Here is a 57671-nt window from a genome sequence, read left to right as displayed (position 1 = left end):
CGGTCTCGCGGCGGGTTCTGAGCAACGCCGCCCACGCGATCGCCGGCATGGTGGCTCACACATCTGACGTACCCGACGTCAGACCGGCCCTCGGCATGACGATGTTCGGCGTCACGACTCCCTGTGTCGATCTGGTTCGCGAGCAGCTGGCATCAAAGGGCTTCGATCCTCTGGTCTTCCACGCGACAGGTACCGGCGGACAGGCGATGGAGAAACTCGTCGCCGATGGTTTGATTCGCGGCGTACTTGATATCACGACTACCGAAGTCGCCGACGAAGTCGTGGGAGGCATCATGCCCGGCGGTCCCCGTCGATTCGATACGATCATCGAACGCGGCATCCCGTATGTGCTGAGCCTGGGAGCCCTCGACATGGTCAACTTCGGAGCCCGCGAGACCGTGCCGGAACGGTTCGCCGAGCGACAGTTCCTGGTTCACAATCCACAGGTGACTTTGATGCGGACGACCGCAGAAGAGAATCAGCAGTTTGCGAAATGGATCACCGCCAAAATCAACCGGTCAACGGCGCCCCTCGAAATCCTGATTCCCGAGCAGGGAGTTTCCATGCTGGATAAAGCGGGAGCAGCCTTCTATGATCCAGAGGCAGACCGGTGCCTGTTCGAGACACTGGAACAGGAAGTCGTTCAGACTGACGAGCGACGTGTTACCCGTCATGCGTGTCACATCAATGATACTGCGTTTGCAGAAGCACTGCTCGCGGCATTTGAACGAGTGTGCGGAAATCAGTTCCCATAGAGAGACCAGAGGCGAGGAAACAGTTCATGCCGGAAGCCAGACAAGACATTCTCAAACGACTGCAGGCGAAAGTCGCAGCGGGAAAACCGATTATCGGCGGCGGTGCAGGAACCGGACTCAGTGCCAAATGCGAAGAGGCCGGCGGCATCGACCTGATCGTGATCTACAATTCGGGCCGGTACCGCATGGCCGGTCGCGGTTCACTCGCGGGACTGATGCCTTACGGCAACGCGAATGAAATCGTCAAAGAACTGGGGCGTGAAGTGCTGCCCGTCGTCAAACAGACGCCCGTCCTGGCAGGAGTGTGTGGCACTGATCCGTTCATGCTGCGTGACCTGTTCCTGCAGGAACTGCAGGCAATGGGCTTTACCGGCATTCAGAATTTCCCGACCGTGGGACTGATTGACGGCCAGTTCCGAGCCAACCTGGAAGAGACCGGTATGGGCTTTGATCTGGAAATCGACTGCATCCGTGCCGCCCACGATCTTAATCTACTCACCACGCCGTATGCGTTCGACGCAGAACAGGCGCGGCTGCTGACGGCCGCCGGTGCCGATATTGTGGTCGCTCATATGGGGCTGACGAGTGGCGGTTCCATCGGTGCAGAGACAGGCAGGACACTCGATGATTCCGTGGAGCTGATTCGAGAAATGATCGATGCCGCGAAAAGTGAGCGGGACAATGTGCTGCTGCTATGCCATGGCGGCCCGATCGCGATGCCTGAGGACGCCCGGTACATTTTCGACCGGGTGCCGGGCATTGATGGATTTTACGGCGCCAGTTCCATGGAACGTCTTCCCACCGAAATTGCCGTAACGGATCAGGTGCGGCAGTTTGGAGACTTGCGTTTATCGCAAACCTGATGACTGACTCTTTCCTTTTCTCTGACCTGAAAACAGGAACCCTCATGTATCGCTTAACTGTGCTGTATGGACACCCCGAAGATCCTGCTGAATTTGATCGCTATTATCGCGAAGTACATATTCCGCTGGCGAAACAAATGAAAGGCTTAACCGGCTGGACCATTGGCAAATGCCTCTCTGCTGAAGCAGGCAGCCCGCCCCCTTATTACCTGATCGTCAGCCTGTATGCAGAATCGGCAACCGCGCTGCAGGCGGTTCTCGAAAGCCCCGAAGGCCAGGCGACCATCGCCGATGTCTCCAACTTTGCCACCGGCGGGGTGATGTTCATGTATAATGAGGAAGAAGTTTTGATTCCGGTTGAGTTGAATACACCCGAAATTTAGTAATTAATCACAGAGAAGGAGCCAGCAATGCATGCCAGGGAGGCTGCTTCAGTTGCCTTACAGAGCCTGTCGTTTTTGATTCTGAGTTGCTTTTTCAGTTCATTACTACCAGCAGCTGATCCAGTTGAAGCTGAAATCAAGATTGAATGGGGGCCAGACGTAAATGGAGTGCAGGCTTCTCTGTCCGCAGATAAAAAGAGTTATCTCATCGGGGAGCCAATCTTGTTGACATATCGAGTGAAAAACCGCTCTCAGAATATTGTTGACATTACTTATGACCGCTACCAGTCCTATTGTTTAAAGATGGATATCGTTCATTTTCGCGATAAAAACACTCCAAAATGGAATACACTCATTCCCTTGACCAAATATGGACAAGGTAAATTTGGGAATTATATCAGCAGCTTCAGTGGAACTGATATTCATCCCAATCATATGCTCACCTGGTACTTTAACAAGATTCCCATCAACAGACTCTATGATATGTCGCTTCCTGGAGAATATCATATCTCTCTGAAACGAAATTTAGGAAATGTTACAGTCACGAGTAATCTTCTTAAAATCAATATCAAAGAACCGCCGAAACCTGACTATGAACAGGTAGGGAGAGTTATTGAGAAAATTGATCCTTCGGAGTAAATGACTTCGAGATTAAAGATGTTTATCAGAATTCATTTAAACTAAGCATTGTTTAAATACCAAATCAGCATCCCAATTCAGTCTCGGTTGCGTTCTTGCTGGCGTGCCCCGTATAGTAAAGAGATCATTCACTACCTGTTTCCACTTGTGAAGGTCTCACCTCATGAACCTCGTATCACTCCTCTTCCGTCCACAGTTTCTGTTGCCGATACTGCTCCTGAGTGTGTTCATGCCAGTTGCTGAGGCTGCAGATCAGCAGCCGAACATCGTCTATATTCTGGCGGACGACCTCGGTTATGGTGATGTGAGTTGTTACAACCCGGAATCGAAAATCAAGACGCCGCACATTGATCGACTGGCGGTGGAGGGCATGAAGTTTACTGACGCGCATACGCCGTCTGCCGTCTGTACGCCGACGCGGTATGGGATTCTGACCGGTCGTTACTGCTGGCGAACGCGATTAAAGTACCGCGTGCTGGACGGCTTCGACCCGCCACTCATTGAACAGGATCAGACGACCGTCCCTTCGCTGCTGAAAAAAGCAGGTTACGAGACCGCCTGTGTGGGAAAATGGCACCTGGGGATGCAGTGGACCGATGAAAAGGGAGAGCCGGTCCCTGCGGTTCCCATCGACCGCCGTCAGCGACCCCGCGTGGGAGATGACGTCGATTTTACAAAACCGATTATCGGCGGCCCCCTGGCCAACGGCTTCGACTATTACTTCGGCATCTCGGCTTCGCTGAATATGTCTCCTTTCTGTTTCATCAGAAATGATCGACCGGTGATTCTTCCCACCATTCCTTCGGAACGGATACAGACCGAATTCCTTTCCGTTGACCAGGGCATGCGCTCACCCGATTTCACAATCCGCAGTGTGATGCCCACCCTGACTGGCGAAGCAGTGCAGTTTATCGAGCGACAGGCGAAGCAATCCCCTGAACGGCCCTTCTTTCTGTACTTCCCGCTCACCGCACCCCACCTGCCGCTGGTGCCCAACGACGAATTCAAAGGCAAAAGCGCTGCTGGCGAATATGGCGATTTTGTGCTCGAGGTGGACGCCACTGTCGGCGCGATCATGGAAGCCCTCCAGCGAACCGGCAAGTCGGATAACACCCTGTTCATTTTCACGTCGGATAACGGTGGACTCTATCACTGGTGGACGCCACAGGAGACCGATGATCTCAAACATTACAAACCCAATCACCGCGGTCAGTATGTCAAAGATCGCGGCCATCAGGGGAACGCACACCTGCGAGGGACCAAAGCCGACATCTGGGAAGGCGGTCATCGGGTCCCTTTCATCGTCCGCTGGCCCGGACAGACTCCCGCCGATTCCACCAGTGATGAACTGGTAGAACTCACCGACCTGCTGGCGACCTGCGCCGCAATTACGGATACAAAGCTGCCTGCCGGAGCCGGAGAAGACAGCGTCAATATTCTGCCGGCCCTCCGCGGCGAGAAAAGTGACAAGCCACTCCGCGAGTACGCCATCCATCATTCTCTGTGGGGCCACTTCTCCGTTCGACAGGGGCCGTGGAAGATGATCCCCAAACGAGGTTCCGGCGGCTTTACCCGCGCCCGTGAAGTCGAACCGAAACCAGGAGAACCAACGGGACAGCTTTACAACCTCCAACAGGATCCTTCGGAGACAAAGAATGTCTGGAACGAACACCCGGAAGTCGTCGAACGGCTTTCAAAGATCCTCAAAAAAGTTCAGGCGGATGATCAATAACAGATTTCGCTTTTTTTGTCAGACGTAGTCGAAACAGGTGCTCCTTGTTCGGCTACCTGATACAACGAGGCAGCGGTGCTTCGTTTCTCAACCAATCTAAGTCGGGAGATTCTGAAATGTCAGACAACTCTGTCAAACGGAACCGTGTGCTGCGGAACTGAGATTAAGGGATTGCAGGAAGGGATCCCGGATTAAACCGGCCTCCAGTACTAATCAGCTTCCAGTTTCAGACGCAGATTGACGGTCAGGTTGTCCGGGTATATCCAGGATTTGTCCGGGGGAATCAGTTTCACTTTCCCGTGCAGTGTCTGAAATCCCGGGTAAGAAACGGTGAGGTCATATGTGCCCGGGTCTCCCACAAAACTCTGGCGTTCAAACTGTTGGATGTGGCGAGAGATCGTACCTGAGCTACTTTTCAGTTGGATCTGACAACCGGGTAACGGGACTCCTGCCTGCGTAAAGACATTGATGGTGCGAAACCCGAGATCTGACTCTGATTTTTTGAATAGTTTGGAAGTCAGAGTCACGGTTTTTTGTTCGTTCTGCTTGAGAGTGAACTGCAACAGTTTTTTCGATTCGCGAATGTCGACCCGCGTCAGATAGTAGTCTCCCGCAGGCAGGTGCCTGGCGACATAATCTCCTTTTTCAAAGGAGTAGATCTTTGTCAGCAACCGCTTGTCTTTGCTCCACAGTTTGAGCCGCATCGGTTCATTGGCCTGCATCAGTTCCTGATCCAGCTTGAAATGAATTGTCGCCGTCCCCTCGGGAATGGGCAGCGTGAGCTGACTATTCAGATTCTCCTTCGTGACATGCACCTTCTGGTAAACAGAGGGGTACCCGGAACGAGATGCGACGATGACATATTCTCGCGTTGTGACCTGATTGAAAACAAAAGGCGCGCTGCTGCTGGTCCGCGGCACCAGATTACCTGCCCTCAAGCTTGCGGTCCACACAGGATGATAATTAAACAGCCCCAGTCGCATGTCATCCAGTGTTTCTGGCTGACAATTCACTGTCAGTTGACCAACCTGCGTCTCCAGAGTCCCCAGATCCTGATCGTCTGAAATTAATTCTAACGATCTGACCGGCACCCAATTATTATTCACATTGGGTACTTCATAATACAGAGTTCGCTGGCCAGGTCCCGCGCCGAAGAAGTGAAACATCCCTTCGCTGTCGGTGTTGGTATAGGCCCGAAAGATTCCAAAATTCGGATTCTCACCAGCCAGGAGGATGCGTGTATTCGCTAAAGGTTTTCCGTTGACTATCAGTCGGCCCGTCAATTCGGGTCTTCCCCCCAGGTTGAGTGTGCTGGTTTTGCCATTTTGAGGCAGAACGGCCTGACGCACGACGCCCAGAGAGCTCCATTCATCTTTTCTAACGACATAACAGATCTGGCTGGGAAGATGAGAAACCGAATAGCGGCCTTCTTCATCAGTAATCACGGTGGCCAGTAGCCCGGCTTTGCGGGCTGTATCGCCGTTATAAGCGTAACGACCTTGGAAGAAGAGAGTGACATTCGGTTGTGGTTTGCCGTTTTCGTCTGTGACGAACCCCTGCACGGTCCCGCCTGGGGTGAGCGTGACTTCCACTTTCGGGATCGGACTGGCTGCCAGATCGATGTCTTTCATAATCGCAAAGTCGTAGTCCGGATGAGTCACTTTCAGCGATTCCTTCCCCGGAGCCAGATGCGGGATCGAAAACGTCCCGTCTACGGTCTTGACTGCATCAATGTCTGTTGTGAATTGATCCAGTGTCATCGGCATCACGCCCCGGGACAGAGACAGCGGAATTACAGTCGCCCCATCGATGGGCTGTCCCTGTGTATTGACAACGGTTCCGGTCAGCGTGACTCCCTTTGTCAGTGTGATCTGAATCGGCTTTCCCTGATTTTGATCGGTATTGACAGATTCACTGAGCGCACGGGCATAGCCGGAGGCAGAAACTTCGATCCGGTAGATACCCGGACCGTTGACAGCGACTTCAAATTTCCCGCTTCCCTGATCCACATCCTGCCAGCGTGTTTCCTGCACAAAATTGGGACCGCGGAGGGTCTCCAGTTTAATGGCCCGTACCTGGAATGTGCTGATCGGCTGATTTGTATCGTCGGCCAGAACCGTACCACTGATCTGGGGTTTGCCGGTCACGACGACATTCAGCTGAAGATTATCGGCAGGGGCAAATACCGTATGCTCGCCTTTTAGTTCATACTCGGTTGAATGCATACTTATCTGATATTTTCCTCGCTGAATGGGATCGAACTTAAACTCTGTCTGACCAGGTTGGATCTCGGCATAAGCTTCGTTGTACCCATCAGTGGAATATGCAATGAGCAGGAAGGGCCTGGAAGCCTTTTTCAGATCGCCGGTATAGCTGATCTTTCCTGAGAGTGTGACCATCGAAGCGGGAGAAGGGATATTCAGTTTCAGATCAAGTGGCTGTTCCTGATTGAGCAGATAAGTACCGGTGAGGACAGGTTTCCCCCCCACTCCGGGAATCTCGACCATTACGTTATAAACGCCGGCTACGATATGGGGGAATGTGAATTTTCCCGTTTCACTGATTCGATAACCGGGGGGATGTCCGCTGAATTCCCACCACCGGGGCAGCGCATTGATTTTTAATCCGACCGGAATTTTCCCGTCCGCATAGACTATTTTGCCATCAACTGCTTCTCCCTCCCTGAGCACAATCTTTCGTGTGACGATTTGATCCGGATCGTCCACTTGAATCATCAGTTTCTCCAAAGCGTAATCAGGTGAAGCGATTCCAATCAGATATTTTTCCCGGGAAGGCTTCAGACCGAGTGTCACCTGTCCCGATTGATCGGTTGAAACAGCCCGAGGAGTGAACCCTCGCGTATCGGTCATCAATTTACGGTATACGAAGGCCCCGGGAACAGGTTTGCCTTGTTCATCGACGGTTTGGATGCGTAACTGACAGGCGCGTTCGAGCCTGATATTTTTCACCTGCCGTTCATCTGCCGCCAGGTCGACACGGGGACGATCCGAAGAACGTTCAATGCCTACCCAGCGCTGCGACATGACCATGATGCCGTGCTGTCCGGGTTTACTGATTTCGGAGAAATGGTAGTTCCCCTCTTTGTCCGTCCACGTTCTCAAGACACGTCCCCCCCCTCTCGTGTGTATCAAAAGAACTTGCGCATCGGTGACAGGCGCACCATCCGGGTCTGTAATGCGTCCACTCAAAACATATTCTGGTGCAGCCGTTTTCAGCTGAGGCAATTTCTGATCTGCCGGTTGTTTCTCTTGTTTGTCTGACTGGTTCCCGGACACTTTTTTATCGGGATCTGTTTGGGCTGCTTCAGATGCGGCTGTTTTCTCCAGCTTGACTCCCTTGTCCGCAGCCGCATGGGTCCGATCCATTCTGGACATCGGCAGTAAGAGTGCGCCGGTGAGCACAATCAGACTAAAACTGACCAGTCCCAGACTGGCGGACCGGGGGATTGGCTGTGAGAGAATACGTCGGATCCTCTGGGCCAGGGGCTTACGAGGTTCGAGAATGCCCAGCAGTTGCAGACTGGCTTTGTCTGGAACCGATGTCAGCGATGCGATGTCGAGCAGCGTTTCTGAATATTGTGTTGACTGGCCTTTGAGCGTGACCAGAACCGTTTCGTCGACGGCCTGTTCCCGCAAGCGTTTGAGCATGACATGTGCGAGCCAGACCATCGGATTATAAAAATACAGGATCAGCAGCAGGGTCTGCAGACAGTTCACCTGCAGATCGAACCGTTTCCAGTGCGCCAGTTCGTGAATGAAAATCTGGCGGAACTGTTCCGGGGTGAGTTTTTCCAGCAGATGACGGGGTAAAATGATAGTTGGTTTCCAGAACCCGCAAATCGCCGGACTTCCGACCACATCCGAGATTTTCAGTTTGACAGGGTCCTGTTTGAGCCGCATCAACTGGCAGCAGTCGTACAACTGCCAGATCAGTTTCATAGGTGCCGTTTCTGCCTGTCGTGCCAGTCGCCGAACTCGCACAGTCCGCCACATTACCAGGCAAAACAACCCGACAATAACCGCTAGCCAGATGAGCAATACGATCGCCGGCGGTTTCAGTTGTGACCGGGTTACCGTTTTTGCCTGCTGAGTTTCCGAGATTTGAAGCTGTGCAACAGAGACATCATCGGAAGGTGGAGCGGGCAACGGCGCAGGCAAGGGACTGGTATCAGGCAGGGACTCTGGAACGAACATCTGCTCTGATAACCGGGGAGGAGCTGCAACGGTTGTCGTGGGAAGCGTAACAGGAGATTTGACAGTTGCCGTCGAGGAAACAATTTCAACGCTTTCTGCAGCAGGAACCCAGTCAGCCAGCCAGGAGGCGACACTGACCGGAGAGGAGAGGCCCACAGGCAGAACGAGTTTGAGTAACACCAGCGACCAGAGCCAGTACCGGGCCACGGCTCGGGAATGTCGGCGGAGAACCAGGTCAACCAGCAGGAGAATGACGACCAGCACGCTCACCTGCAACAACATCAGTGTGCTGAATTTCCAGAAGATTTCGCCATATCCATTGAGCAGCGTGATAAAGTCATTCCCGGATGCTGTCATGATCTGACTTTCAATATTAAAGATGTTCTGCTTACCCAGACTTTCGATCCGCCTGCCTGATCAGTGCGCGAAGTTGTTGAATTTCCTCGGGGCCCAGTTCTTCTTCCTCTACGAGGAACTGCAGCATAGGCGTCAAGGCTCCATTAAATGCACGGCGTAACAAGCGTTTCAATTCGCTCCGCCTGGCCTTGTCGGGACTGATGGCAGAACTGAAGAGATTCAGATTGCGAATGGCTTTCCTGGTCAACAACCCCTTGGTCACCATCCGGTCCATGGTGGTTTTAACCGTGCTATATGCCCAGCCATGCGATTCGTCTAACGCTTCCTGCACCGTACCCGCAGCGCAGGGTTCCTGCTCCCAGACCACATTCATGATGACCCACTCCACGTCGGTCATCGTCGTTGATGATTGCTCAGATTTTGATTTTTTCGCCATAAGGGACCTCCTGTTCTACACCTGCAATTATTACACTACATTTGTAGTGACGTCAAGCTTCTGTTTTCAGATTTCTTTATTTCTCGTATCCGAAGACAGGAAATCGGTCTCACCTGAGTCAGTCCGAACGGTCTTGAATCCTGCACGATCTGAGAATTAACTGGTCACGAAGTGCGCAGGCGATTACAGTAGATGACATCAGCGTGCTCAACTCTAGCATCGTTTTATTGTTCAAACCATGTTTACTTAAGCTTTAGGGAAAGGACTGGTATGACAGGTCGAGTCTGATGGAGGCCTTTGTCGACTTTTGCACGACTGTGATGCTCAACCGATAACAAATTGAGATTTCTTTGAACCGGAGTACAGAAGATGCAGCAGTGGAAAAAACGATTAACCAGTATTTCCGGGTTTCTGGGATTGCTCATGGTCTTGATTTCGAGCCCTGCTCTTGCGGACGCTCCCCCCAATATTCTGCTGATTGTTTCTGAAGACAATGGTCCGGAACTGGGCTGTTATGGCGATCCTTATGCTCAGACGCCGCACCTGGATCAGCTGGCGCAAACAGGTGTCCGCTTTGAAAATGCGTTTGTGCCTTATTCGGTCTGTTCGCCTTCGCGGGCCTGTTTTCTGACGGGCAAGTATCCGCATCAGAATGGTCAGATCGGCCTGGCAACACACAAATTTGCGTTGTACCAGAAACAGACTCCCAATTTTGTCACGCTGCTGAAGCAACAGGGTTATCGCACGGGGCTGATTGGAAAACTGCATGTAAATCCTGAAGACGCGTTCCCCTTTGATTTTCGTGCCATCCCTTCGGCGAATTTCAAGCGTCAGGAACCGGTGACCGCCTATGCCAGCAAAGCAGCGGAATTCTTCAAGCAGTCGCAGGAACAGCCCTGGTTCCTGTCCGTCAACTTTCCCGATGCGCATCTGCCTTTCATCAGACAAGTCAATGGACAACCAGAACACCCTCTGTCTGCCGACGATGTGAAACCGATGCCCTGGGTGGGCGTCGATACGCCACGACTGCGGGAGCAGGTAGCCAACTACTACAACTGCATGGCCCGGCTGGATGTGGGCGTGGGCCTGCTGCTGAACGAACTCGATCAAGCGGGAGAAACCGGAAACACACTCATCTTCTATATCGGTGATCACGGCGCCCAGTTTCCCCGCGGCAAGGGAAGTGTGTACGAGGGAGGCCTTCGCGTCCCGTTGATCGTCTCCTGGCCAGGCAAAACACAGTCGGGACTGGTACGGAAAGAACTGGCATCCACCCTCGACCTGTTGCCCACGGCACTTGCGGCTGCGGGCTGCGAGATACCTGAAGATCTGCCGGGACGAAATCTGGAACCGTTACTCACAAATGCACCTGTGACCAACTGGCGTGACTACATCTTCGGCTTCACCACCGGTTCATTTCCGCGAAACTGTTATATCCAGCATTCACTCCGCGATACACGTTATAAACTGATTTCCAATCCGAGACCGGGCACCGATAATCTGATTGCCGACAGTTACCTGGATGAATCACATCCCCATTTTGTGATCTCCGGAGCAACTGCCGCCGACCAGAAAACCATTTCTCCCCAGGTGAAACAGGCGCTGGCACGCTGGTCCCGTCCGCCACGCTATGAACTGTATGACCTGCAGCAAGATCCTTATGAATGGAACAACCTCGCGGAAGATGCTGACTATGCAGCGACAAAAGCCAGGCTGATCAATGCCCTGACGGAACTGCAGCAACAGACACGCGACCCCTTTCTCGACCCTGTGAATCTCGAAGCATTCGTCAAAGAACAACTCGACCACCGCGATATGAAATACCGCAAACAGAAGAATTTTCGCTGGTCCTATCTTGATTCCTTTGCCAACTGGCGGGCAGAACAGTGACGGAACCATTCAATTATCGAAGGTCAAAACCAATACATCAGCGTCCTTAATTTGAGAAGTGTTTGTATCTTGTGACAATTGACAGGGAATCATTCAGGAACTGATTAATGTTGATCTCACTGCAGGAACTGAAACATCCCGATCAGTTAGATTTACTGGCCTGCGCAGCCCGGGCAGAAGGATTTCACATCGTTGATCGCCTGCAACAGGAATGGCGCGCGGGAACCAATCGTTTCGACCAGTCCGGCGAAACGTTATTGCTGGCGCTGCAGAAGCGTCAGGTGGTGGGAGTATGTGGTTTGAACCGCGATCCGTATAGCCACAATGACCGCGTGGGCCGGGTCAGACGGTTATATGTTTCTCAAGACAGTCGACGCCACGGTGTCGGACGCCTGCTGGTCACCGAGATTCAAAACCTCTGCCCTGGTGTGTTCAATCAACTGCGGCTCCGCACTCATACGCCGAAAGCCGATGCTTTTTATCGCGTCTTGGGCTTCAAGCGTGTAGAAGGTGATCCCGACTGTACCCATCTGCGAGAGATTGCTCTACAGGATTCGTAAAATCAGACTGGATGAAACTTCTATCACTACACTCAATTGTCGATTTCTGCTGTTACCGGTTACCAAACTGAACATATACAAAAAAGTCGAAACCGCTCTATTGTCGTCCCCCCTGCCCCGTAAAGATAATTCTGGCACCAAGGCAGAATCTGCGTTAAGATGAATCTGCGAATTCTATCTTGATTTCAGGATTGCTTGAATGTTTGAACTTAGAGCGAGGTTCTCTTTACTTCTGTTGATTGCCTGGATTGGTTTCCACTCCCCTGTAACCAATGTGCATGCGCAGAGTGCGCCTGCTGTGGGTAGCATTCTTACTCAGCCTTGCCAGATTGGTGCGCAGTTACGGGGAGAAGTAGCCTTGATTGTGGTCCCTGAAAACCGGACCGCTGCCAGCAGTCGTCACATCACCGTCCATTATATTCGGTTCCCCGCCCGCGAGCCTTCCGGACAGCCGCCTGTTTTCTTCCTGCCAGGCGGCCCGGGTGAAGCGGTGACTGTGGAACAGATTACAGAAGGATTAAAGCAGAAACGTTATAACAAATATGCTGAAATGCGTGCCTACAACCAGTTTCGTGATGTTGTCATTGTAAACCAGCGCGGTAACAGTCATGTACCGGGAGTTCAGCAGTTGCCTGAGATGTGGTTCGCTCAGCCGGGGAAACGGCTGGAGCCCATGTCCTTCGACAAAACAGCGCAGCGAATGTCCAAGGGATTTCAAAAAACGATCCGCATCTGCCAGGATCTGCAGTTCGATCTGAAAGGTTATGATATTCAACATCTTGTCGATGATGTGGAAGCGATTCGGCTGGCGCATGGTTATGAACAGATTGCCTTTCGCGGAGGCAGCTTCGGCTCACAATGGGCTCTGGCCTATCTGAATCAGTACCCGCAACATGTAGAGCGAATGCTGCTTTCCGGTGTAGAACCGCTCAATCATACTTATGACAGTCCCAACGGAATCTGGAATGTCTTTGAGAAAGTTGAAGCACAAGCCCGGGATTCCACAAGTATCAAGTTACCCGAAGTCGGGCTGCTGGGCGCACTGAAGGCTGTAATAACAAAACTGGAGAAAGAACCAGTACGCGTGCGCGGTCGGCATCCTCGTCGAGGAGGCGCAGCAGAGATTGTCATCGGGGCAGATGACGTTCGTTATTACCTGCGGCGTCCCATTTTAAATTCGTCGGTCCATTCCCGTCGACTGCTCGAATTATGGCCCAAGATGGTGCTGGAACTCTATCAGGAAGATTATCAGTACCTGGCAGCGAAAATCATCGACGATCGTCCTGATTTGACGCAGCATCCTCTACTGCTGACCCTGGTTGACAACAGCCTGGGAATTACCGACCAACGTCTGAAACTGCTTGAGAAAGAAGAAGCCCACCGCTGGCTGGGTGATGTGAATCTGCTTTATACAGCGACACAAGCTGTCACCCCGACGCCAACGGTCAGTGATGCGTTTCGACAGTTCAAAGAGTACGAGACCCCTGTATTGTTAATACACGGCACGCTCGATCGCTCAACCCCCATAGAAAATGCGCAGGAATTGCTGATCTATTTCCCCCGCGGTCACCTGATTACGGTCCAGGGGGGAACTCACGCGGCCCTTCACCATGCTGCGAGTTTCGATCCCCGGTTCCTGGAATACCTGACTGACTTTTTCAAAACAACGAACCCGACAGACGCCTTTCAACGCATCCCGGAAAAAATCACATTACCGCCGCTGCAGTTTGAAGCAAACGGGTCTCCTTCCCTGTTTACTCAACTGACTGAAGCACCAGCAAATGAGCCAGATAATCAGCCCCCCGGCAGTCGGTAAACCCAGGCAGTTCAGACGCGATTCTCAGGGCATTTTCGGCTTCATCGGCTTGTTACCCTCTTTGGTCACGGGGTAGAGCGCTGCATGCTGTTCCATACTGTCAATCAGCGCCTGCATCATCTGCTTGAGCTGTTTCGGTTCTGATTCAGCCAGATTATGCTGTTCGAAAGGATCTTTCGCGAGATTGTACAGTTGATAATGCGAGTCTTCAGAATCTGGTGAGGGAACGTAGTGATAGATGATTTTCCAGTCGCCGTCGCGGTAGACCGTAAAGTAATTACTGCGGTGCGGCGAATGAGGATAATGCATCAGAAACGTGTCGCGATGTGCTTCATCTGACTTGCCGATGAGCAATTTATTGAGTGGTTGTCCATCCACGATATAACCCTGGGGCGGTTTGACATCGGTCACTTTCAGTATCGTCGGGAACAGATCATGCACGGCAGCGATCTGGGTCTGCAGTGCATCCTGCGGGATGGGCAGCAGTTTCTGATTGGGATTCGACGGGTCCGGTTTGGCCCAGGCAGCGATGAAAGGCACGCGCATTCCCCCTTCATAATGCGCCCCTTTCTTGCCTCGCAGCGGAGCGGCACACGCGACGTCATGCTGATGTCCGAGCGGTGCATCGGAGCCGTTATCTCCGAGGAAAAAGATCAACGTGTTTTCAGCCACTCCCAGTTCATTCAGTTGATTCAGAATATCGCCCAGCGATTTGTCCATCCCTTCAATCAGAGTGGCAAACGCCTGCGCCGGCGCTGGTTTACCGGAATCCTGATAATGGGCGGCAAACCGCGGATCGCTGTCAAAGGGCGCATGCACCGCGTAGTGCGCCATATAAAGAAAGAAAGGCTGATCGGTTTTGATCGTTTCCGCCAGAGTGACATTGGCTTCGAGCGTTAATGCTTCGGTCAGGAAGATGTCAGTATCGTGATATTTCTCCAGATGCGGCACCGCATGATGGGACCGCCTGGTTCCCAGGCCAAATTTCTTCATGCCATAGTAACTGCCCGGTGCCCCAAATGAGGAACCCGCAATATTGACATCAAAGCCAATGTTGAGTGGTTCAGCCCCGGGAAAACCGTCTGCCCCGAAGTGCCCTTTTCCCACATGAATCGTACGGTAACCGCCTTTCGCCAGCAGACGCGGTAAGGTGACATCATCCTTCTTCAGACCTTCCCAGTTCCAGTCAGGTGGCCCCTGGGGGCCGGCATTATTTTTTCGAGGGTTGATCCAGTTAGTCGCATGATGCCGGGCGGCATTCTGACCCGACATAATCGAAATGCGCGTGGGCGAGCAGACACTCATCGCGTAAAAATGATTGAAGCGGATTCCCTGCTTCGCCAGTCGTTCCATGCTGGGGGTAATATAATAATCGTTCAACGGATAGCGTTTGGGTTTTCCCGCGGCGTCAGTCAAAAAGGGAACTGAAGTATCCATCACCCCCATATCATCCACGAGAAAAACGACAATATTCGGAGGCTTGACCGGCTGGTTTTGCAAGTTGGCAGCCTGTAAACGGTCGGCACTGAGAACCAGCGCGAGGCAGAAAACAACAGCCAGTCGCAGCGAGCGGATAAAATGCGAACTCATGGTGTGATGATCTTTCTAAAACAGGAGTCTCCGAAGGGGAACAGAAACCGGTGATGGTTTGAGACTTCCAATATACCAGTCTCTGGATGCTGCTGTCTAATGATCTCGCTGATCCCGCAAGTATTTAGTTGCTCCGTTAATTTAGTTTCATTAGAATTGTCTTACGGACTCGGCCCTTCACTGTGGGGATACCAGAAACATGACAGCGAAAGAATCTTTCTGGACCGTCTTACTCAGCTGTGTTACCTTTGCCTTTCTGGGTGGTCTCGCCGGTCTGATGATCAGTATATTCTTTCCGAACTATTATGATTCCGTATTCTACTCCGGGCAGGCTACTCGAATTAATCCTTTTATCGGCGGCATTCGATTAGGGGTCACCCAGGGAACCGGGGTCGGGCTGCTCATTGCTCTCGGAGCACTTGCCTGGTCAGCAATACATGAGCACAAGCAGACCACAGCGGAAACGACTCCAGAAAAACAACTAACAGCGCTACCTGCCAGACGATCCTGGATCCCGATCGTGAGCTGGATTTCAGCCACCCTCATTTTGACGATTTTCTGCAGTGTTATTGCATTCGTAATCGGAGCCATTACGGAAGAACTGCAATCGACACGCCGACTAACAACCCAAAAAATAGAAAAACTCGAAGGTCTGCTTGCCGCCGGTAAATATCCTGAGCTCCGGACAGAATATTCCTCAGCAGCCCAGGTCTACCTGGTTGGTACTGTCCCCAATGCAATCACCCGGCATAACCTGTTTGAGCAGGTGGTCTTAATCTTCGGGACCGAAGAGGCTGAGAAGATGGTACGATACGTCGAGGTGAAGGCAGCATCTCCCTGATCATTGACAAATTCATCACCATAAATCAGATTTGCTTCATCTATATTTTATTCGAATCAGGGAAAGATTTTCGCATGTGCCGCTGGCTCGCTTATTCCGGTCCTTCACTCCGACTGAGTGATGTATTGACCCGCCCCAATCATTCGCTGATCGATCAGAGTCGTCATGCCACGCAGAACGTGGAAAGTCTCAACGGCGATGGATTCGGCGTGGGCTGGTATGGAGATGATCCGACGCCTGGCGTCTATCGCGACACGCATCCGGCCTGGAATGATACGAACTTTCTGCATCTGGCAGAACACATTCACTCGGGCCTGTTCCTCTCTCATGTCCGGGCCTCAACAGGCACGCCGGTTCAGAACACCAACTGCCATCCCTTCAATTACCAGAACTGGCTGTTTCAACATAATGGCTCGATCCCCGAATTTCATTCACTCAAACGTCAGCTGCTGTTTGACGTCGATCCCGGTCTGTTCCTGGCGATTGAAGGTTCTACCGATTCGGAACTTTTGTTCTACCTGGCGCTGACGTTCGGGTTAAAAGATGATGCTCCCCAGGCACTTGCCAGAACAATCGGTCATGTCGAACAGGCCCGCCAGGCAGCCGGGATTGAAGGCGCCATCTACTTCAGTGCCTGCGTCTCGGATGGAGAACGGATCTGGGCAGTCCGCTATTCGAGTCATTCCCAGTCCCGCACTCTGTATCACAGCAGCCACCTGCGCGCACTGCATGACCTGGATGGCACGTATGCATCTCTCCCCGATGAGGCGGTTATCGTCGTCTCAGAGCCACTGGACGATTTAACGCACCACTGGAAAGAAGTGCCCGAATCATCGATTCTTACAGTAGAATCGGGAGTAGCCACCGTCACCGCATTTCAACCCGAGATCATCTGAACCAAATCAGGGAAATGAAACATGGCAGAAAAATATTTTGTGGAATGTGCGTGTGGTACTCAGGTTCGTGTAGCCCTGCATGAGGCGGGGACCGATAAGGCCTGTCACTCGTGCCACCGTAGCGTCAGAATACCGGACACGATCACCCTGCAGGAATCTTCGGGGGATCCCTATCCGCTAATACGCCCCATCGAAAAGATCAACCGCACTCTGCAGAACAAAGAGCCGCCTTTTGACGGAGTCTGTCATCACTGTGATGAAGTTAACGCGGCTTATGGGACCCCCGTCGATTTTAATGTTCTGGTCAAACGGGAGATGGACCATGATGGTGGTATTCGCCCGTCAATCACGGGAGGCATCGTACTTGAAATAGCCGCTGCAACCGAGTTCTGGGAAAATCACGCATTCCCGCTGTTATTATGCACTGATTGTTATCATGCATTTGAATCAGATCGCAATAATTCCCGTTTCAAAAAACGGATTGTTGCCATCAGTGTCACGATACTGTTCATCGCACTTCTGATTTTTGTTTTTTTGATGGATCCTATTTTTGCAGCCGTGTTAACTTTCTGTTCTTTTATCGGTTTAATCATCGGTGCTCTTTTTAAAGTGTCTCATCAAAAAGTTGAACCTTATGTGATCAAATGGCTAAGTGAAATACGATGGTTCTCCGAAGCAATCATCATGGAGGATGAATATAAACTTACGATCGGACCTTCTGAAAAACTCAAAAAGTCAAAATCCTGACTCCCCGAATTTCAGAAACTGACATCCATCAAAGACAGGAAACTCCGTGAATACGTTTATTGCGTTCTTTCGTGGCATCAACGTCGGCGGGAAAAATCGCCTGCCGATGAAAGAACTGACTGCGCTGCTGGAAGAACTGGGATACCAGTCGATTCGGACCTATATCCAGAGCGGTAATGTCATTTTTCAATCACGAAAAAAACAGATCGGCAAAATGGCAAAAGAAATCAGCGTCCGCATCGGAGAAACGCACGGATTCGAGCCCCATGTCATTTTACTTGGCACTGAGGAATTACAGTCAGCAATGGAGAAAAATCCCTTCCCGGTGAAAAACGGCAAGGCGTTGCATTTTTTCTTCCTGGACACTGTTCCCCGCAAACCGGATCTGGAAAAGCTGCACGCACTGCAAACCAGATCGGAACAGTTTCATCTGCAGGACAAAGTCTTCTACCTGCATGCGCCGGACGGCATCGGTCGCTCGAAACTGGCAGCCAAAGTAGAAGCCTGCCTGGGCGTTCCCGTCACTGCCAGAAACTGGAATACGGTGAGTCAGATTGACAGCATGCTTCGGGAGTCGTTCTGAACTGACCTTAGAATTCCGTGACGGCATCTAAAACTGAAAAGCCGTCTGCTCGACGCTCCCGCATTCGGCTTTCCAGTGACTGGATTCCTGCGTCTGGTGAAAGGTGCCTCAATGGCGTCCCACTGCTCGCATTACCGATTCGAGTTGAGCGTGTTGTCTACGTGTCCCATCCAGTAATACGAAGACCTGATTTTTACGCGCCAGCTGGTCAGCGAAATTTGTTGGCATCACAATTTTCTTTGCGTCATAGTCGGCCAGCATCTGTTCCATATCACTAAAAACCAGCTTAAAGGGTGTCGCAATCTGAAACACCTTGATCGTTTCAGTAAATGACTCAGCCTGCTGACCTGACTCAAAGTAATAAGCCCTGATTGAATTATCGACTGCCCAGGCGACAAGTTTCGCATCTGAGATGTCGGGTTTGTGGTAAGCGCTCGTCCCGGGCTTCGCACTCTCTTCCGCTGTTAATTCCCGGTCCGCCTGGGCTTGCAGATGACCTGTCAGCAGAACTGTTCCCCCCACGGCCAGAACGAAGTGCATTAGTCGAAACCGGTGATACCTGACTCTATCTTGAACAACCATCTTTCATCTCCCCTGTATGACGTAAGCTGAACTCTATCAGGCCCCACACTGGCAGCCTGTTTATCATTTCGTCTGTAGTGCACTCTTGACTGCTTCCAGCTGTAAGTGCGCTGCGCGGGTGCCTTGCAACAATACGTAGGTGTCACCTTCGAGTCCCAGTTGTTTAGCATAGTTTGCCGGCATGATAAATAAATTTTTATCCTGATCGGCCAGCATTGGTTTTGTATCCGAGATTTCCACCTGGAACTGCTCTGCCAGCTGAAATGTTTCAACCAGTCCGGCAAATGCTACTGCAGCCTGGGCTGTTTGAAAGAAATAAGCTCTGCTGGATGTTTCGGCACCCGACCATGAAATCAGCTTGACATCTGGAATGGTCGGTTGATTATCTGATCGGGTATTGAGGGGAACGGCTTCATTTTTCTGTTGTTGTCTGTTTGCCTGCAGCTTCTCGATCTGGGTCCGTTCAGCTGGTGCCTGCTTCAGAGGTAGCGGCTCCTGATCGGCCTGAACCGGGACCAACAGCAAAGCCAGCAGGCCAAGACAGACCACTGCCCCCAGATGCGAACGTGTTAAATCGGTTTTGATTTGTGAACTGGCAATCATCGATATTCTCCTCTCCAAAGTACGGGATTCCACAAACTGTGTCCCCCAGACGGGCAACACAGACTGATCACGAACAGTAAAGTCAACGGCGGTCAGCAGTGTGCGGGCATATGACTGGCGCGAGCCTGTTGTCCTGGCGATTGCAAACGCATCACAGCAGGTTTCAGCTGCCAGAAACATTTCTCGACGTGCGAGCCAGGCCAGCGGATTCCACCAGAACAGACTGATCACGCCAAAGGCCAGCAGACTGGAGAGATAGTCCTTACGCACCAGATGTGCAATTTCATGCGCCAGAATCTGTTGCAGCTGTTCCTCACTTAAAGTTTCTGCAAATGCCTGTGGCAGAATAATCGTCGTACGATGGAACCCCACCCACAACATGGGAGAACAGATCGTGTTGACCACAACCAGTTCTGGCGTTTTCGAGAGATGGCACGATTGGCAGACGCGTTTCAGCATTTCTGCGAGGCGATGTTCTGGCTCAATAAAATGGGCTGACAGTTTTTTCAAACGAGACCATTGCAACACCGCCAGCCCTCCCATAATGAACGTCACACTCAAGCTCAGGCCAACGAGTATCTGTGAAATCACCGAAGCGGTAAGACTCCTGTCTCTGGTGCGTGTACTTTGATGAACTGAGAACTCGGCAGATTGATCCGAAAAAGGAGGGATCGGTGTTTCTGTCCCGCGATCTGTTACTGCCACCTGAGGTACAACGTGCGGCATTGGCTGTTCAGCCTGCACAGCCGGGAGCAGTGGAACCGCTAACAGCGGTGGCGTCACGAACTTTAATAATACCAGCAGCCAGAGCGCATGTCGTAATGCCGGTCGTTCATGCAGACCGCGAGTGAATCCCAGCAGATAGATCAACACGGACGCCACGGTTACGAACATCAGATTCCAGAGCAGACAATACATCAGATAACTCATGGGTACCCTCACTAATCTTTGATGTTTTTGATGATTTTCTCGATCGAAGCACGCTGTTTTTCACTCAGTTTGACCTGATCTACCAGTGAGAGCAGCATCGGTGCGAGAGAACCACCAAAGTGACTTTCCGCCATCTTCTTTAACTGCAGTCCCACGAACTCCTGTCGATCCAGAACAGCGGAAAAGCGATGGGCAAAACCACTCTTATCAACGGCCACCAGGCCTTTCTCCAGCAGACGATCGAGAAAACTCTTCACCCCGCCATGCAGGGAATGTTCATGACGACCATACAGTTTCAGCACGATCTCCCGCACAGCAATTCCCTCCGGATGCGCCCAGAGTATTTCCAGTACGGACAATTCCGTGTCAGTCACATCAATATCAATTTCAGGCATTTTCCGCTCCTGTTGATTTTCGAGATATGCATAAACTCACTCTTTCATTCAATCTGCATTAGACCTTAATGCATTTTGCATGAGAGTCAATCGAAATCTGTAAATTTTTTATTTTTTAGTTTCTATCAGTCGGACATCAACTCCGGACTTCCTGCACCCGGGAAATGTAAATGAGCTGATGGTAAATAAAATGGTTGACCAGGGACTTATTAGAACAGACTTCATCACTGGCTGCGTGGAGAAATTCGTGCCCCGAAAGAGGGGGCCGTGTCAGCCTGCGGATTATGGAATACATCATCAGCGAACAAATCGACAGAGCACTCGCGGCGCAGAAATCTAAGTAGTTCAAATTGCGATCTGTTCAACTCACTCTGCAATCGGCTGGTCTTTTGGGACAGGCAAACCAGCAAGCTGCTCATCCAGCAGTGCCTCGAGCTTCTCCACATCGGGTTCAGAAAAGCCGACCTGGGAAAAGATGATGGTTCCTTCCGGAGAAATGACCAGCGTCCGCGGAATCAAATCGTGGGCAAACATCGAAAAGACCACGCGGTCCGGGTCGGGGGCCGCGGGGAAGGTGAAACCGTTCTCTTCACAGAACTGCTTTACCGTTTCCATCGTTTCTTCTCGGCCGATGACCAGCAGACGAAAACGGGGATTGTCTTTTCGCTCTTCCCAGATCTGTTGAATATGTGGGAGTTCCATGCGACAGGGACCACACCAGGTTGCGAAGAAATTGATGAGTACCACATCACCGCGCGCTTCAGACATCGAAAACTCTTTGTCGTCCGTCATTGTCAGGGTAAATTCAGGAGCCGGGTCCCCCACCTTCAGGACTGACGATTCATCAAGTTGTTTTTCACGCCCCGCTGCCTGCTCTGCCAGTTGCTGCTCTCGCAGCGTCGGCATGAACATCCCCCAGAATATGCTCTGTTGCACAACGATGCAGCCGGCAATGATGCCCAGTGAGAGCAGCAGTCGCAGAACATGTCGGCCCCGGCGGGGTGTCGTCCATTGAATGATCATCCCGAAAAACGAGACGATCATCACACAGATCGCGACAAACGCACCAATCTGCAGAGCAAACAGGATTGAGTTGTAGGTGGGAATACTCATGGTTTTGATGCTTCCAGAAGTTTACGGACCAGGGAGGATTGCGTCTCATCCAGAATCTGCCAGCAGGCCAGGCCGTTGCCGACCAGCTTGAATTCGTCAAACTGCCAGACGACGTTCCGGTTGTCATCCAGTTCGATGATCTGTGGATTTTCCGGGCCGGCGTGACAGTTGCCGATCACGATGTTCCCATTGTCGAGTTGCTGCAGACAGGTGGTCCATTTGAGCTCGATCTCCGTGCCCGGCACTTTGCCCTGAATCTCCCAGACCGTCTTTTTCTCGGGATTCACCTCGCGAATACTGTTTCCACTGCCGGAAGCGATGAGTGTGTTGCCGTTCTTAAGTCGAATGGCACCGTAAACGCGGGTCTTGATCAGGTATTCCCAGATCACTTTGCCGTTCCGATTGTATTCGGTCACGACGCCAGGCTGTTCGGAACAGACCAGGTATGTGCCGGCAGGTGTCATCCGCATCAGGCGGGTCGATTGCGTCCCCCCCTTCTTGAGAGGGAACTGATGCACCAGCTTGCCGTTGGGATCGACTTCAATAATGCGTCCCACCCCACTTTCCACGATCACGGTGTTTCCGTTGGGAAGTCGGGAAAACGCATGCACGTCGACGCGCTGACCGGTATTGCCGTTCATAGTCGCCGAATCGTAAGTCCAGACGATTTTTTTATCGAGGGTAACCTCTTTGAGCCCGGTCCAGCTGTCGTGAAACAGAATATTTCCGTTGGGCAGCAGCTGCACATCGTGATGGCCGGCGTGCCCCTGCTTCGGTCCTGCTGTTTTATAAGACCAGAGCACTTTGCCATCCGCATCGCAGATCGCCAGGATGTCTTTCTGATAGGAAGCGCTCACCAGCACCAGTCGTTCCGCAGACGCGACTTGGGTCACCAGCAGGCAGGATAACAACAGGACAAACCACTGCGAAGTTCGTTTCATCATGACAGCAGGCCCTTCCCTGGAAGTGATATAAAGGGACACATTCGATCGAGAATCCGATTTAGAATCCACATGATACGCAAAAGCTTATCTATCATACTCTTCCTGCATCGCAGTGGGAACTCAGAACGGAATTCGCGCGGTGACATGAAACCAGAATCGGCGTTTCGCCCATTGAATATAATTAGATAGAATTCCTGAATCGCCGTTGATCTGGTGAATCAACTGCAGTAGCCTTGAAAGCAGCTGATTCAAACCATTTTTTCTAATCGAAATGATTTTTTAAAAATATCCAGACAAAACGGCAGGCACACGCTCTCTCTTTTTTTGTGAGAGGATTCTGAACAACCGAAATTTCATCTAAACCATCTGCGAGGATTTTCGATGACTTTCCACCGCCTGCTTTCGTTGTGTGCCTTCTGTTTCTACCTGTTCACTGCTGATCCCACCCTGGCAGATGAACTGTTCGAAAAACCGGTTCGACTCCAGGCGGAGGGAAAAATCATTGATACCGGCGCCGCATGGGGACACAGCAGTCCCTGCATTGAAGATCTGGACGGCGATGATCTGGCTGATTTGATCGTTGGCGATTTCAGCGGCACGTTTCAGTTCTATAAGAATGTGGGCCGCAGTGATGCCCCGGTTTATATGGATATCGGCAAAGTTCAGGCGGATGGCAAGGATGCGAAAGTCAACATTTACTGTTGCGTGGGTGGACAACCCCGGTTCGTCGATCTGGACGGAGATGGCATCCGGGATTTCATCAGCAGTTCTTATGATCCAGGTACCTGCTTCTATTTTCGCGGGCTGCCCGATCACAAATTCGCCGCTCCCATCGAACTCAAAGACAAAGCGGGCGTCCCCGTCCGCAGCAGTGTCAAACAACAGCAGAACTACCAGTCATTTGGCAGTTTTTATACTCCGGTGGACTGGGACGCGGATGGCGATTTCGACCTATTAATTGGCTGCTTTGATGGCCACCTGAAACTGCGGATCAATGAAGGGGACGCAAAGAAGTATGCCTTTGCGGATGAGAATCAGACCGTCGACGCCGGCGGAAAACCCCTGGAAGTGGAAAAACACTGCTGCCCGGTAATCGCTGACTGGGACCAGGACGGACTGTGGGACATCCTGGCGGGCAGTGATGAGGGGAGCGTCACCTGGTTCCGGAATACCGGCTCGAAAACCGCACCTCAATTTTCTGAGGGAGTGGTTCTCATCCCCAAACATGAAGGAAACGGCTATAAGCAGGTGATCTGGGATGAAGATACCATGGTTCCCGGCATTCGTTCCCAGATCGATGTGGTCGACTATAATCAGGATGGTAAGCTGGATCTCATTCTCGGCGATTTCAACACGACTTACGATTTTCGTGACGACCTGACAAAGCAGGAGAAACAACAGGTTGAAACCTTGCTGTCAGAATCAGAAAAACTTGGCAAAGCGTATGGCGATAAAATGACTGCCCTGCGGGAAGATTTCAAAAAACGCTATCCGGGTGATGAAATCTTTAGCGAGAAAGCAAATAAAGAATGGTCAGAAGCCTACAAAGCCCTCAAAGAGAGTCCCGAAGCCAAAGCGTTCGAGAAACACGACGCGGAATTCGCAAAACAGATGCGCCCCTTCCTGGCAAGTACGCGCGGCAAGGGAGACCGCAGTTTCGACCTGGCAAAATCGCATGGTTACGTCTGGTTGTATTTCAGGAAATAATGAGCAATCTGTCTTTGAAACAATACCCGTCTGCCTGCAACAGGCGCATTTTGTGGCAGCTTTGCCTGTCATGCGCTCTGTTGTCAGTTTCAGGCTGTGAACAGACAGCAGACCGGGAAACGATTCCTGAAAACAGCAGCACAGCACATCAACCCGAAGTGGAAACCGGTTTTCCCGCAGAGAGCCGGCAGGAGACCGCGTTGAAAGCAGTCGATCGGGCCGAGGGAGAGCAGGTCTCGGTCCTGCTGGAGCTTCCCGCCGAAGAAGTGAAACCAGGAATGAGCTTCCCGCTGACGGTGAAATTCGTCATTGCCCCCTTGTGGGAAATCCGTGATCTGAATGCACAGCCCGCAAATGTCGCCACTCAAATCAAACTGGAACTGCCTGATGGATTTCAACAAGAGGCTGACTGGCAGGCGCCTCCCACGGGACGGTCGCTGGGTGCAGACAGTCATCCTGTGTATTCAGGTCAGGTCGAATTCCGACAAATAATTCAGGTCGCCCCGGAAGTCACTCCCGGTGAATATGACGTAAGCTGTCAGGTACAATACCAGGCCTGCGATGAATTCCGCTGCCTGAGTCCTGTGCAAAAGAAACTGCAGGTGACGGTCCGCGTGAAGTGAACCGGTCTGTGAAGCAGAAGAAGCGATTCCTTTCAGGTAACACTCGCGCTCTGAGAACGCGCGAAACGAAACCTATCCGCTGTCCCAGCGATACCCGATAAAAGCGTCATTAATCTCTTCGATTTGTGATCGGATGGCGAGAACCCGTTCGGGATTCAGCCCCAGGGTCACCACGTTAAATACCGACTCCGCCCGGGGATCGTAATAATATTCAGCCGGCGTGCGTTCGGGCATCCGGGTGTCGAGGGGAAAATCAGTGACCCTGACAAATGCCAGGATGCAGCAGACTCTCTGTATGTTGTTTAACTCGTTGTTTTGTGGGTTGACGGTATCCTCGTGTTCCAGTTCCAGCAGTCGGTTCCAGACGGAATTCACGACTTGCGTTGGTTCTTCAAACAGATCAACCAGGAACGCCGGGAGAAATTTCAGGAAACCGAAAGAGGACATAAACAGGGGCGCTTCATGGTGAAATGAAATCAGACCGTGGTCCAGTTGATCCCAGCTTTTTCCGGAAAAGTCACGTATGATTTCGTCATAATTATCTCCCCGGGCCTGCACTAACTGGTCGCCATCACAGTCTGCAAAATGAGTGTCCGGGGGAAACGAATCAAAAATACTGTCGATGACGATCTCCCGGTAGTCACGATTCCAGTTTCTGTTTCTCAGGACAATCATATTAACGTTTCTTCATGCAACTGATCATTTCTGCTTTGCGTCCATTATAACACATCCACCGTAAAATGAGCCGTCAGAATGGAATTCATCAGGTGATCACTGCTTTTGTTTTACTTTTTTTGCAAATCACTGGTAGCAACCCGGCTCCGATTTTCGTTTTAAAGAGTGGGAGAGGAAGTCCTGATATTCCGTTTCAGAATTCACTCTCCTCAAGTGCGATTATACCATGACATACAAGTCAGATCACGAACCCTTAAATTGTATCCTGTCTTAAGAACATTCGTTTTTGGAAACCTCAGTTTCCAGCAGCTGACACTATCAAGCGAGCAATCGACTGCAGTATCGGGCCAACTGTATTTTTTAGTTTGACACTTGTTGTCCGATAGGGGGATTTTACGTATGCGAAACTTCAGCATGTTGCTCACAATTCTGGCGATTTCGATGTTTGCCACGGATGCTTTTGCCCAGCGCGGCGGGGGTGGAGGCCGCGGTGGCGGCGGAGGTGGACCACGTGGTGGTGGAGGAGGCGGAGGCCAACAGATGGGTCCGCAGGGTGGCGGAGGCGGTCAGTGTCAGCAGGGAGGTGGGGGAACACAGATGGGTGGCATGCAGGGAGGTGGCGGTATGAGGCGTGGCGGCGGAATGGGAGGCACGCAGACAGATAACACAGACACAACCGACCTGGTTACCCAGATGATGCTGAGTATGGACCTGAACCGGGATGGCATGATTGGCGGCAGTGAAATCCCTGCGAAAATGCGGTCACGCGTGAAAGACGCCGATGCGAATGGAGACGGCGTCTTAAACCGCATGGAACAACTGGCGGTCATCGATCGCACCAAAATGCTCAGCGGCCGTGCCGATGTCAATGGACTGGGTCTCAATGAGGAGATCTTCGAACGCCTGGATACCAATCTGGACAGCTTTGTCAGTCCAGACGAAGTGCCCCGTTCTCTGCAGCGACTGTTCCGCACACTCGATACCAACCGAGACGGGATCATCGATAGCGACGAGCAGAAGGCGGCCCTGTTTAAGATCAAAGGCAGACTGAACCCGACAGCGACTCGCACGAAAGAACCCACATCATAAACGTGTGCTGATGGTCCTCATCGCTGTGCCGGGAATCGATTAAGACTTTAAATGGTGTCACTCCTTGGGGCGACTGTCTCCTCGAATTCCGAGATCGAGAACAGCAGTCTGCTTAGCCTGTCTGATATTGATTCCCGGCACTTTTCTTAAACTGCAATCCTGTATTGATACTTCAATGGAGGAGATTCTCAAGATCACCGGCGACGTCTGCCAGCCCGGGTGGCTTATTATCGAGTACACTCTCAAGTACACACGAAATTTCGAACAGACGAGGAGTTATTTCTCATGTATTGCAACGGCTCTCTGCATCGCCTGCAGTGAGTCACGGGCAAACTGTTTCTGTTTGTGACGCACGTAAGGGTAGGTAATTTTCGATAACAGTTGCTGTGGTCGTGAGAAAGCATAGAGATCGTACCAGACCGAATCATCGTCGGCCTGCCATTCCACCTGAAAGCGTTCTTCACCACACTCCGCATGCTCGGGCAGTGTACCGTAGGCGAAGGCATACCGTTGAACGGGTTCGGTTTCTTCCAGCACATACACCACCTGACACGCATTGAGAATCCACAAACCCAGCGCGTGCGCGAGGATCGCCACGGTCTGTCCCGACTCGGGTACCGCCGCTTGACGATGCAGGCTGACCCAGTTCAGACGAAAGTGCTGCCAGTCCTGAAGCGCCCGCTTCGCCTGCTCATAAAGTACCCTGCCCTGCCCCAGGCAGATCCGGTTGTGATCGACCTGAAAGCCGTCGGGAGGCGTTTGCGTGTGCGTCGCTCCGCGCGATGCGTAGCTCAACTCCTGCTGTGCCTGTATCGCGATGAATTCGTCAATCTGTTTTGCCGTCGGCTGCTGAAGCAGAAACATGCCATCAATCCCTTCAATTTCAAACACCATTTTCTGGTCTTGTGCCTTTGAACTTTCTGTTATAATCCCTTAACACATTCGCAAAGGGCTCTCGATGAATGAATCAGAACAGACAGGTCGGAGTGAAACCTCAATCAACGGCACCGCGTTTCCCTGGCAGATTGTAGCAGCCTGGTCAGTGATATTACTACTGGCAACACTTGCCTGCGGGGCGTTCGTGATATTTGTTCTCCCTTATCTGCTGATGCCTCTGTTTCCCCAGGGCCGCTTCATGGGAAACCTGTTTCGGCTGCTGCCTCTGCTGTTCATTGTCATCTGGGGAATCGGAATCTTCTGGGCTTATCGCAGGCATCGCTCGATGAAAATTGCGGTCTCACTCATCCTCGTCAGTGGCGTGGTCCTGGTCTCGGCTCCCATCTGGGGCTACGTGCTGATCCTCCTGTTTGCCGGGGGCTGGAATGTGAAATGACCCCGGCAGGTACGGGGATCATTATTACCAGGAAACGCTTCCTTTCAGCAAATTTGATTGATCCTGTCTCCCCTTGATCCGTTTGCTTTATTGAAGCTCCCCTTGTCTGCTTACTTGAACAGAGTCACGAATCATCATGCATGGATCTCCAGCTGTTTCAACAGTGAATTCAGAACCGGAAAATACCGTAAGAGTCTTTCGCCGGGGAACAAAGGAGCAAAACGGTGCCATGATCTCACTGATCGTTTTTGGCATAATCGGCTTGGGTTTTATTTACCTAATGTGGCTTATCGCTCCGGTTGAAAATCGAATCTATACCCTCCTCTTTATTGGTTCGCTTTGGGGGTTACTACTGAGCATCATCCTCTGGGATATTCTGGTCTCGAAATATGTCTCAGTCACCTTTCACGGTGGTAATCTGCTACTGCAGGGCGTTTTTTCCAGTCGCGAACTAAAACTGTCCGAGATTGAAACGATCCAATGGAGCCTGTATTCCCATGGACTGATCAAAGTCCAGACCCCCGCCCAAACCGGTTCTATTAACTTGTACTATTTTGAAAATAAAGAGCGACTCTGGCTGATTCAATATTTCCGAGACCATTTCCCGGAATGCAGGCAGGAGAACTGGCCCCTGTTCTGCCATCAGATCGCGCTGCCACTGAGAAACCGGGACACAAATAAACCACGAACACCTCGACCTGATGATTTCCTACATACCCGGAAGCGCTGGGACAAATTAACCATCGTCTTTACCACCATTACAGCTCTGATCAGTGTACTGACAGCCTGGCATCTACAACAAATGAAATATTTACTGTTACCGGTTCTGCCACTGTGTGGCTGGTTTGTCCGTTACACAATTCCTGAGGAAGGCATTCCTGTTTCGGTAAGTGAAAACAAATACTTCAATGAGACATTTTATTTCTTTGGACTCTGGTCAGTAGTATGGGTCATCATTTATCTTCCCTTCAGATTTGAACTGCTACCTGCTCCCGCCGGAATCAGTGTTGGCTGGACAATCGTCTTTATCTGGACCTCCGGCTTCTACTGGAGACTTTTTCTGATGTACCGGAGAGACCACCAGAAAGACCTGGAGGATGCGAAGCAGTCAGTGCAGGAATGGGAAGCCGGCGACTCGTCCTGCGACTGAAGTCTGACCGGCTCGCTCACATTCCTGGTCTGCAACATGACCCTCCGTTAACCATACGTCGGTTTCTGTGGCCAGCCGACGGGGGATTCTTCGAAGTCTTCCTGGCGACCGAAGGGCGTGATATCCAGCAGGCTGTAGGCATTCGTCAGGCCTTCACAGCCCCGGGCATAGGTGGAATAGGTGTGATAGATTTCATCACCCAACCTGAAGAATACACTCATGCCGTGCATTTCGCCCGACAGGAAATAAGGTTCGTCGTTTTTGCGCTGCTGCAGTTCCGCTTTGGAACGAAAATTGTACTGAGGCGGCGTGACCTTTTCATCGAGGGTGACATGAAAGTCATAGTTGAAATCACTGTCGAAGGACGAAACCCAGGTCCGCTCCCAGCCTTGATCGGCTTTCATCTTCAACAGTTTTGCCAGCGGTGCCCGTGAGATCATCGCGAAGATCGTATCGCGCGCGTTGAGCATCGACAGGTCCCCCATCGCATTGATCAGCCCCGTACAGCCTGAACAGCCTTTTTCCCATGCGGGATCAAACATGAAGTGATAGATTATCAGCTGGCGACGTCCCTCGAACAGGTCCAGCAGACTCTGTCTGCCGTCGGGTCCGTCGAACTGATAATCTTTCGTCAGCTTGACCATCGGCAGCTTACGCCGCAGCGCATTCACACGATCGAGTTGCTGCGTCAGTTTCTTTTCGGTGGTTAACAGATCGAGTCGTTCGCTCAGCCACTGTTCCTGTGTCACGATCTCGGGATGGGCGACAGCGTTTTCGATACTCATTTTCGTTTCTCCTGGGTTATGAATTTTTTCGGTAAGGGAAAGTTACTCTGCCAGTCAGAGATCGCGCAGAGAGAACATGCTTCAGCCGCACGATCACAAACAACGTCAGCACCACACAGCTTATCGCCATCAGGAACAGTCTGAGCCACGCCGCGACGGTCAGTGAGAGTCCGACTCCCGTAAAGAACGTCACCCAGGCAGCCACACATACCGGGCATTTCGGCATCAGGATCAGAACCAGGGTCGACAGCAGCGAAGCTAGCCCCTGGCGATACCACGATTCGTGTCTCGGGTGCTTTGCCGCAGAAGCTTTATCCAAAGACGGCAGGTGAGCATTCTGGCAGGAACAGGCATCGTCGTATTTCATCAGATGTTCCTTAACGACAGGATATAAACTGTGTGTTCTACCCTGTAGTCGATTCAAGCTCTGGCCGATCGACACAAAACGAATTATTTTTACAGCAGTTTTTCAGTTCAATTCGGCCCCAGGCAAAAGCCCGTTGAGTGGAGCCCTAAATTCATGCGTACACCTCACTTAATAACGTTTTACCGCAGCCTCATCCGAGGTCTCAAGCCGGTTTCCTGAGAATCGAGATATCCATATTCCCATAAATATTATTGACTTATGCCTTTACTTCGATATTGTCGACAGTGTCGACAGTCTGTAATCAAACTCATAGTTCGTCCTGAAAGTGATTGTCCAGATGCACGAAACTCTGCAAGCCAAGGCCTATCGGGCGATTCGCGAACGTCTGCTCACCGGCGTTGACCCACAGGGAACGCGGATTTCTGATTTTGTCTTGTCGAAGACTCTGGGAATCAGCCGCGCCCCCATCCGCGAAGCGATGAACCGCCTTATTTCGGAACGGTTGCTGGTGCAAAAAGCCGGATTAGGGGTGTTCGTACCACGGCCGACGCGAGAAGAAATTGAAAATCTGTACCAGGTTCGTGAGTGGCTTGAAATTGGTGCTTTGGAAACCGTCGTCAGCCAACTCGACCTGCAATCATTGCAGCTCATGGAAGAGTCCTGTGCCACCATTCGCAGCATGGCGAAAGATCTGGAGGAAGCAGATGCGTGTCTGGAACGTGGGACATCATTTCCCCGACTCAGCGAAGCCGATTCTCAGTTTCATCTGACAATCATGCGGGCGACTGGGAACAAACTGTTACTGGATCTGATGCAGAGCAATCGGGTGCTTGAGCAGGTCTGGGATATCAGTGTCCGTACTTATTCCGCTAAAGTAGTGCATCGCATCTGTGATGAGCACGAAGAAATTCTGGCGGCAATTAAAAACCGGGATCCGGAACAGAGCCGACAGTCTCTCAGTAATCATCTGCGCATTGGCCGCGATATTACGCTGCGTTATTACGATCAAAAACTGCTTCAGGACTGAAATCATTTTTAAACTGACGAAAGTATATCGTTTGAAATAATAAATTTTACTATTGTGAAAAGCAGCTTCAATCATGACACAGTAAACAGGATTGATCGAAAGGAGAGACAATGAAACTGTCGAGCCGCAAAGCAGGATTTACTCTGATTGAATTATTGGTCGTCATTGCGATTATCGCGATTTTGATCGCCTTATTATTGCCGGCTGTCCAGCAGGCACGTGAAGCAGCCCGACGGAGTACCTGCAAAAACAATTTGAAGCAGATCGGTCTGGCGATGCATAATTATCATGATACGCATCAAGTGTTTCCTTTCGCTTACCGCCTTGGAAATAACAAGAAACGGACCAGCTGGTTTCACATGATCCTGCCCTTTGTGGATCAGGCCTCACTCTATAACAAATTCGTTGCGGTTCCGGATACCTCGGCCAACGAATATATCAGTCGGCCCGGCTTTGCAGCCATTTATACGGCGGTTGTACCGACAATGATGTGTCCTTCTAATCCGGGTGTTCCCGGCCGCAGTGTCGGCGGAGCCGTCGGTTCCTTTCAAGGCAGCTACGGCGTCTGCTATAGCGGAACCCAGCGTACCGGCATCACTCTCAACGTTACAGACGGCATGTTCTACTACAATTCGAAAACAAAACTCCGGGATATTTTAGACGGTTCGTCCAATTCCATACTGGCCAGTGAAGGAATCGTACGTCCAAATACGACGACAACCAAATATGGTGAAATTGGTGGCTACTGGGGCGCCTGCTACTGGGGCTCTTGTGGATTTACTGCAGTGGAACCTCCGAATACGACTGTGGCTGATGTGAATTACAGTTGCAAAACAACAACATTGGCGAATGCCCCCTGCACAAATAATACCACGGCAGGTCAGCAATATAATTTCGCCCGCAGTTATCACGTGGGGGGCGTCCACGTTGTGCTGGGAGACGGAGCAGTCCGTTTTATCTCGGAAAATATCGATACCCCCACATTTCGCAATCTAGGCAGTATTGCAGACGGAAATGTGCTGGGTGAGTTTTAAGGATGCCCGATTCAGAGTAATAACCTGTTCCACCTGTCATCAATCAAAGAGTCTGACATCAACAAGATGCAGATGATTCCCTGTTCAAGAAAATGTGAACGATGAAATACCTGAGTAAACTCTGTTTTGTATGTTGCGTAATGATGCTGGCAGACGGTTGTGGAAGTCCGGCCGGGGATGCACCGGTCACGTACGAAGTAAACGGAACAGTGACTTTAGACGGAGAACCGGTCTCAGAAGGAGCCATGGTTTTTCTCGACGCAGAGGGAGTCGGTAAGAGCTATGGCACCCGGGTTGAAGACGGCAGTTTCTCTACCGTCATGACACCCGGTAAGAAAAAAGTAGAAATTACGGCGACGCGGGAATCAAAAACAAAAATGGAACCTGGCCCCAGTGGCGGTCCTCCCGTCCCGGCGCTGGAACAATATATTCCCGCGCAATATAACACACAGACCACACTGGAAGCTGAAATCAGCGCGAATGACAGCAATGAACTTAAGTTTGATCTGAAAAGTAAACCATAACTCAGCTCAACCGTGCAGTTCGCTGCCCCGCAATTCAGGAGCCCCCCCACTGCCTGCGGTGCAGATAAGAGGAAAGCAAAAGCCCCGGTAATAAAACTGCGATTCAGTTCTCAATGATAATTCAGCCGAACAGCTTTCTGGCCGTCGGATAAACGAAAACAAACCAGAGACCACTGAGAAAAGCCATTGCAGCGATGACCGAATAAATGGGTTGGATCTGATCTGAAATCACAAAAAAAGCGATGAACGTGCCAAACATAAATATCACGGGAAGATACCAGCAGGCGGGATACATACGACACGCATTCATAAGTCGCCGATGGTAGTCACCACTGGGAGAAAAAGGGTCTTCGTCTTTGTCTACATAGTTCAAACCAAATTCCTGCCAGGTACTCATAAATGGATAGACAAAGAAAAATGCCCCGAGCAAGGAGGTGAACAGTGTTGATACAGCATGGGTAAACTGAAACCAGGAAAGAGTCCCTGCATAAGCAAAGACTGACATGCAGAGTCCATACAGGATCGCCAGAATACCGAAGAGACGGGTTGCATTCATCGCTCGACATTCTGTAGAAATCAAGGCACTTTGACAATCACATTATCATAATGAATTGACTCTTTCGGCGTGACCAGACCTATCTTGTCTTTGGTCGCATGCGCGATGCCGGGCGACTGCAGCGAACCGATCAGCCTGCCATCGATGAAGGCCTGCATCAGATCTCCCTTGATACGCACGGTGACCGTATACCATTTGTTTTTTTCCAGTTTGACCGGAAATACGGCCTGCGTCTTTTTCAGGATCGCCTGTTCTTCCGGTGTCAACTTTTCTTTGGACTGGCGTTTTTTGCAGATCTCATTATTGAAGACGCCGGTCTTGCCGTCACGCAGGATGATCTTCGTTGGCGAAACCACCACGCGACAGAGGTGCCCCGCGTGCGAGCCTTTGAACTTGTGCTGGTTGAATGTGAGATTGGTGGAAGGAGAGCCGGCAAACTTGAGATCGACGGTCAACTCCACATCGCTGTAAGGTTCCGTCTTCAACTGATGCACGGCGGCGTGACCGCCATCCTTGAGTTCCACTCCCTGCAGCACGCCATCCTTAATCAATGACGAGCTTTTATAAAGCGTCCACTGTTTGCCCAGCTCTGTCTCTGAGAAATCGTCCTTGAACAGCGTCTGCTGAAAGTAATCAGCGGGAATGGCTACTGGTGCTCCTGCGAAAACTGAGAGGGGAGCAAGCAGACAAAGCAGCGAAAAGAAAGAACGTTGAAATGACATCATGAGTACCTTTATTTAAATCCTGTTATAGAAATATCCTAAACGAGTTTTGTCGGGGAACACTCATTTTAGTCGGGACTGAGGTTTTGTTCGCTCCTGAAACAGAAAAAGCAGACAGAATTCCCAAGGATACTCGATCAGCTTCACTGCATTATCTATTCGAACTCCTGTCAGTATTTAACGTACCTTCAGAGATTCTTGATTAAATATTTTTCACGGAAGAAGCTTAAGCAACCTGAACCAAGTTCGTTCCAGATCTGACAACAGCATGTGAAGAAGCTATAATGTTGAGATACAGCTTGTTAATACAGCAAGTTACTTCTTGCGACAATTGTTATAATTCAGCTGGTATTCCAGTAAGGGAACCAGCCTCAGAAAAGGAAGCAGATTATGTGCACACGGGCGGTTTACCTGGGACCAGAAGGGGAGACTGTGACTGGTCGAACCATGGACTGGAAAGAAGATCTGCAGAGCAATCTCTGGATTTTTCCGCGGGGGATGTCCCGCGACGGGGGGTTGGGAGATGCCTCGCTGAGTTGGACCAGTCAATATGGCTCCGTGGTCGCTTCTCTTTACGAAGGAGGAACTGCGGATGGCATGAATGAAGCCGGTCTGGTGGCCAATCTGCTCTACCTGGTGGAATCAGAATATCCCGCCGACGATGATCCGCGGCCCGCGATCGTGATTTCCGCCTGGGCGCAGTATGTGCTCGACCAGTTTGCAACGGTCGAAGAAGCCGTCACTGAACTGCGCAAAGAAACCTTCCGGATTGTGACGGTGGTGGCTCCCAATGGCGCCGCGGGAACGGTCCATCTTTCGCTTTCTGACCCCTCAGGTGACTCGGCCATTTTTGAATATGTGGGGGGAGAGTTAAAGATCCATCATGGTCGTCAGTACCAGGTCATGACGAACTCACCCGTTTTCGATGAACAGATCGCTTTGAACAAGTACTGGCAGCAGATTGGGGGCACGGTGATGTTGCCGGGCACCAACCGGGCCGCAGATCGCTTTGCCCGGGCCTCTTTTTATATCAATGCCTGTGCGCAGTCAGCCAATCCCCGTGAGGCGGCCGCCAGTGTGTTCAGCGTGATGCGAAATGTGAGTGTGCCCCGCGGAATCAGTACTCCCGATCAGCCGAATATCTCTTCCACCATCTGGCGTACGGTCAGTGACCAGAAACACAAAATCTATTTCTATGAAGACACCGCCAGCCCGGGTCTGGTCTGGGTTGATCTCAAACAGATCGATTTCAGTCCCGATTCAGGCACACGAAAACTGACACTGGTTGGCAACTACGATCTCAGCGGCGATCAGACCGACCAGTTCCAGCCGGCAGAACCCTTTCGTTTCATGGCGCCTGTCTGAAAGACACTCACTCAGGCCAGTTCTCAGCTACGACGAATAGACGCTTGATCTCCTGACAATCCGTCTCGTCCCGCTTCAGGGCACTGATCATCAGCGGTCGGTCGCCTTCCTGGAAATGGGCAGCCAGAGTTTGCTTCAACTCAGAGAAGGTCAATAACTTCTCCGCACCTGGCTCGCAGACTGCAGGGGAGAGCCAGTCCGGTTTTTCCCGGATCTGGTAAACAGTCGCGCCAGAATGCTGTTCGAGCCAGTCTAATTCAGAATGATACAGCCAGAGGCCTGTCAGGTGAGTTGATGAAAGTTTTCCCGGGAGTTGTGATGGCGGCGTGTGGTGGGGAGGATAAAAAATGATGCCTTTGACAAACGCGACACGATGCGCCACATCAGGAAAGTGGGTTTTGCTCAATGGCAGCTGATGTTCGAACAGCCGCCGTCGCTTCCTTTCAAAGGTGTCTTTGGCATTCGGCCCGATGAAAGAACTGCCGGTTTGATTCTCATGCGGATAATACAGATAAAACTTGACCGCGGTCTCCCAGTGATTGAGCTCGCCTGCTGCATCTTCAAACAGAAAATCGATTTCCCCAACGGTCTGGTTTTCAACAAACAACTGTTGATGTTGCGCGATGATTTTTAATTTGCGAATCCGCTCCAGCCAGTATAAGACCAGTCCTTCAAAGTACTCTCCCACACGATAACGGGAATACGGCGTTATGAATTCCTGCAGTTCTTCCACATCGATCAACGAGAGATCCAGTTCCTCAACCAGGCTGAGGACTTGAGGGGAGGAGAAAATGAGCGCGGGGCTGGTAATGGCCCAGTGCAGGTCGCGCAGGATTCGGGACGGAGGTCGTTCAACGTCGTTGGGATGATGCTTTTCCGGTTTCATTGTTCATAGTTTAATCGATTTCCTGTAAGATAACCATTCACGGTAAGTCGAGTGAACCATACGGGCTCCAGCCTGCAATCCTCCAGGCTTTGTCAAGCTGGAAATTGAAGGTTGGGTGTGTTGTTCACGTGCTCCGTTGTCGCACTCTCGTGATATTGATCAACCCAAATTTTAAAATGACATTCCACTATTGAAGTCAGAACAATGCAACGACAAATTCTGGAATTCCTCCGACGAACATGGACCTGGTTAAAAAGTCGAGAACCCCTGCTGCTGGTGGTCTGCCTGGGTTTTGCCGTATCCACCTGGGCCTTTATCGAAATCGCCGATGAAGTACTCGAGCAGGAAACGCAGGCCTTTGACAAGTGGGTCATCCGGTCGCTGCGCCAAGCAGATGACCCGGCAACTCCGCTCGGATCGGCCTGGGTACAGGAAATGGGTCGCGACCTGACCGCTTTTGGCGGTGTGGCGGCACTGGTGTTTTTTACTGTGATCGTGGCGGGGTATCTCTGGATTGAAAAGAAGCCGCGCGTGATCGCACTTTTGCTGGCAGCTGCCCTGGGAGGATTGCTGCTCAGTACGCTGCTCAAGCATTTTATCAGCCGACCGCGGCCCGATGTCGTACCTCATCTGTCCCACGTCTACACCAGCAGTTTCCCCAGCGGCCACTCGATGCTGTCGGCAGTCATTTATCTCACCCTGGGGGCACTATTGGCATCAGTCATTCCCCGAACCATATTGAAAGTTTACGTGCTGAGTGTGGCGATTCTGCTGACGATTCTGGTCGGCCTGAGTCGCATCTACCTGGGCGTGCATTACCCGACCGACGTCATCGCCGGCTGGATCGCGGGACTCAGCTGGGCTCTTCTCTGCTGGAGCATCGCCCGCTGGCTGCAGAGCAGGAATCAAATTGAAGACGATGAGAAAGAGCCTGGAACCAGTTCGAATTGACTTCAGACCTGCAAACTCTGCAGAAGCCCTTCTAAAACTGATCACAAGTGAGTGAGACTACTGCCATGGTTTTCTGGAACTGGTTCAAACGCAAACCGCTGGACTTTGAAGAGGTCTTTGGTCCGCTCAGCAGCAATGCCGCTCAGCAGTTTTACGCAACACAGTTTCCGGACAAAAACTCTTATAACAGCTTCGGCATCAAACTTCCCGCGCCTCTGCTGCTGGATTTCGAGCCTCTGTTTGCCCCCGTCGAATCATTTCAGTTTTTCGGCCGCCCCTTCAAAGTCGGCAAACGCTGGATAGTGGCGTATGATGTGGAATGCGATACGCCTGCGATTGTTGTAAATCAGGACTACCAGATCCAGCTGGAAGAGTTGGGAATAGATGGTTCTAGCGAAGAATATTTCGTGGCAGAACACTTTCAGGCATTTCTTGAGCTGCTGGTCATCGAAGAGGACGAATGAAATACGGTGAGAACTGAGACTCTCTGAACAGGAATTTTCATTCTGTCGATCTTGAGTGATTCCGCATTTTATATTTCCACAGCATCAGATTATCCATTAGTATAGTACTCAGGGAAGTCACTTACATTTTTTCGGATAGCCAGTCAGAAACGGAGCATTTGCATGCTGCTGACAAATACTTTGCTGAGCCAATTCTCTTACTCTTTACGGTTTATGACCTTGTTGCTGGTTATTGCTTTGATCCCTGTCTCTGCGCAAGGCGAACAGAAACAAGACGCATGCTCTGCTGAGTTGCAGAAGCTGATACGGGCAGTAGCACAAAATGAGACTCTATACCAGAATCTGCGGCTCCAACTGACCTGTTCTGAAGTCGCTCATGCCGGCTGGTTTCTACATGACGATTCCATTAAAGTGAAACGCCAGTCCACGATCGCACTGACAGTACAGGGTGAAAAGTTCGCTGAGCGTACACAGACCAGCGGAGATTTTGTAAAACACCTTACCGGTGGTTTAGGCTGGCTTAAAGAAGGCTTTCGTGACTCCGCTTCTAGAACAGTCAAAGAGGAAACACGGCCGTTTCAGATTCGCACCGGCACGAGAACAATCACTTCTGTTTTCGACGGAACGTCTTACCAGTACTTTATGGAAGATAAGTTGCGCAACCAGGGCGCAACAGAACCGCCGCGTCTCGAACAAGATGGAATGATCTCCGATCAATCTCCCGGACTGACCGATCTGGCCCGTCCGCATATGTTTTTATTTGAGCCAGCCGGTCCCCGTGTTCCCCTCTCAGTTTATCTCGCAGGCAGAGAGGCCATTCGTGAATACACCGGAGAGTCGAAATCCAATTTTCGGTTCACAACCCGAATTCAGATTACCGGCAGGGAGAGGTTACAGGGGTTGGATTGCACAACTGTCCGCATCGAAACGTTCGACGCGAACGGAAAGCCCCGCTCTCGAAACGACCTCTGGCTGGCACAAGACCGCAACCTGATTCCAATACGCAAACTGCATTATTCCTACCGCCAGTCAAAGGAACTTCCCTGCTCAGAATCCCGCGTCGAAACCTGGCAGGAAGTCCGGGAAGGAGTCTGGTTCCCCAGGAAGACATTCATCGAGCGTTACGATTCGAACATTCTCAGACGTGAATTAATCCAGGTCACCTCATGGCGCAACGACTATGAAGTGGAAAGCATCGAACTGAACCCACAACTGCCCGAAGATGTCTTTACCAGGCTGAACATCCCTCCGGAGGTCTTGATGAAGAAACGTAATCGAGGAAACAATAATCATCAGAAAAAGGAAGCAGACAGTAATCAGTAGAATTAACTCCTTTGCCTGATGTCAGCCTGCTCCCATAAAATAAATTCAGCAATTACATGAAACAACGACTCTATCAGAAATTCGTCAAGCTGTTTTCACGTCAGAATAACGTCACGGACTATCTGATCAATCAAGCTGGTATCGTACGTAAAATAAACGATGACATTGAGACCCAGGTTTTCTGCTGGTCTGAAGTCACGATAATTGAAGTCTGTAAACTGGATTTTTTCTCGTACGATGAAGTGGCACTGCAGTTTACCACTCCCGAGGGCTGTTTCGAGATTTTAGAAAAGCACACCGCCTTCGAGCAGCTGAAGATTTTCCTTCCGGAGCAGTATAATGTGCCGTTAACGTGGTTTTCCACGGTGGTAGAAAATCCCTTCGAATACAATTACGCGCTCTTGTACCAGAAGAATGCTGAATAAAATGAACATTTGGGGGTCGGTATCATGAAATCAACATCAGTCCTGTCTGTAACCTTTATTCTGGTCTTTATGATGGCGCTTTCACTGTATGGCAGCCAGAAGCAGGTGCAAGCCGTTTCTGCGTCGAAGATCTTCATCGGTCAGGATATTAACACAGCAATCAAAGTCATGTCCGAGACAGGAGAGTACGACAAATTGCCGCTGGCGATTTCTCCGCGTGAAAAAACACAGAGATTGACCGGATGGCCGGTGATCAACGGACATCTTGTGGCGGTCTATTCAACGGTCAACAATCGCATTCTCTCCCTGTGGTTATATTTCGAAGACAAGGATCCCAAAACGCGCACTGAGCATACAAAGGACCTCATCTTTAAAGTCAGTTCCTATGTACCTGAAACCGGTGAAATACAGATGACGGTGCCTCATAAAACGCTGCAGAATAATCCACAGCAAAGCAGGAGGCAGCCGATCAAAGCGGGCCTGGATCGTAACGAAGCCAGTAAGATCATGGCTCAATCAGGAATTCCAGAAGGCTTAGGGTTGGCAATAGTTGCTGGTAATAAATCAGAACAATTAACCGGCTGGCCCGTTATCAGTGGATATTTAGTGGTGAGTTTTTCAACAGTAAATAATCGCATCGTTTCATTGGGATTACACTTAAATGATAATGACCCCAGGTATCGCTCTGAGCAAGAGAGAGAACTCGAATTCATTGTCAATTCCTACACACCAGCAACGGGGGAAATGCAGTTGATTGTCCCCAATCGAACAATGCAGATGAATCACAAAAAACAGGGACGATGACTGGCTAAGAACTGTAAGCTGCAGAACAGATTGAAGGAATGCACCAGAATCTGCAGACACTGCAAGCTGAAGATTTTATTTTCCAGATGCAGATGACGAAATCAGGGACTGACAGTAATAAATGAAACCAGATCAGTATCATTTTGCCTGGTTATCCTGCAAAACGATGTTTCTGGCTGAATCAGTCGACCGTCAGTGGCTTGAACTGTCCTCCGAAGAGGGAGTATTCGGATTCCGTTCGCTGCACTGATTCCAGCAGGCGAACTTACCCGGGATACGGTGCAAAGCGGAGTGTACTATGATCGCCGGGCAGTCGATGAACCGAAGACGGGTTGGACATCGGTTTCATGATGCGTGGAGGCGACGCGCACGCTGTCGCTGTTCATATCCCAGAATTCACACAGGGCGGTGAACTCATCCGAAGGTAAATTGATGATCGTTCCATCTTTCAAAAAGACAGAGCCTTCTGAGAGCCGGGTGACAAAATCCAGATCGATGCGTACATCGCCGACGGTTACAGGCCAGTTTGACATGTCGTTGATCCTTTAGAGTTCGTAGACTGACAGCATGCGAAATGAGTCGCTGTTCTTAACCTGAGCTGAATGCTCAAGACGCTCTAAGAGGTCGTGGGGAAAACCGAATTTTCCGTCACCTGCACGAATTCATCTGGACGACTCTGATCTGCATCAGGGCACCCCGTTTGAATTCCGTTGTTTGAATCAGTTCATCGTTTCAGGCCCGAGATGAAGAGTATCTCACTTCAGAATTGCATTTTCTGAATCCGTTGAACCTCACCTTTACTTTAATTCATTTTATCAGGATGAAAAGATGAGTCTGGTTTTGAAATTCAAAATTGCGCATGTAGGAATCTGAATGTGTATAAATCTGTTTCACAAATTCAGAATGGAACATATTAAAATGTCTGCACCCTTAAAACGGATGTTTTCCTCTGAAGCAGGAACGGTATCAGTGCGTTTTCAATTTCGCCAGGTGGCATTTAATTCACCACAGGAATCTCATCTACAGTGACTATAATGAGATCGGCCACAAGTCTTCCTGGCACGCGGGGGGAATCATTTCGCAGCATAGTCGCATAATGCTGAACAGTTTTTTCTTCACTTTTCTTCCGGCTTCGGAGGAACACTCTCATCCAGCATGGGTGGCACATTCTCTTCGATCATCGGCGGCACATATTGTTCGTCTGAAATCGTGACCCGGCCATAATCATATGTCGGGATCACGCCGCCGCCCCCCAGTGCCTGGTAGGTATTCACGATGGCAGCCAGTTGCTGCTGCTTGGTTTCAATCAGTACCACTTTCGCATCCTGCAGGTCACGCTGGGCCAGCAGGACCTCCACGTATTCGGCGCGGGCGTTCTGGAATAACTTTGTGGCAACATCGACCGATTCTTCAAGTGCGGCCAACTGCTGCATTTTGATTTCAACGCTCTTGCCGTAGTTCTCTACCTTGTTGATGCGGTTCACAACTTCGGTGAAGGCGTTCAGAACGGTACGCTGATATTTATAAACGGCCTGCAACTGTCTGGCATTCGCGCTCATGTAATCAGCCTTGATGGCTCTTCTGTTGATCACGGGAGCGACGAGTTCACCGACGGCATTGTAAACCAGGGATTCCGGTGTAATAAACAAATACCTGGGGTTGAACGCCGAATACCCCACGCCGGCATTTAGTACCAGAGAAGGATAGAAGCGGGCCTTCGCAACCTGTATTTCGAGCCCTGCTGCCTGCAGTTCGCGTTCTGCCTGGCGAATATCGGCTCGGTTATTCAGCATCTGAGATGGCACACCAATGTTAAGCGTGTGCATATTGAGTTCGAAGAAGTCCACGAGTTTGCGCTCAACAGGCTGTGGATAACGACCAGCAAGGAAATTAATCCGGTTTTCCGTTTCAATCAGTTCCTGCTGGATGATCAGCTTTTCACTCTGGTTCTTACGAACTTCAGCCTGGAAACGCTGAATGGCCAGTTCTGTTCCCCGCGCTGCTTCTTTATTCGCTTTGGCAACCTCGAGGCTTCGTTCCTGAAGTCCGATGGTGATATCTAACGTCTCCATGCGTTTGTCGAGTGCCAGAAGTTCATAATAATTTTCGGCAATCTCGGCGACCAGACGAGTGGTAATGTAGTTCCGCCCCTCTTCAGTAGCCAGATAGCGTAAGGAAGCCGCGTCCCGGGAGTTCCGCAACTTTCGCCAGATGTCGATCTCCCAGGAGATATCGGCTGCGAGCAGGAAGTTGGGGAGAGGCTCAGGAAAGGCTTTACCGGGGGCAATCTGCAATTGGTCTTCCACAGCGCCATCACGCGTATAACGTCCGGGTTTATCAATGCCGGCACCCGCTCTCAAATTGAGGAACGGCAGATAGGAACCTGTCCAGGAATACGCTTCATTGTTGGCGATATCGATGTCCTGAGCCAGGATTTTTAACTCCTGGTTATCAACCATCGCCTGATCAATCAGACCTGAAAGCATCGGATCATCGAACAGAGCATGGAAGTCGAGCTCAGCTGAGTTGGTTTCGTCGTAACTTCCATTGAAGGTATCCGGCATTCCCGGTCCTTCATCCGCCTGTTGCAGACAAGGAATTTTGCACGACGTGAGCAAAAGCATAAGAGACGAAATAATCGTCGGCCAAAAAGCGATCTTCTTAATATTTGAGATAGAATATCGAACTGATAGATTCATCTGCCTAATCCTTGACACCCTGACCAGAGCTTTAAATTGCTGGTTTACAACCACTTCCTTGTGGATTTTATGCGTGGATTGTCAGTTCATGTCCTTGTTTTGGCGGCAGATTCAGATGCATGTCGAGACAATCACATTTAGTTCTTACTTCGACCTGAGACAGGAATCAACTTCATGTGTTTTCATTTCAAGCCAGAATTCTACTGTGATTAGAGAATCCCAGCAGAATAGTCTACCAGACAACACTGAGTTAACGAGGAGAACAGGGGAGAGGCTCTCCTTCTCTGGCATTTTTTGCTTAATATATGAAGGGATTCACGAAGATGGAATTCTGTGCGATCGGATACAGACTCCCTATACAGAACCAGTTATGTATCGCGTTCGAATAATTCGCTGAGTGGTTCGTCGTGCTCGTCTCTAATCAGTTTTTTCCCGTCAGCCATTTTGCCGAACAGATAGTAGAGACCGGGGATCACCAGGACCCCGATGATTGTCCCCATGAGCATCCCGCCGACAGCCGTCGAACCAATCGTGCGGTTACCAATTGCCCCGGGACCGGTCGCGCGAACCAGCGGTATCAGACCGGCAATAAAAGCAAATGACGTCATCAGAATCGGCCGGAAGCGCAGTCGCCCTCCCTCGATGCCAGAGTCCTTGATGCTCAATCCTTCGTGGCGGCGCTGGACGGCGAACTCGATAATCAGAATCGCATTCTTACCCAGCAATCCTACCAGCATGACGAGACCAATCTGGCAGTAAACATCGTTCGCCAGCCCCATCGACTTCAGGAACAGAAACGATCCGAACAGACCCACGGGTAAAGAGACGATGACTGCCAGTGGCAGAATAAAACTTTCGTATTGTCCCACCAGAACCATGTACACGAAGACGACTACGATTAATAAGATATAGATCGCCGTATTCCCCGCGCTGGCCTCGTCATAAGCAAGACCACGCCAACCGATATCGAAGCCGTGCGGCAGCGTCTCGGCGGCAACTTCCTGAATGGCCGCGATCGCCTCGCCGCTGCTGTAACCCTTTGCCGGAGCGCCTTGAATCGGTGCGGTTGGATACAAGTTATAACGACTGATTTCGTTCAGCCCCTGTTTTTTCTTGATCTGCATAAACGAGGAGTAGGGAACCATTTCGCCACGGTCGTTTTTTACAAACATGTTGGCCAAATCTTCGGGGTAACGTCGAAACTCCGGCGCAGCCTGCACGTACACCTTGTAGAATTGACCGAAGCGCACAAAACCTTGTTCCCAGGTACTGCCGACGACGATGGAGAGATTGTCCATGGCATCACGGATCGACACCCCTTTTTGCATGGCCACGTCATTGTCGATCACGATCTCATACTGCGGATAGTTGGCGGCAAAGAACGTGAACAATCCCTTGAGTTCCTTGCGTTTGGATAAAGCCGCCATGAAGGTGTCGGTCACTTTTCCAAGCGCCTCGTAGTTGCCACTATTGGTCTTATCGAGCAGGTTCACCGAGAAGCCCCCGGCGGCACCAAAGCCCGGTACGGCAGGTGGCTCAAAAAACTCCAATTTTATGTTGGCGATCTTTGTTCCTTTTTTCTCCAGTTCCTCGATGATCTCCTTCGAGGTCAGCTCGCGCTCCGCCCATGGCTTCAAGTTGATAATGCAAGTTCCTGCATTGGAGCCGCGACCTTCGGTCAGAACTTCGTAACCCGCAATTGAGGAGACCGAAGTAATTTCGTCCATTTCTTCGCAGACCGCCTGCAGTTCGTGGCACTTTGAGTTCGTGTACTCAAGCGTCGAACCTGGAGGCGTTTGAACGATGCCGTAGATCATGCCCTGATCTTCCAGGGGAATAAAGCCCGTGGGCAGCACCTGGTTCACGACCATAATACCATAACCGAAGGCTCCAATGACGACGATGGTCAGCACGCGTCGTGTGATGATCAACCCCAGGATGGCGGCGTAACCACCCGTCACTTTTTCAACCCCCCGGTCGAACAGATGCAAAAAGATACCCAGCGGGCTCCGCTTCTTCTGACTCCCGTCGCTCCCCGAAAACGCAGCTCGGAACGATAAAATAGCCAACACCGCCACGATACTGGCGATGATCTGCACCCTCGTCCCGTTCAATGCGACCTGCTCGGATATCACCTCGTGGATTAACTCATTGTGCAGCAGAAAGTAGACCCCGGCCCCCACAGCGAGCCCGAGCAGGACGCTCAGCAAGCCGCGCAAAACGGGAGCATAACGTCCGGCGACCTTCAAGATACTACGGTTAACCAAACCCATCAGGCCACGTTGTTCGTTGCCGGAGAGGGGTTTGAGAATCATAGCGCAGAGTACTGGCGTGAGCGATAAGGCAACCACACCAGAGATCACGATGGACATGGCCATCGTGAGGGCAAACTGACGGTAAAAGACACCCACCGGGCCAGTCATAAAGGTGACCGGAATGAACACCGCGGTCATCACAAGTGTAATGGCGATAATTGCGCCACTGATCTCATGCACGACCTCCCGGGTTGCCTGATAGGGGCCGAGGTGTTTGGTATGCATTTTTTCATGCACCGCTTCGACCACCACAATCGCATCGTCCACCACGACCCCGATCGCCAGCACCAGGGCAAACAGCGTGATCAGGTTGATCGACATCCCGAACATCAACATGAAAAAGAATGTGCCGATCAACGATACGGGAACCGCCAGAGTCGGGATCAAGGTGCTGCGGAAGTCTCCCAGGAACAGATAGACCACCAGCGAAACAAGGATGAAGGCCTCGAATAAGGTATGCAGCACCTTTTCGATGGATGCGTCCAGGAAGTGAGAAACGTCGTAGGTCACTGCATAGTCCATACCCGGCGGGAACGATTCCTGCTTGATCTCCGCCACCTTCGCCTTGACTTTTTTGATGACCTGGGCCGCGTTGGAGCCAGGGGTTTGCTTAAGCACGATGGCCGCCGAAGGTAAGCCGTCGATGTCCGAATAAAGGTCGTAGAAAGAAGAGCCCAGCGAGACGTTGGCAACATCTCCCAGACGCAAGATCTCGCCCTCGGGATTCGACTTCAAAATGATCTGCTCATATTCCTCTGGCGTTTTATAGCGTCCCACCCAGGTGAGTACGTACTCAAGGCTTTGAGACGTCTGGCCCGTCGCCTGGCCCAGTCGGCCTGGTGAACCAATCATGCTCTGTTCGTTAAGTGCCTCCATCACTGCTTCGGCATCGAGCTTGTAGGCCCGCATGCGATCAAGTTTCAGTTCGACGCGCATGGCATACGAGCGATTACCGAGAATCGTAGCTCGACCGACGCCTGGAATCCGCTTGATCTCATTCAGTACGTTAACCGTGGCGTAGTTGTAAAGAAAGTTTTGGTCAACGTTGGGGTCCTTACTGAAAATATTCACATACATCAACATGCTTGTCATGTTCTGCATGACGATGATGCCCTCTCGCTCCACGATGGGAGGGAGTTGGTTCTTGACCATATTGACCCGGTTGTTAACGTTCATGACTGCCACATTTGCGTCCGTGCCTGGTTCAAAGACGATCTGAATTGTTCCTTCCCCGGCACTGGTAGCATCGCCCATCATGTAACGCATATTCGGGACACCATTGATGGCTTGCTCCAGGATCACCATCGTCGAGTCGATTAAGATCTTGGCGCTGGCACCAGGATAAGAAACCGAGACCCGTACGCTGGGTGGCGCGACCGAGGGAAACTGCGAAATCGGCAGTGTGCCGATCGCCAGCCCACCCATGAACAGGATCAGCAGAGAGATGACAATGGCCAGGGCAGGCCTGTGAAGAAATTTCACAAACATGGCGGGGGGTCCTATTCTGCGGGGGATTTCAGGTTCTCAAGTGCCCTTTCGGGAGCCAGGTACTCGTATTCCACCTGCTCTCCATCGCGAACCTGTTGGATCCCCTCAAGTACGATCTTATCGTTCACGTCGAGTCCTGTTTTGATAAGAAATATGTCGTCCAGCTCTTTTAAGATGATAATTTCACGCTGATGCACGATGCCACGTTCTTCCGCGTGTTCGCTCTCATGATGTCCGACATGTGCATCTGAATGCTGTTCTGTATTTTTTTCAGTGAATTGCTCCTCATGCTTTCCGTCAGAGTGTTCAGCATGTTTTTTTCCCTGCTCTCCCTGTCCCTTCACTGCATGATTCTCAGTGTGCTCCATGGAATCCTTTAGATCATCCTTACCAACAACATAAGCATACTTCCTGGCAAGAATCTCATACGTTGCCCGCTGAGGGATAACGATAGCGTCCTTGAGAACGCGACTGAGCAAAATGTTTCCGGTCTGACCATGTCGCAACAGGCCATCCGGGTTGGGGAAATCGGCACGGAAAGAAATGTTCCCGGTCTCGTTATTAAAATCGGCTTCTATCGCCCCAATTTTGCCAATCTGCGGGAACTTTGAGCCATCCGCCAGTTGGAGTTCTACCTTAATATCATCTCTGTGAGGGTCGGCTTTATACTCCAGATAACGTGCTTCAGGTACGTTAAAGTAAACCCACATGACGCTGTTGTCAGACAAAGTGGTGAGAATGTCACCCTCTGAAATCAGGCTCCCCTGCTGATGATGCTGTTTATCTATAATGCCCTCAAAGGGTGCCTTAATCGTCGCAAAGTCCAGTTCAGCCTGTGTCAGTTGCATCTTGGCCTTCACTTTTGCCAGCTTTGCCTCGGCAAGTGCGACTTCTGGTTTCGCGACCACTTTCTGATTGTATAACCTCTCCGTATTGTTGTATTCAATCTGAGCCAGCTGGACTTCCGCCTTTTCTGCGTTCAGTTTTGCCTCGTACAGAGTCGGTAAAATCCTGAACATCGTGCTCCCCTGCTTTACCATCTGTCCTTCTTTGACGGGGATCTCTTCAAGATATCCGCCCTCCAGAGCCCGGACCTCAATATGTCGATAAGAGTGGATCTGGCAGACATACTGCTGTGTACTGATCACGTCCTTCTTCATCGGGCTGGTCACAATAATTTTGTGTCGAGGGTGCTCTGTATGCTGCTCTGTGTTGCTATGTCCCTCCAGCTTGGAGCAAGCCTGCAAAAAAAGTGAAATAAGCAGCAGACTGAGAATAGAAAGTGGTGAGTGTTTCATCATGTTTTACTCGCAGTTGTTTCCCATGTCCTGTACAGGAGCATTAACCAGGGACAATAAAAATAAAATGAACTCTGAACAGATACGCAATCGACATACCAGCGAAATGAGAATTCCGGTAAACAAGATGTGCAAACCTGTTTATGCCCTGAATCACAGGGTAAATCTTTCAGAAATTATTATTTTCCCTTTCGTTTCATGAACATTAAAATCAGATCTCTTCGTTCTCCACGCCGCTGTCAGTGCAATTTTCTGCACCTGAAAATGCAACATCTTGCACCTGAGAACGCAATAAAATGCAGGTAAAAAATTGAGATGAAGGAGATTGATTTGCTGGATTTGACTGTACAGGGTGTATTGCTGGAAACGCTACTGAGATGCTGACAGTCAAGGAATTGCAGGCGATGATCTTAAATTCAGCTGCAGGCTTCAGCACGTTCTCTGATAAAATAAGGCAACGAACGAGAGGGGATGCCACTTGCTGTATATTTCCCGGAACTTGCTGTGCTACCTGCCGGAGACTCGCTGGCTGTTACTAAGAACGGATCCAGGAATGGGCATCGTTCTGCCTCTCCTGTTGGCGGGTTTGATTCAGAAATCGTTCCAGAGTGACTCTTCCCCTGTTGGCGCAGGATTGTCGCGTGTCGTGTGGTTAGTTTTGTAATACAGGCGTGGATGTGCGTTTTAAGTGTTTGAAACAGGTCCGAAAACAGGTGCTCATCCGGAACTTCCGTTGTCGCAGAAAGTGGAAATCCCATTCAGACAAGCGATATTGAGCATGCGGTTTTGACTCCCGCTGATCTTTGATCAGATAGAAGAATCAGGGCGACGCGCGCGACGCATAACAGCGTAGTTTCTTCCGTGGCAGGACGGGGTCAAGTCGGATCTGTGTAGTGTCATTCCGGCAGTGATGAAGAATCGGAAGGAGGGGACAATAATCAGGTGACCGTGAATTCACCCGCGGATTGCTGTCGGCGATTCTGCAGGTGGGGATGTTCAGCCATGCCTGTTTGGTATAGAATATCGGACTAGTGGAATGTCATTTTTAAATTTGGGGCTGATCAATATCACGAGAGTGCGACAACGGAGCACGTAAACAACACACCCAACCCTCAATGTCCCGCTTGACAAAGCACAAGGCCTCGCATCATTTTCTTTATTTTCGGTGACTGACTGTGCTGTTACGACTGTTTCTTCTGTTCACGATTATTCCGCTCGCCGAGCTGTGGCTACTGCTCTGGTTCAGTTCGCTGACCAGTCCGGTGATCACGTTCGGTCTGGTAGTAGTGACGGGTATTCTGGGCGCCTGGCTGGCCCGGAAGCAGGGCTCGCAGGCCTGGAAAAAAATCCAGCAGAGCATGGTGCAGGGACAGCCTCCCACGGGCGTCGTGCTGGATGGATTGATGATTCTGATCGCCGGCGCTTTTCTGATCACGCCCGGCATCATGACCGACATGGTTGGCTTTGCTTTACTGATTCCTTCCTTACGTGAAATGCTGAAAATCCGGATGGGGGAATGGCTCAAACAGCGGGCATTACTGCAGGTCCGCTCACAGAATACGTTCTATACCAGTGGGACCCAGTTTCAGGATTTTCAGCAATCGACGGGCTCCCCTCACACTCCCGCAGAGGAAGAGATCATCGATGTGGAGTTCACCCGTAAAGATTCTTCAGAAACAGAATAATCGGCTTTACAATTGCATCAGGGGTGACGGCTCTTATAATCGAACACAGCAGATAACAGTGTCTGCCTGTTAACTTCCTTTAGTTATTATCCCTGATACTGTGGTGTTCCGACTCTACCGATCAACTCCTGCTTGCCTGCCCGCTTATTTTATATTCAATTCAGGAATCTCCTATGGCCCTGCTCCCCATGCGATGTCTGTTCTCTGCTCTCTGTCTGCTGGCTGTGATCAATCTGTCAGCATCATGGGCGATTGCAGAAGAACCCCACTGGAATCAGTTCCGAGGTCCGTACGCCGACGGCACATCGCAGGCAACCGGATTGCCCACCACCTGGAGCGAGACAGAGAACATCGTCTGGAAAACCTCAGTGCATGGGCGGGCCTGGTCCTCTCCTGTTGTCTGGAAAGATCAGGTGTGGGTGACGACTTCAACCAAAGATGGCAAAGAGCTGGGTGTCGTCTGCGTCGATTTCAATACGGGCATAATTCTGCACGATCAAAAGATTTTTGATGTTGAGAAACCTCAGTATATCGATCCCAGTAATTCTCATGCCTCCAGTACTCCGATTATTGAGGAAGGTCGAATCTATGTGCACTACGGCGCGTATGGCACTGCCTGCCTGGATACGAACACCGCGAAAGTATTATGGGAACGACGCGATTATCCCTGCAATCACTGGCGGGGTGCCGGTTCGTCTCCCATCATTTATCAGAACCTGCTGATTCTGCAATATGATGGCTACGATTTTCAGTACATTGTCGCGCTGGACAAAGAGACGGGAAAAGAAGTCTGGAAGAAAGACCGGGACATTGATTATGGCACAAAAAATGGCGACTTCAAAAAAGCATTCGCTACCCCCCGGGTGATTGAATACGAAGGACGCGTGCAGCTGATCAGCCCCGCTGCCAAAGCGACGCTCTCCTACAATCCATTAACGGGAGATGAGTACTGGAAGTTTTATTACCCACAGCATTCCGCCGCCAATCGCCCCTTATTTGATGGTGAAAAGATTTATGTCGGTACCGGATTTGGTAAAGCCCATCTGTACGCGGTCAACCCGGGTGGTAATGGAAACGTCACGGACTCGCATGTGAAGTGGATCGAACAGAAAGGTATCCCTTCAAAGCCATCACAGTTACTGATTGACGGCCTGTTGTACATGATTGATGACAAGGGAATCGCGACCTGCCTGGATGCAGAGACGGGAGATGAGGTCTGGAAAGAACGTATGGACCGCAGTTCGTTTTCCGCGTCTCCCATTTATGCAGATGGTAAGATCTACGCCCCCGATCGCGAAGGTGTGACGCGGGTGTTTCTCCCCGGAAAAGAATACAAGGAACTGGCTTCGAATAAACTGGAGGAAGGCTGTGTCGCTTCACTGGCGGTGGCAGGCAAGTCACTGATTCTCAGAACCGAGCATTTCCTGTATCGGATTGAAGATCAGTCAGCCCGGAAATGATATTCAGCCGTCAGCCGCGGTCACTGCAAATTCGAGCCGCACTGCCGTCTCTTTTCCCACCGAGATTTTACCGGTAAAAAAGTAAGCACCGCCCAGCTTTTCGGTCAGCGAGACCAGAATCTCGATCGTTTCTCCCGGCTTGACCATGCGGCGGAATTTGGTGTTGTTCAAGCGAGTGGCAACGGGAACTTTACCTGCCTCGGGGGCATCGGTTTTCGCAATAAAAACGGCTGCAGCCTGCATGGCGGCTTCACAGAGGATCACGCCAGGCAGAACCGGATGATCGGGATAGTGTCCCTGAAAGATATCGATTTCAGGTGAGACAAACTTGCGGGCGTGGATGCTGTTTTCTTCGATCGATACGACTTCGTCGAGCCACAAAAATGGTTCGCGGTGAGGTATACAGGCTTTGATATCATCCAGATTCACGAGAACATTCCGTTTCGTATTTGTTTATATTCAGATTCGGCAAGAACTAAATGCGGGCGGCAGCGGGGGTCAGATATTTATCCACATCATTACTGACGATCACGCCGTAGTTGACGGCTCCCAGCCAGCCGGACATGATAATTCCCACCGAACCGGCATGATACAGACCTTCGATCTGTTCGGGCAGTTCCTTACTGACTTTGAGACCTTCAAACTTGGTGCCGAATGATGCGCCCTGCAGATGCTGTGTGTAGCGCTGAAACGTTCGCGGTGTCGAAGCTTCGAGGTGATCCACCCGGTCGCGAATGTTGGGAACATACTGCTCGAGGCAATCGAGAGTGGTTTCGATCAGATGATTTTTGTCGGCTTCATACTGTTCTTCGGGGAGGTCGGCCCAGTCACTGAAGTTCGCGTTCGTGGATGAGACGATCAGAGAACGATCGCTGCCCGGACGTGTTTCCGGATAATAAAACGAGAATGTACGACTGCTGACTTCTTTGCTGAGCATGGCTTTGATGTCGAAGCCGTTATGCTCGGAATGGAACAGCAGATCACCGCAGAAGTTGAGTTCATCACCGGGCTTGAGAGCGATATAAACCTGCGTACTGCTGTTATTCAGACGCACGGCTTTGGTCTCTTCGATGAATTCCGGATCGAAGTGCTCTTCGCCGACCAGATTAAGAATTGTACCTTTGATGTTCGAATTCGACATGATGGCTTTACAGCCAATCCGCTTTCCGTTGACCACAACTCCCGTCACACGACGATCGGGACTGACTTCGACTTTCTCGACCTGGGTGCGGATGCGCACATCGACGCCATTCTTTTCCATTTCGGCTTTAATCAGCTTCACCAGGCGGTCTGTGCCACCACGGAACGTGTAGACGCCTTTCTGCATGAAGTTGGAGAAGACAATTCCGTAGGTAATCGCGGGGTCTTCCAGTGTGGAACCGTTGGCATAGGAAATCGGTTCCATCAACAGTCGAACGACGTCATCGCGGCCGGGAAAGAATTCTTCGAAGAGTTCGCGGGTGGTTTTCCCCTGGTCATCGAAGAAGTTCATCTTACGGGCGGTATCAAAAAAGCTTTTGACGGTCTCAGGTTCAATACTGAATTTTTCAATCAGCAGACGCGTGAAGTCCTCGCGGGTGAATGTGGTTTCGAGTGAGAACTGTGGATTTTCAAAACGGACGCCACGGAGAGGCACGATGGAATCGGCGATTTCCTGGGTCCAGTATTTTCGACAGCTCTTGAGCATTCCATACGGGAAGCCATGCAGGGAAATATCAAAGATATGACCATTCTGACGCTTGAACCAGGTAGCCATGCCTCCCAGCTGGTAATGATGTTCAAGGAGCAGTACCGAATATCCCTGGCGGGCGAGGATGTTGGCAGAAGTCATGCCTGCCAGACCACTGCCGATCACAATCACATCATATTCGTCTTGAGTATCTTTCAGAAAATCTTTGGCCATAATGATTCAGCGTTGTATTGAGTGTAGCAGAAGAAAAAGAGGGGACAGCAACGGTTCACTGTTCCTGCATGAATGGCAAGTTTTGCATCTCCTGTTTATCGTAAAACAAGGCCTTTGTCTACTAAACGGCAGTAAATCAGGATGCTGTGACAAAAGTGTGACAATTCACCACGGAGGAACGGAAATAATCGCGTCGTTTTGCCTTACATCGAAGCAAGAGTACAGCACCTCGCAGACTGGAATGTTTACTTCGCGTTCAGTAAATGCAGGTTGGCAATACTGATTCCCGACAGCATCGAACCGATGATGCCCAGAAATCCCTGGTCTGTACCACAGAGGAATAAATTGTCGAAGGGAGTTGTACCATCCAGAATTTTCCGGGGTGCCCCATAAACACAGCCATTGATATGCCCGGTGAATTTTTTGATGGTACGGGGCGTAAACGTATCGACGTCGATCACATGCGGACGGAAGTCAGGAATAAATCGCAGCGAGGATTCCAGGATCTGATCGTACCAGTACTTTTTGGCTTCGATGTATTCGTCTTCCGGAAGGTTCATCCAGTACCCCGGATTTGCCAGTGCGGTAATACGGATGGAACCCTCTTCCAGCGGCTGGTCATATTGAAAATTATTCGGCGAGCAGATAATCCCACTGCGAACATCAACCGGGTTTTTCGACTGCTCGTAGTAAAAGTCTTCGGAATCGTTATAGAACACGATGGTTTCGTCGTGACCGAATTCCGCTGGTTGCTGATCGAGTACGGAAATGGTTTCGACGAAAGAAATTTCCCCGGGCGTAAAACGATCGTCCACAGGAACATCTGCGCCACACAGTTGCAGCGTCTCCGCGGATCCTGCAGAAGAGAGCACATTTTTCGCTTCAAGCACCTGGCCATCATCCAGGACGACACCTGAAACGTGCTTGCCGTCTGTGACCAGTTGCTGAACTCCCGCTCGTAATTTCAGTTCGCCCCCCAGCGATTTAAACTTTTTCACCAGGTTCTTCAGAATCAACCGCACACCTTTGTAAGGACGGGCAAAACCTTCCTGGTAGATGCTGCGAAACATGATCACGAACTGGTTGAAATCCATATCATGCTCTGACGGGCTGCCATAAAACATCAGCGGACAGAGCAGCATGTTGATCAACAGTGGGTCGGATATATGCTCTGCCATACGCGCCCGGGCGGAAATCCAGGTCTGTCCCAGGTCGCCGATGTTATGGGAGTCTATTTCCGCGACCAGACGGCGAAAGCCATCAATCTGGCTGGGAAACTGCGCTGCAATCTCAGCTTCGAAATATGCAAACTCGTTATTAAATCGCAGTGTATGTCCGGGGAACACCACCGAAGAACCGAACTGGGGGCTGAGGTCAAAGTCTTCCCAGCTGAAGCGGAGTTGCCTGAGAATCTTATTGAGTGGCCCCCGTTTTCCGCCGGGGGGAGAATAATTGGTAATCGCATGCAGGCCGACATCATGATTCCGCCCGCGCAGTCGATAGAAGGAATTCAGGCCACCAATGGTGGTGTGCCTTTCCAGAATACAGACCCGCTTCCCATAATAAGCCAGCCGGATCCCAGCGGCCAGCCCAGACAGGCCGGCACCGATAATGATTGAATCGTAGGTCATGGCGGAGGGATTTTACGGGATTCAGACGGTGCTTTCCGCATCCTTCAAGAGTGGTGTCAGGTAGGTGACAGTGCTGTCCATGGTTACCAGTTCACCATAGTCTTCTTCGGGAATCTGTACACGATAGAGTTTGCGTAACTCCATGACAATATCCAGAAAATCCATGCTGTCCAGTTCCATCTGCTCCCGGAAAGGAACACTGTCGTCCAGATCCGAAAGATCTTCATCGGGAGCAATACGAGACAAGATATCCAAGATTACCGATCTGATTTGTTCCGGCGCCATGCAGAAACTCCAAACTTTCAAAAAAATCCAATAACGTCGATTTCGTGCAGCGAAGCTCACAAAGATCACGGGGAAACCCGGTCGTGGGAAGCCCCTTATAACAAACAAAGAATCTCCCCGCTAGAAGCCGGGTTCCAAAAACCCGCCCCTCATCAGGAATACTATAACCCGATCTAATATTGGATTTAAACCGACTCAGGCCTGAAGAAAGCAGAGTTTTTCAGAAAATCCAGAGAGAATCATGTTTTACGATGGGTTAACACAGTTCTTCAAGGAGAAGACTCTTGCCCGGTTATAGCGCCGCAGGTTGCCGTTGAACAGTCTGATCAGGCAGAATATTTTTTTACGATCAGAACCGAATTGATTCCCAGCATTCCAAATGAATTATTCAGAATACATTCCACTCGTTCCATCTGACGTGGCTCGTTAGGAACCAGTTGAGGCAATTTGCACTCCGGATCGATTTCATCAAGATTCAACGTCGCGTGAGCAATCCCGTCTTCGAAGGCGGGCAGGTTCCCCAGCATCTCCAGTGCGCCGGCAGCGCCCATCGCGTGTCCGATAAAACTCTTGGTATTGTTGATCGCCAGATTGGGACAATCACCAAACACACTGGCGAGCGCCTTGGCTTCCTCGATATCCCCCTGGTGAGTTGCCGTGGCATGACTACTGACGATATCAATATCTTCCGGCTTTAAACCAGCCCGTTTGAGCGCCAGATGAATGCACTCTGCCTGCCGCGTTGCATTCGGGAGCACGAAATCACTGGCATCGGAATTCATTGCATAGCCGATAATTTCAGCATAAATAGTGGCACCGCGAGCCAATGCATCAGGCAGACGCTCCAGCGTACAGACGGCGCCCCCCTCGGCGACCACGATCCCGTTCCGCTTCACATCGAAGGGTCGGCAGGCTTTAGTCGGATCTTCATGCACGGCCAAAGCTCCCTGGCTCTGGAAGCTGGCAAAAATACCAAATGTATGAATACTCTCTGAAACACCGCCACACAAGGCCATATCGACTTCATTCAGACGCAGCATCTGTACACCTTGAATGAACCCCGCATTTCCTGCAGCACAGGCAGCGCCCAGCGTCAGATGCGGTCCGGTAATTCCCAGGTTGAGCGTGACCTCTCCGGCTGGATTATTCGCGACGGTCCGCGGATTGTGATGATGTGACCAGACTTTGGTGTCATAATCGAACTGGGAAATTTCGTAGACTTCGTTTTCTGTCTCGACATTCCCATGCTCGGTGATCCCCAGATAAACGCCGACACGATCGCGGGCCACGTTCTCCCAGTCCAGACCGGACTGGTTGACGGCTTCATTCGCACAGTAAACGGCGATGGAACCGGCACGCGTTCCGCGGCGGACTTCTTTTCGTTTCTGGTAGCGTAATTCATCAAAATTACAGACGCCGGCGAGTACATCTCCCATATAACGGATGTTGTAGTCCACAACTCCCGAACGACCTGCCAGTAGACTTTGCCGAAATTCATCCAGATTGTTGCCATTCGGAGCGGTTAAACCGATCCCTGTAATGACGATTCTGCTTTGATCATCCATTGATGCCTGCATGGATTTATACCACTCTGATCGATTTATTAAAGCAATGAAGGTTCATAAGCCACTCGACCGCAAAGGCCGGGCAGAGGATATGATAAATATTAACCCAAGGAGATTACCCGTTCTACTGTAAACTCGCAAGTGGCGCAGCAATTCAGATTTGCGATTCGCAATAGAATCAGCGTCAGTTCTGCTATAATTTCTGTATAGTGGAATGGAGGAGAGGACGCTTCACAAAACGGAGATACTTTCAAAATAATCGTTCTAAAATCAGATGCGATAAAGTCACTCCGCAGGCAAACTTACAGATTTTAATACGAACTCATCAGAAACCAGTTCCAAAAAGTGAGGTTTCTCTCCGTCCAGTTGTGATTCGGGCGTACGATCACCAGTATGGAACTGTCTCAGGAAACACAATTCGATACAGACACCACCATGAATCAGCCCCCTCATGAACAATTTGTTTCGCTGCTGGCTCGACATCACAGTCTGATCCGAGGCTTTATCGGCACACTGCTGCCTCACCAGACCGACGCCGACGATGTATTCCAGCAAACCTGCCTGGTGCTCTGGAGGAAATGGGATACGTTTGACGATACACAGAGTTTTACTTCCTGGGCCTGCGGGATTGCCTTTTATGAAGTGAAAAACTTTCAACGGGTC

54 protein-coding genes (1 of these 54 running past the window's edge) are annotated in these 57671 nt (G+C 50.8%); 29 read left to right on the top strand and 25 right to left on the bottom strand.

Annotated elements, in window-relative coordinates; all coding sequences use genetic code 11:
• From AACZ40_RS02230 to AACZ40_RS02210, 5 genes are all read left to right on the top strand, one after another.
• A protein-coding gene (locus AACZ40_RS02230; RefSeq protein ID WP_291177097.1) for a Tm-1-like ATP-binding domain-containing protein crosses the window boundary here: on the top strand, positions 1 to 755 show its 3' portion. It extends 466 nt beyond the left edge of the window; only the last 755 of its 1221 coding nucleotides appear in the window; its start codon lies beyond the left edge, outside the window; it ends in the stop codon at positions 753 to 755.
• A 26-nt stretch (positions 756 to 781) separates the two neighbouring features.
• A complete protein-coding gene (locus AACZ40_RS02225; protein WP_291177094.1) occupies positions 782 to 1618 on the top strand; it encodes a phosphoenolpyruvate hydrolase family protein in 837 nt (278 codons plus the stop codon).
• Positions 1619 to 1662: 44 nt separating this feature from the next.
• Entirely contained in the window at positions 1663 to 2001 is a 339-nt protein-coding gene (locus AACZ40_RS02220; protein ID WP_291177091.1) for an EthD family reductase, read from the top strand.
• A 27-nt stretch (positions 2002 to 2028) separates the two neighbouring features.
• Entirely contained in the window at positions 2029 to 2640 is a 612-nt protein-coding gene (locus AACZ40_RS02215; protein WP_291177089.1) for a hypothetical protein, read from the top strand.
• Positions 2641 to 2803: 163 nt separating this feature from the next.
• Positions 2804 to 4372 carry an arylsulfatase gene (locus AACZ40_RS02210; protein ID WP_291177086.1) on the top strand — a complete coding sequence of 523 codons (1569 nt, stop codon included), beginning with the start codon at positions 2804 to 2806 and terminating at the stop codon, positions 4370 to 4372.
• Between the two features lie 209 nt (positions 4373 to 4581).
• Here the strand turns inward: AACZ40_RS02210 and AACZ40_RS02205 are convergent, their stop codons facing one another.
• Both AACZ40_RS02205 and AACZ40_RS02200 read right to left on the bottom strand, forming a co-directional pair.
• Entirely contained in the window at positions 4582 to 8943 is a 4362-nt protein-coding gene (locus AACZ40_RS02205; RefSeq protein ID WP_291177084.1) for a carboxypeptidase regulatory-like domain-containing protein, read from the bottom strand.
• Between the two features lie 31 nt (positions 8944 to 8974).
• The gene (locus AACZ40_RS02200) at positions 8975 to 9379 is read right to left on the bottom strand and encodes a BlaI/MecI/CopY family transcriptional regulator (RefSeq protein WP_291177083.1); all 405 of its coding nucleotides are present in this window, start codon (positions 9377 to 9379) and stop codon (positions 8975 to 8977) included.
• Positions 9380 to 9748: 369 nt separating this feature from the next.
• Here AACZ40_RS02200 and AACZ40_RS02195 point away from each other — a divergent pair, with 369 nt between their 5' ends.
• The 3 genes from AACZ40_RS02195 (at position 9749) to AACZ40_RS02185 (ending at position 13645) form a co-directional block, all read left to right on the top strand.
• Positions 9749 to 11269 (top strand): sulfatase, encoded by a 1521-nt coding sequence (locus AACZ40_RS02195; protein WP_291177082.1) that lies wholly within the window; start codon positions 9749 to 9751, stop codon positions 11267 to 11269.
• 107 nt (positions 11270 to 11376) lie between these two features.
• Positions 11377 to 11829, top strand: coding sequence for a GNAT family N-acetyltransferase (locus AACZ40_RS02190; RefSeq protein WP_291177080.1), 453 nt, complete (start codon positions 11377 to 11379; stop codon positions 11827 to 11829).
• A 199-nt stretch (positions 11830 to 12028) separates the two neighbouring features.
• Complete coding sequence (locus tag AACZ40_RS02185) at positions 12029 to 13645, top strand: alpha/beta fold hydrolase (protein WP_291177077.1); 1617 nt, start codon at positions 12029 to 12031, stop codon at positions 13643 to 13645.
• 24 nt (positions 13646 to 13669) lie between these two features.
• On the opposite strand, the gene AACZ40_RS02180 is transcribed toward AACZ40_RS02185, so the two are convergent.
• Positions 13670 to 15235 (bottom strand): sulfatase, encoded by a 1566-nt coding sequence (locus AACZ40_RS02180; protein WP_291177075.1) that lies wholly within the window; start codon positions 15233 to 15235, stop codon positions 13670 to 13672.
• A 199-nt stretch (positions 15236 to 15434) separates the two neighbouring features.
• Between AACZ40_RS02180 and AACZ40_RS02175 the strand changes: the two genes are divergently transcribed.
• The 4 genes from AACZ40_RS02175 to AACZ40_RS02160 all read left to right on the top strand — a co-directional run bounded on the left by AACZ40_RS02175 (position 15435) and on the right by AACZ40_RS02160 (position 18302).
• Positions 15435 to 16076 (top strand): hypothetical protein, encoded by a 642-nt coding sequence (locus tag AACZ40_RS02175; protein WP_291177072.1) that lies wholly within the window; start codon positions 15435 to 15437, stop codon positions 16074 to 16076.
• Positions 16077 to 16150: 74 nt separating this feature from the next.
• Positions 16151 to 16972, top strand: coding sequence for a class II glutamine amidotransferase (locus AACZ40_RS02170; RefSeq protein ID WP_291177070.1), 822 nt, complete (start codon positions 16151 to 16153; stop codon positions 16970 to 16972).
• Between the two features lie 21 nt (positions 16973 to 16993).
• Positions 16994 to 17719 (top strand): hypothetical protein, encoded by a 726-nt coding sequence (locus tag AACZ40_RS02165; RefSeq protein WP_291177067.1) that lies wholly within the window; start codon positions 16994 to 16996, stop codon positions 17717 to 17719.
• 46 nt (positions 17720 to 17765) lie between these two features.
• Positions 17766 to 18302 carry a DUF1697 domain-containing protein gene (locus tag AACZ40_RS02160; protein ID WP_291177064.1) on the top strand — a complete coding sequence of 179 codons (537 nt, stop codon included), beginning with the start codon at positions 17766 to 17768 and terminating at the stop codon, positions 18300 to 18302.
• A gap of 108 nt (positions 18303 to 18410) precedes the next feature.
• Here the strand turns inward: AACZ40_RS02160 and AACZ40_RS02155 are convergent, their stop codons facing one another.
• The 5 genes from AACZ40_RS02155 to AACZ40_RS02135 form a co-directional block, all read right to left on the bottom strand.
• On the bottom strand, positions 18411 to 18842 hold the full coding sequence (locus tag AACZ40_RS02155; RefSeq protein WP_291177061.1) for a hypothetical protein: 432 nt from the start codon (positions 18840 to 18842) through the stop codon (positions 18411 to 18413).
• 105 nt (positions 18843 to 18947) lie between these two features.
• On the bottom strand, positions 18948 to 20417 hold the full coding sequence (locus AACZ40_RS02150) for a M56 family metallopeptidase (protein WP_291177059.1): 1470 nt from the start codon (positions 20415 to 20417) through the stop codon (positions 18948 to 18950).
• Positions 20418 to 20428: 11 nt separating this feature from the next.
• On the bottom strand, positions 20429 to 20812 hold the full coding sequence (locus AACZ40_RS02145) for a BlaI/MecI/CopY family transcriptional regulator (protein ID WP_291177056.1): 384 nt from the start codon (positions 20810 to 20812) through the stop codon (positions 20429 to 20431).
• Between the two features lie 366 nt (positions 20813 to 21178).
• On the bottom strand, positions 21179 to 21925 hold the full coding sequence (locus tag AACZ40_RS02140) for a TlpA disulfide reductase family protein (RefSeq protein ID WP_291177053.1): 747 nt from the start codon (positions 21923 to 21925) through the stop codon (positions 21179 to 21181).
• Complete coding sequence (locus AACZ40_RS02135) at positions 21922 to 22869, bottom strand: PQQ-binding-like beta-propeller repeat protein (protein WP_291177050.1); 948 nt, start codon at positions 22867 to 22869, stop codon at positions 21922 to 21924. The genes AACZ40_RS02140 and AACZ40_RS02135 overlap by 4 nt, the downstream gene beginning before the upstream one ends.
• 381 nt (positions 22870 to 23250) lie before the next feature.
• Here AACZ40_RS02135 and AACZ40_RS02130 point away from each other — a divergent pair, with 381 nt between their 5' ends.
• Together AACZ40_RS02130 and AACZ40_RS02125 are read left to right on the top strand one after the other, a co-directional pair.
• Positions 23251 to 24576 carry a VCBS repeat-containing protein gene (locus tag AACZ40_RS02130; protein ID WP_291177047.1) on the top strand — a complete coding sequence of 442 codons (1326 nt, stop codon included), beginning with the start codon at positions 23251 to 23253 and terminating at the stop codon, positions 24574 to 24576.
• Positions 24576 to 25199, top strand: coding sequence for a hypothetical protein (locus AACZ40_RS02125; RefSeq protein ID WP_291177044.1), 624 nt, complete (start codon positions 24576 to 24578; stop codon positions 25197 to 25199). The genes AACZ40_RS02130 and AACZ40_RS02125 overlap by 1 nt, the downstream gene beginning before the upstream one ends.
• A gap of 72 nt (positions 25200 to 25271) precedes the next feature.
• Here AACZ40_RS02125 and AACZ40_RS02120 read toward each other — a convergent pair whose 3' ends face one another.
• Complete coding sequence (locus tag AACZ40_RS02120; protein WP_291177041.1) at positions 25272 to 25874, bottom strand: hypothetical protein; 603 nt, start codon at positions 25872 to 25874, stop codon at positions 25272 to 25274.
• 399 nt (positions 25875 to 26273) lie between these two features.
• Between AACZ40_RS02120 and AACZ40_RS02115 the strand changes: the two genes are divergently transcribed.
• A complete protein-coding gene (locus AACZ40_RS02115) occupies positions 26274 to 26963 on the top strand; it encodes a hypothetical protein (RefSeq protein ID WP_291177038.1) in 690 nt (229 codons plus the stop codon).
• Positions 26964 to 27239: 276 nt separating this feature from the next.
• Here AACZ40_RS02115 and AACZ40_RS02110 read toward each other — a convergent pair whose 3' ends face one another.
• Positions 27240 to 27857 carry a DUF1990 domain-containing protein gene (locus AACZ40_RS02110; protein WP_291177035.1) on the bottom strand — a complete coding sequence of 206 codons (618 nt, stop codon included), beginning with the start codon at positions 27855 to 27857 and terminating at the stop codon, positions 27240 to 27242.
• A gap of 64 nt (positions 27858 to 27921) precedes the next feature.
• Here AACZ40_RS02110 and AACZ40_RS02105 point away from each other — a divergent pair, with 64 nt between their 5' ends.
• Together AACZ40_RS02105 and AACZ40_RS02100 are read left to right on the top strand one after the other, a co-directional pair.
• Positions 27922 to 28296 carry a hypothetical protein gene (locus AACZ40_RS02105; protein WP_291177033.1) on the top strand — a complete coding sequence of 125 codons (375 nt, stop codon included), beginning with the start codon at positions 27922 to 27924 and terminating at the stop codon, positions 28294 to 28296.
• 280 nt (positions 28297 to 28576) lie between these two features.
• Positions 28577 to 29446: a hypothetical protein gene (locus tag AACZ40_RS02100; protein ID WP_291177029.1), complete on the top strand. Its 870-nt coding sequence runs from the start codon at positions 28577 to 28579 to the stop codon at positions 29444 to 29446.
• A gap of 47 nt (positions 29447 to 29493) precedes the next feature.
• Here AACZ40_RS02100 and AACZ40_RS02095 read toward each other — a convergent pair whose 3' ends face one another.
• Both AACZ40_RS02095 and AACZ40_RS02090 read right to left on the bottom strand, forming a co-directional pair.
• Complete coding sequence (locus tag AACZ40_RS02095; RefSeq protein WP_291177026.1) at positions 29494 to 30231, bottom strand: DUF899 domain-containing protein; 738 nt, start codon at positions 30229 to 30231, stop codon at positions 29494 to 29496.
• 16 nt (positions 30232 to 30247) lie between these two features.
• Complete coding sequence (locus AACZ40_RS02090) at positions 30248 to 30598, bottom strand: hypothetical protein (RefSeq protein ID WP_291177023.1); 351 nt, start codon at positions 30596 to 30598, stop codon at positions 30248 to 30250.
• A gap of 337 nt (positions 30599 to 30935) precedes the next feature.
• On the opposite strand from AACZ40_RS02090, the gene AACZ40_RS02085 reads away from it, so the two are divergent.
• The 3 genes from AACZ40_RS02085 to AACZ40_RS02075 all read left to right on the top strand — a co-directional run bounded on the left by AACZ40_RS02085 (position 30936) and on the right by AACZ40_RS02075 (position 33183).
• Positions 30936 to 31625, top strand: coding sequence for a GntR family transcriptional regulator (locus tag AACZ40_RS02085; RefSeq protein WP_291177021.1), 690 nt, complete (start codon positions 30936 to 30938; stop codon positions 31623 to 31625).
• Positions 31626 to 31735: 110 nt separating this feature from the next.
• Positions 31736 to 32659, top strand: a complete 924-nt coding sequence (locus AACZ40_RS02080; RefSeq protein WP_291177018.1) for a DUF1559 domain-containing protein — start codon at positions 31736 to 31738, stop codon at positions 32657 to 32659.
• A 101-nt stretch (positions 32660 to 32760) separates the two neighbouring features.
• Positions 32761 to 33183, top strand: coding sequence for a hypothetical protein (locus tag AACZ40_RS02075; RefSeq protein WP_291177016.1), 423 nt, complete (start codon positions 32761 to 32763; stop codon positions 33181 to 33183).
• A gap of 121 nt (positions 33184 to 33304) precedes the next feature.
• On the opposite strand, the gene AACZ40_RS02070 is transcribed toward AACZ40_RS02075, so the two are convergent.
• Together AACZ40_RS02070 and AACZ40_RS02065 are read right to left on the bottom strand one after the other, a co-directional pair.
• On the bottom strand, positions 33305 to 33739 hold the full coding sequence (locus AACZ40_RS02070; protein WP_291177014.1) for a hypothetical protein: 435 nt from the start codon (positions 33737 to 33739) through the stop codon (positions 33305 to 33307).
• A gap of 20 nt (positions 33740 to 33759) precedes the next feature.
• Positions 33760 to 34464, bottom strand: coding sequence for a family 16 glycoside hydrolase (locus AACZ40_RS02065; protein ID WP_291177012.1), 705 nt, complete (start codon positions 34462 to 34464; stop codon positions 33760 to 33762).
• Between the two features lie 387 nt (positions 34465 to 34851).
• Between AACZ40_RS02065 and AACZ40_RS02060 the strand changes: the two genes are divergently transcribed.
• Positions 34852 to 35826, top strand: coding sequence for a linear amide C-N hydrolase (locus AACZ40_RS02060; RefSeq protein WP_291177010.1), 975 nt, complete (start codon positions 34852 to 34854; stop codon positions 35824 to 35826).
• Positions 35827 to 35833: 7 nt separating this feature from the next.
• Here AACZ40_RS02060 and AACZ40_RS02055 read toward each other — a convergent pair whose 3' ends face one another.
• A complete protein-coding gene (locus AACZ40_RS02055; protein WP_291177008.1) occupies positions 35834 to 36712 on the bottom strand; it encodes a DUF1853 family protein in 879 nt (292 codons plus the stop codon).
• Positions 36713 to 36916: 204 nt separating this feature from the next.
• On the opposite strand from AACZ40_RS02055, the gene AACZ40_RS02050 reads away from it, so the two are divergent.
• The 5 genes from AACZ40_RS02050 to AACZ40_RS02030 all read left to right on the top strand — a co-directional run bounded on the left by AACZ40_RS02050 (position 36917) and on the right by AACZ40_RS02030 (position 40679).
• The gene (locus AACZ40_RS02050; protein ID WP_291177005.1) at positions 36917 to 37663 is read left to right on the top strand and encodes a phosphatase PAP2 family protein; all 747 of its coding nucleotides are present in this window, start codon (positions 36917 to 36919) and stop codon (positions 37661 to 37663) included.
• A gap of 47 nt (positions 37664 to 37710) precedes the next feature.
• On the top strand, positions 37711 to 38127 hold the full coding sequence (locus AACZ40_RS02045; protein ID WP_291177001.1) for a hypothetical protein: 417 nt from the start codon (positions 37711 to 37713) through the stop codon (positions 38125 to 38127).
• Positions 38128 to 38289: 162 nt separating this feature from the next.
• Positions 38290 to 39450 (top strand): hypothetical protein, encoded by a 1161-nt coding sequence (locus AACZ40_RS02040; RefSeq protein WP_291176999.1) that lies wholly within the window; start codon positions 38290 to 38292, stop codon positions 39448 to 39450.
• Between the two features lie 56 nt (positions 39451 to 39506).
• Complete coding sequence (locus tag AACZ40_RS02035; protein WP_291176996.1) at positions 39507 to 39875, top strand: hypothetical protein; 369 nt, start codon at positions 39507 to 39509, stop codon at positions 39873 to 39875.
• Positions 39876 to 39980: 105 nt separating this feature from the next.
• A complete protein-coding gene (locus tag AACZ40_RS02030) occupies positions 39981 to 40679 on the top strand; it encodes a hypothetical protein (protein ID WP_339673011.1) in 699 nt (232 codons plus the stop codon).
• 296 nt (positions 40680 to 40975) lie between these two features.
• Here the strand turns inward: AACZ40_RS02030 and AACZ40_RS02025 are convergent, their stop codons facing one another.
• From AACZ40_RS02025 to AACZ40_RS02005, 5 genes are all read right to left on the bottom strand, one after another.
• Positions 40976 to 41212: a hypothetical protein gene (locus AACZ40_RS02025; RefSeq protein WP_291176990.1), complete on the bottom strand. Its 237-nt coding sequence runs from the start codon at positions 41210 to 41212 to the stop codon at positions 40976 to 40978.
• 582 nt (positions 41213 to 41794) lie between these two features.
• Complete coding sequence (locus AACZ40_RS02020; protein WP_291176987.1) at positions 41795 to 43243, bottom strand: efflux transporter outer membrane subunit; 1449 nt, start codon at positions 43241 to 43243, stop codon at positions 41795 to 41797.
• Between the two features lie 503 nt (positions 43244 to 43746).
• Entirely contained in the window at positions 43747 to 47181 is a 3435-nt protein-coding gene (locus tag AACZ40_RS02015) for an efflux RND transporter permease subunit (RefSeq protein WP_291176984.1), read from the bottom strand.
• A gap of 11 nt (positions 47182 to 47192) precedes the next feature.
• Positions 47193 to 48329: an efflux RND transporter periplasmic adaptor subunit gene (locus tag AACZ40_RS02010; RefSeq protein WP_339673004.1), complete on the bottom strand. Its 1137-nt coding sequence runs from the start codon at positions 48327 to 48329 to the stop codon at positions 47193 to 47195.
• A gap of 361 nt (positions 48330 to 48690) precedes the next feature.
• Entirely contained in the window at positions 48691 to 48957 is a 267-nt protein-coding gene (locus AACZ40_RS02005) for a hypothetical protein (protein ID WP_291176978.1), read from the bottom strand.
• 697 nt (positions 48958 to 49654) lie between these two features.
• On the opposite strand from AACZ40_RS02005, the gene AACZ40_RS02000 reads away from it, so the two are divergent.
• Positions 49655 to 50164, top strand: coding sequence for an FxsA family protein (locus AACZ40_RS02000; protein ID WP_291176976.1), 510 nt, complete (start codon positions 49655 to 49657; stop codon positions 50162 to 50164).
• A gap of 173 nt (positions 50165 to 50337) precedes the next feature.
• Positions 50338 to 51624 carry a PQQ-binding-like beta-propeller repeat protein gene (locus AACZ40_RS01995; RefSeq protein WP_291176973.1) on the top strand — a complete coding sequence of 429 codons (1287 nt, stop codon included), beginning with the start codon at positions 50338 to 50340 and terminating at the stop codon, positions 51622 to 51624.
• 3 nt (positions 51625 to 51627) lie between these two features.
• Here AACZ40_RS01995 and AACZ40_RS01990 read toward each other — a convergent pair whose 3' ends face one another.
• The 5 genes from AACZ40_RS01990 to AACZ40_RS01970 form a co-directional block, all read right to left on the bottom strand.
• Positions 51628 to 52053: a 3-hydroxyacyl-ACP dehydratase FabZ family protein gene (locus tag AACZ40_RS01990; protein ID WP_291176970.1), complete on the bottom strand. Its 426-nt coding sequence runs from the start codon at positions 52051 to 52053 to the stop codon at positions 51628 to 51630.
• A 46-nt stretch (positions 52054 to 52099) separates the two neighbouring features.
• A complete protein-coding gene (locus AACZ40_RS01985; protein ID WP_291176967.1) occupies positions 52100 to 53527 on the bottom strand; it encodes an NAD(P)/FAD-dependent oxidoreductase in 1428 nt (475 codons plus the stop codon).
• Between the two features lie 245 nt (positions 53528 to 53772).
• Positions 53773 to 55158 carry an NAD(P)/FAD-dependent oxidoreductase gene (locus tag AACZ40_RS01980; protein WP_291176965.1) on the bottom strand — a complete coding sequence of 462 codons (1386 nt, stop codon included), beginning with the start codon at positions 55156 to 55158 and terminating at the stop codon, positions 53773 to 53775.
• Positions 55159 to 55179: 21 nt separating this feature from the next.
• A complete protein-coding gene (locus AACZ40_RS01975; protein WP_002646333.1) occupies positions 55180 to 55443 on the bottom strand; it encodes an acyl carrier protein in 264 nt (87 codons plus the stop codon).
• A gap of 326 nt (positions 55444 to 55769) precedes the next feature.
• Positions 55770 to 57008, bottom strand: coding sequence for a beta-ketoacyl-[acyl-carrier-protein] synthase family protein (locus AACZ40_RS01970; RefSeq protein WP_291176956.1), 1239 nt, complete (start codon positions 57006 to 57008; stop codon positions 55770 to 55772).
• A gap of 435 nt (positions 57009 to 57443) precedes the next feature.
• Between AACZ40_RS01970 and AACZ40_RS01965 the strand changes: the two genes are divergently transcribed.
• Positions 57444 to 57671: sigma factor (locus AACZ40_RS01965; RefSeq protein ID WP_339672994.1), on the top strand; the 228-nt coding region annotated here is incomplete at its 3' end.

The organism is uncultured Gimesia sp., assembly GCF_963972345.1.
In the GTDB taxonomy this organism is placed as follows: domain Bacteria; phylum Planctomycetota; class Planctomycetia; order Planctomycetales; family Planctomycetaceae; genus Gimesia.
This window is presented reverse-complemented; position numbering and strand designations above follow the sequence as displayed.

Excerpts from the sequence above, each read along its gene's own strand:
- AACZ40_RS02100 (WP_291177029.1), top strand. The coding sequence starts at position 28,577 with ATGTGGCTTATCGCTCCGGTTGAAAATCGAATCTATACCCTCCTCTTT.
- AACZ40_RS02170 (WP_291177070.1), top strand. The coding sequence starts at position 16,151 with ATGTGCCGCTGGCTCGCTTATTCCGGTCCTTCACTCCGACTGAGTGAT.
- AACZ40_RS02200 (WP_291177083.1), bottom strand. The coding sequence starts at position 9,379 with ATGGCGAAAAAATCAAAATCTGAGCAATCATCAACGACGATGACCGAC.
- AACZ40_RS02105 (WP_291177033.1), top strand. The coding sequence starts at position 27,922 with ATGAATGAATCAGAACAGACAGGTCGGAGTGAAACCTCAATCAACGGC.
- AACZ40_RS02185 (WP_291177077.1), top strand. The coding sequence starts at position 12,029 with ATGTTTGAACTTAGAGCGAGGTTCTCTTTACTTCTGTTGATTGCCTGG.
- AACZ40_RS02060 (WP_291177010.1), top strand. The coding sequence starts at position 34,852 with ATGTGCACACGGGCGGTTTACCTGGGACCAGAAGGGGAGACTGTGACT.
- AACZ40_RS02180 (WP_291177075.1), bottom strand. The coding sequence starts at position 15,235 with ATGAGTTCGCATTTTATCCGCTCGCTGCGACTGGCTGTTGTTTTCTGC.
- AACZ40_RS02070 (WP_291177014.1), bottom strand. The coding sequence starts at position 33,739 with ATGAATGCAACCCGTCTCTTCGGTATTCTGGCGATCCTGTATGGACTC.
- AACZ40_RS02085 (WP_291177021.1), top strand. The coding sequence starts at position 30,936 with ATGCACGAAACTCTGCAAGCCAAGGCCTATCGGGCGATTCGCGAACGT.
- AACZ40_RS02125 (WP_291177044.1), top strand. The coding sequence starts at position 24,576 with ATGAGCAATCTGTCTTTGAAACAATACCCGTCTGCCTGCAACAGGCGC.
- AACZ40_RS01980 (WP_291176965.1), bottom strand. The coding sequence starts at position 55,158 with ATGACCTACGATTCAATCATTATCGGTGCCGGCCTGTCTGGGCTGGCC.
- AACZ40_RS02050 (WP_291177005.1), top strand. The coding sequence starts at position 36,917 with ATGCAACGACAAATTCTGGAATTCCTCCGACGAACATGGACCTGGTTA.
- AACZ40_RS02040 (WP_291176999.1), top strand. The coding sequence starts at position 38,290 with ATGCTGCTGACAAATACTTTGCTGAGCCAATTCTCTTACTCTTTACGG.
- AACZ40_RS02155 (WP_291177061.1), bottom strand. The coding sequence starts at position 18,842 with ATGCACTTCGTTCTGGCCGTGGGGGGAACAGTTCTGCTGACAGGTCAT.
- AACZ40_RS02145 (WP_291177056.1), bottom strand. The coding sequence starts at position 20,812 with ATGCCTGAAATTGATATTGATGTGACTGACACGGAATTGTCCGTACTG.
- AACZ40_RS02075 (WP_291177016.1), top strand. The coding sequence starts at position 32,761 with ATGAAATACCTGAGTAAACTCTGTTTTGTATGTTGCGTAATGATGCTG.
- AACZ40_RS02150 (WP_291177059.1), bottom strand. The coding sequence starts at position 20,417 with ATGAGTTATCTGATGTATTGTCTGCTCTGGAATCTGATGTTCGTAACC.
- AACZ40_RS02210 (WP_291177086.1), top strand. The coding sequence starts at position 2,804 with ATGAACCTCGTATCACTCCTCTTCCGTCCACAGTTTCTGTTGCCGATA.
- AACZ40_RS02140 (WP_291177053.1), bottom strand. The coding sequence starts at position 21,925 with ATGAGTATTCCCACCTACAACTCAATCCTGTTTGCTCTGCAGATTGGT.
- AACZ40_RS02025 (WP_291176990.1), bottom strand. The coding sequence starts at position 41,212 with ATGTCAAACTGGCCTGTAACCGTCGGCGATGTACGCATCGATCTGGAT.
- AACZ40_RS02065 (WP_291177012.1), bottom strand. The coding sequence starts at position 34,464 with ATGATGTCATTTCAACGTTCTTTCTTTTCGCTGCTTTGTCTGCTTGCT.
- AACZ40_RS02110 (WP_291177035.1), bottom strand. The coding sequence starts at position 27,857 with ATGGTGTTTGAAATTGAAGGGATTGATGGCATGTTTCTGCTTCAGCAG.
- AACZ40_RS02095 (WP_291177026.1), bottom strand. The coding sequence starts at position 30,231 with ATGAGTATCGAAAACGCTGTCGCCCATCCCGAGATCGTGACACAGGAA.
- AACZ40_RS02035 (WP_291176996.1), top strand. The coding sequence starts at position 39,507 with ATGAAACAACGACTCTATCAGAAATTCGTCAAGCTGTTTTCACGTCAG.
- AACZ40_RS02080 (WP_291177018.1), top strand. The coding sequence starts at position 31,736 with ATGAAACTGTCGAGCCGCAAAGCAGGATTTACTCTGATTGAATTATTG.
- AACZ40_RS02225 (WP_291177094.1), top strand. The coding sequence starts at position 782 with ATGCCGGAAGCCAGACAAGACATTCTCAAACGACTGCAGGCGAAAGTC.
- AACZ40_RS01985 (WP_291176967.1), bottom strand. The coding sequence starts at position 53,527 with ATGGCCAAAGATTTTCTGAAAGATACTCAAGACGAATATGATGTGATT.
- AACZ40_RS02120 (WP_291177041.1), bottom strand. The coding sequence starts at position 25,874 with ATGATTGTCCTGAGAAACAGAAACTGGAATCGTGACTACCGGGAGATC.
- AACZ40_RS02020 (WP_291176987.1), bottom strand. The coding sequence starts at position 43,243 with ATGCCGGATACCTTCAATGGAAGTTACGACGAAACCAACTCAGCTGAG.
- AACZ40_RS02090 (WP_291177023.1), bottom strand. The coding sequence starts at position 30,598 with ATGAAATACGACGATGCCTGTTCCTGCCAGAATGCTCACCTGCCGTCT.
- AACZ40_RS02175 (WP_291177072.1), top strand. The coding sequence starts at position 15,435 with ATGACAGCGAAAGAATCTTTCTGGACCGTCTTACTCAGCTGTGTTACC.
- AACZ40_RS02135 (WP_291177050.1), bottom strand. The coding sequence starts at position 22,869 with ATGATGAAACGAACTTCGCAGTGGTTTGTCCTGTTGTTATCCTGCCTG.
- AACZ40_RS01970 (WP_291176956.1), bottom strand. The coding sequence starts at position 57,008 with ATGGATGATCAAAGCAGAATCGTCATTACAGGGATCGGTTTAACCGCT.
- AACZ40_RS02190 (WP_291177080.1), top strand. The coding sequence starts at position 11,377 with ATGTTGATCTCACTGCAGGAACTGAAACATCCCGATCAGTTAGATTTA.
- AACZ40_RS02215 (WP_291177089.1), top strand. The coding sequence starts at position 2,029 with ATGCATGCCAGGGAGGCTGCTTCAGTTGCCTTACAGAGCCTGTCGTTT.
- AACZ40_RS02115 (WP_291177038.1), top strand. The coding sequence starts at position 26,274 with ATGCGAAACTTCAGCATGTTGCTCACAATTCTGGCGATTTCGATGTTT.
- AACZ40_RS02205 (WP_291177084.1), bottom strand. The coding sequence starts at position 8,943 with ATGACAGCATCCGGGAATGACTTTATCACGCTGCTCAATGGATATGGC.
- AACZ40_RS02130 (WP_291177047.1), top strand. The coding sequence starts at position 23,251 with ATGACTTTCCACCGCCTGCTTTCGTTGTGTGCCTTCTGTTTCTACCTG.
- AACZ40_RS01995 (WP_291176973.1), top strand. The coding sequence starts at position 50,338 with ATGGCCCTGCTCCCCATGCGATGTCTGTTCTCTGCTCTCTGTCTGCTG.
- AACZ40_RS02015 (WP_291176984.1), bottom strand. The coding sequence starts at position 47,181 with ATGTTTGTGAAATTTCTTCACAGGCCTGCCCTGGCCATTGTCATCTCT.
- AACZ40_RS02220 (WP_291177091.1), top strand. The coding sequence starts at position 1,663 with ATGTATCGCTTAACTGTGCTGTATGGACACCCCGAAGATCCTGCTGAA.
- AACZ40_RS02165 (WP_291177067.1), top strand. The coding sequence starts at position 16,994 with ATGGCAGAAAAATATTTTGTGGAATGTGCGTGTGGTACTCAGGTTCGT.
- AACZ40_RS02195 (WP_291177082.1), top strand. The coding sequence starts at position 9,749 with ATGCAGCAGTGGAAAAAACGATTAACCAGTATTTCCGGGTTTCTGGGA.
- AACZ40_RS02055 (WP_291177008.1), bottom strand. The coding sequence starts at position 36,712 with ATGAAACCGGAAAAGCATCATCCCAACGACGTTGAACGACCTCCGTCC.
- AACZ40_RS01975 (WP_002646333.1), bottom strand. The coding sequence starts at position 55,443 with ATGGCGCCGGAACAAATCAGATCGGTAATCTTGGATATCTTGTCTCGT.